Source organism: Paenibacillus thermotolerans, from assembly GCF_028745515.1.
GTDB classification, from domain to species: domain Bacteria; phylum Bacillota; class Bacilli; order Paenibacillales; family YIM-B00363; genus Paenibacillus_AE; species Paenibacillus_AE thermotolerans.
The window spans coordinates 1-57,428 of the sequence record NZ_JAQZSG010000011.1; the positions used below are offsets into that span (position 1 = coordinate 1).

Annotated in this window: 55 protein-coding genes, 1 tRNA gene, 1 pseudogene and 1 other annotated feature (1 of these 58 running past the window's edge); of the genes and pseudogenes, 41 read left to right on the top strand and 16 right to left on the bottom strand. The window is 55.1% G+C overall.

All coding sequences use genetic code 11. The features are described 5' to 3' along the window. Window positions 1-483: 483 nt before the first annotated feature. Together PT964_RS10935 and PT964_RS10940 are read right to left on the bottom strand one after the other, a co-directional pair. Entirely contained in the window at window positions 484-1,602 is a 1,119-nt protein-coding gene (locus tag PT964_RS10935; protein WP_274363386.1) for an MGDG synthase family glycosyltransferase, read from the bottom strand. 62 nt (window positions 1,603-1,664) lie between these two features. Further along, a complete protein-coding gene (locus PT964_RS10940; protein ID WP_274363387.1) occupies window positions 1,665-2,192 on the bottom strand; it encodes a phosphatase PAP2 family protein in 528 nt (175 codons plus the stop codon). Between the two features lie 220 nt (window positions 2,193-2,412). Between PT964_RS10940 and PT964_RS10945 the strand changes: the two genes are divergently transcribed. The 14 genes from PT964_RS10945 (at window position 2,413) to gcvH (ending at window position 16,085) form a co-directional block, all read left to right on the top strand. Continuing rightward, window positions 2,413-3,573 carry a glycosyltransferase family 4 protein gene (locus tag PT964_RS10945; RefSeq protein ID WP_274363388.1) on the top strand — a complete coding sequence of 387 codons (1,161 nt, stop codon included), beginning with the start codon at window positions 2,413-2,415 and terminating at the stop codon, window positions 3,571-3,573. A gap of 134 nt (window positions 3,574-3,707) precedes the next feature. Continuing rightward, window positions 3,708-4,940, top strand: a complete 1,233-nt coding sequence (locus tag PT964_RS10950; RefSeq protein ID WP_274363389.1) for a glycosyltransferase family 2 protein — start codon at window positions 3,708-3,710, stop codon at window positions 4,938-4,940. 256 nt (window positions 4,941-5,196) lie between these two features. Continuing rightward, window positions 5,197-5,706 (top strand): translation initiation factor IF-3, encoded by a 510-nt coding sequence (gene infC / locus PT964_RS10955; RefSeq protein ID WP_274363546.1) that lies wholly within the window; start codon window positions 5,197-5,199, stop codon window positions 5,704-5,706. Between the two features lie 84 nt (window positions 5,707-5,790). Further along, window positions 5,791-5,991 (top strand): 50S ribosomal protein L35, encoded by a 201-nt coding sequence (gene rpmI / locus PT964_RS10960; RefSeq protein WP_274363390.1) that lies wholly within the window; start codon window positions 5,791-5,793, stop codon window positions 5,989-5,991. Between the two features lie 50 nt (window positions 5,992-6,041). After that, a complete protein-coding gene (gene rplT, locus PT964_RS10965; protein ID WP_274363391.1) occupies window positions 6,042-6,401 on the top strand; it encodes a 50S ribosomal protein L20 in 360 nt (119 codons plus the stop codon). 962 nt (window positions 6,402-7,363) lie between these two features. Then, a complete protein-coding gene (ilvB, locus tag PT964_RS10970) occupies window positions 7,364-9,112 on the top strand; it encodes a biosynthetic-type acetolactate synthase large subunit (RefSeq protein WP_425262701.1) in 1,749 nt (582 codons plus the stop codon). Continuing rightward, window positions 9,109-9,594, top strand: coding sequence for an acetolactate synthase small subunit (gene ilvN, locus PT964_RS10975; RefSeq protein ID WP_274363392.1), 486 nt, complete (start codon window positions 9,109-9,111; stop codon window positions 9,592-9,594). The genes ilvB and ilvN overlap by 4 nt, the downstream gene beginning before the upstream one ends. 81 nt (window positions 9,595-9,675) lie before the next feature. After that, complete coding sequence (gene ilvC, locus PT964_RS10980) at window positions 9,676-10,668, top strand: ketol-acid reductoisomerase (RefSeq protein ID WP_274363393.1); 993 nt, start codon at window positions 9,676-9,678, stop codon at window positions 10,666-10,668. A gap of 53 nt (window positions 10,669-10,721) precedes the next feature. Beyond that, window positions 10,722-10,984: a binding site (T-box leader), on the top strand. A gap of 58 nt (window positions 10,985-11,042) precedes the next feature. Then, window positions 11,043-12,704: a 2-isopropylmalate synthase gene (locus PT964_RS10985; protein WP_274363394.1), complete on the top strand. Its 1,662-nt coding sequence runs from the start codon at window positions 11,043-11,045 to the stop codon at window positions 12,702-12,704. A 117-nt stretch (window positions 12,705-12,821) separates the two neighbouring features. Beyond that, window positions 12,822-13,901: a 3-isopropylmalate dehydrogenase gene (leuB, locus tag PT964_RS10990; RefSeq protein ID WP_274363395.1), complete on the top strand. Its 1,080-nt coding sequence runs from the start codon at window positions 12,822-12,824 to the stop codon at window positions 13,899-13,901. A gap of 6 nt (window positions 13,902-13,907) precedes the next feature. After that, on the top strand, window positions 13,908-14,405 hold the full coding sequence (locus PT964_RS10995; protein WP_274363396.1) for a GNAT family N-acetyltransferase: 498 nt from the start codon (window positions 13,908-13,910) through the stop codon (window positions 14,403-14,405). A 119-nt stretch (window positions 14,406-14,524) separates the two neighbouring features. Beyond that, window positions 14,525-15,073 (top strand): peroxiredoxin, encoded by a 549-nt coding sequence (locus tag PT964_RS11000; RefSeq protein ID WP_274363397.1) that lies wholly within the window; start codon window positions 14,525-14,527, stop codon window positions 15,071-15,073. A 129-nt stretch (window positions 15,074-15,202) separates the two neighbouring features. Next, window positions 15,203-15,664, top strand: coding sequence for a redoxin domain-containing protein (locus tag PT964_RS11005; protein WP_274363398.1), 462 nt, complete (start codon window positions 15,203-15,205; stop codon window positions 15,662-15,664). 40 nt (window positions 15,665-15,704) lie between these two features. After that, complete coding sequence (gene gcvH, locus PT964_RS11010; protein ID WP_274363399.1) at window positions 15,705-16,085, top strand: glycine cleavage system protein GcvH; 381 nt, start codon at window positions 15,705-15,707, stop codon at window positions 16,083-16,085. Window positions 16,086-16,457: 372 nt separating this feature from the next. Here gcvH and PT964_RS11015 read toward each other — a convergent pair whose 3' ends face one another. Beyond that, the gene (locus PT964_RS11015) at window positions 16,458-18,437 is read right to left on the bottom strand and encodes a glycoside hydrolase family 15 protein (protein WP_274363400.1); all 1,980 of its coding nucleotides are present in this window, start codon (window positions 18,435-18,437) and stop codon (window positions 16,458-16,460) included. A gap of 34 nt (window positions 18,438-18,471) precedes the next feature. After that, window positions 18,472-18,669 carry a hypothetical protein gene (locus PT964_RS11020; protein ID WP_274363401.1) on the bottom strand — a complete coding sequence of 66 codons (198 nt, stop codon included), beginning with the start codon at window positions 18,667-18,669 and terminating at the stop codon, window positions 18,472-18,474. Between the two features lie 170 nt (window positions 18,670-18,839). Between PT964_RS11020 and PT964_RS11025 the strand changes: the two genes are divergently transcribed. From PT964_RS11025 to PT964_RS11070, 10 genes and pseudogenes are all read left to right on the top strand, one after another. Continuing rightward, window positions 18,840-19,268 carry a hypothetical protein gene (locus PT964_RS11025; RefSeq protein WP_274363402.1) on the top strand — a complete coding sequence of 143 codons (429 nt, stop codon included), beginning with the start codon at window positions 18,840-18,842 and terminating at the stop codon, window positions 19,266-19,268. A 123-nt stretch (window positions 19,269-19,391) separates the two neighbouring features. After that, entirely contained in the window at window positions 19,392-20,219 is an 828-nt protein-coding gene (gene sigI / locus PT964_RS11030) for an RNA polymerase sigma factor SigI (protein WP_274363403.1), read from the top strand. Then, entirely contained in the window at window positions 20,216-21,796 is a 1,581-nt protein-coding gene (locus tag PT964_RS11035; RefSeq protein ID WP_274363404.1) for an anti-sigma factor domain-containing protein, read from the top strand. The genes sigI and PT964_RS11035 overlap by 4 nt, the downstream gene beginning before the upstream one ends. A 182-nt stretch (window positions 21,797-21,978) precedes the next feature. Then, window positions 21,979-22,998, top strand: coding sequence for an aldo/keto reductase (locus PT964_RS11040; RefSeq protein WP_274363405.1), 1,020 nt, complete (start codon window positions 21,979-21,981; stop codon window positions 22,996-22,998). A gap of 104 nt (window positions 22,999-23,102) precedes the next feature. Further along, complete coding sequence (locus tag PT964_RS11045) at window positions 23,103-23,699, top strand: sulfite oxidase-like oxidoreductase (protein ID WP_274363406.1); 597 nt, start codon at window positions 23,103-23,105, stop codon at window positions 23,697-23,699. 173 nt (window positions 23,700-23,872) lie between these two features. Further along, a pseudogene (locus tag PT964_RS11050) lies at window positions 23,873-25,274 on the top strand (sugar porter family MFS transporter). Window positions 25,275-25,395: 121 nt separating this feature from the next. Continuing rightward, window positions 25,396-25,743: a YojF family protein gene (locus PT964_RS11055; RefSeq protein WP_274363407.1), complete on the top strand. Its 348-nt coding sequence runs from the start codon at window positions 25,396-25,398 to the stop codon at window positions 25,741-25,743. A gap of 20 nt (window positions 25,744-25,763) precedes the next feature. Then, on the top strand, window positions 25,764-26,417 hold the full coding sequence (bshB2, locus tag PT964_RS11060) for a bacillithiol biosynthesis deacetylase BshB2 (RefSeq protein WP_274363408.1): 654 nt from the start codon (window positions 25,764-25,766) through the stop codon (window positions 26,415-26,417). A gap of 135 nt (window positions 26,418-26,552) precedes the next feature. Continuing rightward, the gene (locus PT964_RS11065) at window positions 26,553-27,362 is read left to right on the top strand and encodes a DUF4097 family beta strand repeat-containing protein (protein ID WP_274363409.1); all 810 of its coding nucleotides are present in this window, start codon (window positions 26,553-26,555) and stop codon (window positions 27,360-27,362) included. Window positions 27,363-27,494: 132 nt separating this feature from the next. After that, the gene (locus tag PT964_RS11070; RefSeq protein WP_274363410.1) at window positions 27,495-28,613 is read left to right on the top strand and encodes a hypothetical protein; all 1,119 of its coding nucleotides are present in this window, start codon (window positions 27,495-27,497) and stop codon (window positions 28,611-28,613) included. A gap of 57 nt (window positions 28,614-28,670) precedes the next feature. Here the strand turns inward: PT964_RS11070 and PT964_RS11075 are convergent, their stop codons facing one another. The 3 genes from PT964_RS11075 to PT964_RS11085 form a co-directional block, all read right to left on the bottom strand. Continuing rightward, entirely contained in the window at window positions 28,671-31,046 is a 2,376-nt protein-coding gene (locus PT964_RS11075) for a putative Ig domain-containing protein (protein ID WP_274363411.1), read from the bottom strand. Window positions 31,047-31,176: 130 nt separating this feature from the next. Further along, a complete protein-coding gene (locus tag PT964_RS11080) occupies window positions 31,177-31,515 on the bottom strand; it encodes a DUF2512 family protein (RefSeq protein ID WP_274363412.1) in 339 nt (112 codons plus the stop codon). Between the two features lie 106 nt (window positions 31,516-31,621). Then, a complete protein-coding gene (locus PT964_RS11085) occupies window positions 31,622-32,458 on the bottom strand; it encodes a protein-glutamine gamma-glutamyltransferase (protein ID WP_274363413.1) in 837 nt (278 codons plus the stop codon). A gap of 185 nt (window positions 32,459-32,643) precedes the next feature. Between PT964_RS11085 and PT964_RS11090 the strand changes: the two genes are divergently transcribed. The 5 genes from PT964_RS11090 (at window position 32,644) to PT964_RS11110 (ending at window position 36,351) form a co-directional block, all read left to right on the top strand. Further along, on the top strand, window positions 32,644-33,369 hold the full coding sequence (locus PT964_RS11090) for a glycerophosphodiester phosphodiesterase (RefSeq protein WP_274363414.1): 726 nt from the start codon (window positions 32,644-32,646) through the stop codon (window positions 33,367-33,369). Window positions 33,370-33,433: 64 nt separating this feature from the next. Continuing rightward, window positions 33,434-33,658 (top strand): WYL domain-containing protein, encoded by a 225-nt coding sequence (locus tag PT964_RS11095; RefSeq protein WP_274363415.1) that lies wholly within the window; start codon window positions 33,434-33,436, stop codon window positions 33,656-33,658. Between the two features lie 14 nt (window positions 33,659-33,672). Further along, on the top strand, window positions 33,673-34,047 hold the full coding sequence (locus PT964_RS11100) for a gamma-glutamylcyclotransferase family protein (RefSeq protein ID WP_274363416.1): 375 nt from the start codon (window positions 33,673-33,675) through the stop codon (window positions 34,045-34,047). Between the two features lie 142 nt (window positions 34,048-34,189). Further along, window positions 34,190-34,603: a DUF2203 domain-containing protein gene (locus tag PT964_RS11105; RefSeq protein WP_274363417.1), complete on the top strand. Its 414-nt coding sequence runs from the start codon at window positions 34,190-34,192 to the stop codon at window positions 34,601-34,603. Next, window positions 34,600-36,351: a copper resistance CopC/CopD family protein gene (locus tag PT964_RS11110; RefSeq protein ID WP_274363418.1), complete on the top strand. Its 1,752-nt coding sequence runs from the start codon at window positions 34,600-34,602 to the stop codon at window positions 36,349-36,351. The genes PT964_RS11105 and PT964_RS11110 overlap by 4 nt, the downstream gene beginning before the upstream one ends. Before the next feature lie 263 nt (window positions 36,352-36,614). On the opposite strand, the gene PT964_RS11115 is transcribed toward PT964_RS11110, so the two are convergent. Next, window positions 36,615-37,550 (bottom strand): aldo/keto reductase, encoded by a 936-nt coding sequence (locus tag PT964_RS11115; RefSeq protein ID WP_274363419.1) that lies wholly within the window; start codon window positions 37,548-37,550, stop codon window positions 36,615-36,617. Window positions 37,551-37,760: 210 nt separating this feature from the next. Between PT964_RS11115 and PT964_RS11120 the strand changes: the two genes are divergently transcribed. Then, window positions 37,761-37,834 (top strand) — tRNA-Gly (locus PT964_RS11120). Between the two features lie 120 nt (window positions 37,835-37,954). Here PT964_RS11120 and sda read toward each other — a convergent pair. The 3 genes from sda to PT964_RS11135 all read right to left on the bottom strand — a co-directional run bounded on the left by sda (window position 37,955) and on the right by PT964_RS11135 (window position 39,456). After that, the gene (gene sda / locus PT964_RS11125; RefSeq protein WP_274363420.1) at window positions 37,955-38,098 is read right to left on the bottom strand and encodes a sporulation histidine kinase inhibitor Sda; all 144 of its coding nucleotides are present in this window, start codon (window positions 38,096-38,098) and stop codon (window positions 37,955-37,957) included. A 102-nt stretch (window positions 38,099-38,200) separates the two neighbouring features. Beyond that, window positions 38,201-38,686: a death domain-containing protein gene (locus tag PT964_RS11130; RefSeq protein WP_274363421.1), complete on the bottom strand. Its 486-nt coding sequence runs from the start codon at window positions 38,684-38,686 to the stop codon at window positions 38,201-38,203. 5 nt (window positions 38,687-38,691) lie between these two features. Beyond that, window positions 38,692-39,456: a hypothetical protein gene (locus PT964_RS11135; protein WP_274363422.1), complete on the bottom strand. Its 765-nt coding sequence runs from the start codon at window positions 39,454-39,456 to the stop codon at window positions 38,692-38,694. Window positions 39,457-39,772: 316 nt separating this feature from the next. On the opposite strand from PT964_RS11135, the gene PT964_RS11140 reads away from it, so the two are divergent. Beyond that, a complete protein-coding gene (locus tag PT964_RS11140) occupies window positions 39,773-40,069 on the top strand; it encodes a DUF1259 domain-containing protein (RefSeq protein WP_274363423.1) in 297 nt (98 codons plus the stop codon). Window positions 40,070-40,125: 56 nt separating this feature from the next. On the opposite strand, the gene PT964_RS11145 is transcribed toward PT964_RS11140, so the two are convergent. Continuing rightward, entirely contained in the window at window positions 40,126-41,169 is a 1,044-nt protein-coding gene (locus PT964_RS11145) for a SepM family pheromone-processing serine protease (protein WP_274363424.1), read from the bottom strand. 173 nt (window positions 41,170-41,342) lie between these two features. Between PT964_RS11145 and PT964_RS11150 the strand changes: the two genes are divergently transcribed. The 4 genes from PT964_RS11150 to zapA all read left to right on the top strand — a co-directional run bounded on the left by PT964_RS11150 (window position 41,343) and on the right by zapA (window position 46,850). After that, window positions 41,343-42,104, top strand: coding sequence for a sulfite exporter TauE/SafE family protein (locus PT964_RS11150; protein WP_274363425.1), 762 nt, complete (start codon window positions 41,343-41,345; stop codon window positions 42,102-42,104). A 356-nt stretch (window positions 42,105-42,460) separates the two neighbouring features. Further along, a complete protein-coding gene (gene pheS, locus PT964_RS11155) occupies window positions 42,461-43,495 on the top strand; it encodes a phenylalanine--tRNA ligase subunit alpha (protein ID WP_274363426.1) in 1,035 nt (344 codons plus the stop codon). Between the two features lie 13 nt (window positions 43,496-43,508). Further along, window positions 43,509-45,956 carry a phenylalanine--tRNA ligase subunit beta gene (pheT, locus tag PT964_RS11160; RefSeq protein ID WP_274363427.1) on the top strand — a complete coding sequence of 816 codons (2,448 nt, stop codon included), beginning with the start codon at window positions 43,509-43,511 and terminating at the stop codon, window positions 45,954-45,956. 156 nt (window positions 45,957-46,112) lie between these two features. Beyond that, window positions 46,113-46,850, top strand: coding sequence for a cell division protein ZapA (gene zapA, locus PT964_RS11165; protein WP_274363428.1), 738 nt, complete (start codon window positions 46,113-46,115; stop codon window positions 46,848-46,850). Between the two features lie 68 nt (window positions 46,851-46,918). On the opposite strand, the gene PT964_RS11170 is transcribed toward zapA, so the two are convergent. Beyond that, the gene (locus PT964_RS11170; protein ID WP_274363429.1) at window positions 46,919-47,317 is read right to left on the bottom strand and encodes a cupredoxin domain-containing protein; all 399 of its coding nucleotides are present in this window, start codon (window positions 47,315-47,317) and stop codon (window positions 46,919-46,921) included. Window positions 47,318-47,485: 168 nt separating this feature from the next. Continuing rightward, the gene (locus PT964_RS11175) at window positions 47,486-47,848 is read right to left on the bottom strand and encodes a phage holin family protein (protein ID WP_274363430.1); all 363 of its coding nucleotides are present in this window, start codon (window positions 47,846-47,848) and stop codon (window positions 47,486-47,488) included. A 171-nt stretch (window positions 47,849-48,019) separates the two neighbouring features. Between PT964_RS11175 and PT964_RS11180 the strand changes: the two genes are divergently transcribed. Then, on the top strand, window positions 48,020-50,374 hold the full coding sequence (locus PT964_RS11180) for an endonuclease MutS2 (protein ID WP_274363431.1): 2,355 nt from the start codon (window positions 48,020-48,022) through the stop codon (window positions 50,372-50,374). Between the two features lie 1,084 nt (window positions 50,375-51,458). On the opposite strand, the gene PT964_RS11185 is transcribed toward PT964_RS11180, so the two are convergent. Further along, entirely contained in the window at window positions 51,459-52,367 is a 909-nt protein-coding gene (locus PT964_RS11185) for a complex I NDUFA9 subunit family protein (RefSeq protein WP_274363432.1), read from the bottom strand. 273 nt (window positions 52,368-52,640) lie between these two features. Between PT964_RS11185 and PT964_RS11190 the strand changes: the two genes are divergently transcribed. The 3 genes from PT964_RS11190 (at window position 52,641) to PT964_RS11200 (ending at window position 54,838) form a co-directional block, all read left to right on the top strand. After that, window positions 52,641-53,099, top strand: coding sequence for a hypothetical protein (locus PT964_RS11190; RefSeq protein WP_274363433.1), 459 nt, complete (start codon window positions 52,641-52,643; stop codon window positions 53,097-53,099). 106 nt (window positions 53,100-53,205) lie between these two features. Then, window positions 53,206-54,438 (top strand): MFS transporter, encoded by a 1,233-nt coding sequence (locus PT964_RS11195; RefSeq protein WP_274363434.1) that lies wholly within the window; start codon window positions 53,206-53,208, stop codon window positions 54,436-54,438. 109 nt (window positions 54,439-54,547) lie between these two features. Beyond that, on the top strand, window positions 54,548-54,838 hold the full coding sequence (locus PT964_RS11200) for a hypothetical protein (protein WP_274363435.1): 291 nt from the start codon (window positions 54,548-54,550) through the stop codon (window positions 54,836-54,838). A gap of 28 nt (window positions 54,839-54,866) precedes the next feature. Here PT964_RS11200 and PT964_RS11205 read toward each other — a convergent pair whose 3' ends face one another. Then, window positions 54,867-55,724 (bottom strand): helix-turn-helix transcriptional regulator, encoded by an 858-nt coding sequence (locus PT964_RS11205; RefSeq protein ID WP_274363436.1) that lies wholly within the window; start codon window positions 55,722-55,724, stop codon window positions 54,867-54,869. Window positions 55,725-55,847: 123 nt separating this feature from the next. On the opposite strand from PT964_RS11205, the gene fabF reads away from it, so the two are divergent. Both fabF and PT964_RS11215 read left to right on the top strand, forming a co-directional pair. Next, window positions 55,848-57,098, top strand: coding sequence for a beta-ketoacyl-ACP synthase II (gene fabF, locus PT964_RS11210; protein WP_274363437.1), 1,251 nt, complete (start codon window positions 55,848-55,850; stop codon window positions 57,096-57,098). A 129-nt stretch (window positions 57,099-57,227) separates the two neighbouring features. Next, window positions 57,228-57,428: the 5' end (the start) of an Lrp/AsnC family transcriptional regulator gene (locus tag PT964_RS11215; RefSeq protein ID WP_274363438.1), read on the top strand. Its footprint extends 291 nt past the window's final position; only the first 201 of its 492 coding nucleotides appear in the window; its start codon is at window positions 57,228-57,230; its stop codon lies off the right edge, out of view.

Below are 57,428 nucleotides of genomic sequence, written 5' to 3' on the forward strand. Positions count from 1 at the left end.
CCATAATGTCAGATACCGGGGTGATTTCGGTGAATTTATGGAAAAAGGGCGACACTTTATAAACACACGTTTTCCATATGTATGCTCGGAGGGAGATCCTGCTGCGGTTTTTACGAAAGTTGGTGCGAGGGAAACACAAATTGAGCATTAAGTTACTCCGAAAAGGGTGCGCGGGGGAGATCATGTTGTGGTTTTACGAAAGTAGGTGCGAGGGAGATACAAATTGAGCATTAAGTTACTCCGAAAAGGTGGCGGCGAGAGACCATGCTGTGGTATTACGGAGGGGGGGGCACAAAACGAGCAATATGTTACTCCAAAAAGATGCGCGGAGGGATATAGTGTCGAGGTTTCGCCGAAAGTGCGCGGTGGACAAAATGATGCGCGTAGAAAAAGTGCTGCAGTTTCGCCTAAGAGGAGGCGGGAGCGCCGCATAACACAAAAATAAGCGCCCCCCGCAGAGGAGCGCCTACCATAAAAAAACGTTCAATTTACCATCTGCAGGATCGCTCTCGAGCAATCCTCCGGATTGTACCGCTGCAGCATATGCGTCAAAATTTCGCGCCGCTCGACGACGTCGCTGTATTGCGTCACCAGACGGTTAAACCAATAATCGATCGTATCGTGCGATTTCAGCTGTTCGCCGAACCCGTTGCTGGTGAAATACTGCGCGTTCTCTTCCTCCTGGCCGGGAATCGGCTTATGGAACAACATCGGCAGCCCCTTCGCCAGCGCTTCGGTGCAAGTCATTCCTCCCGGCTTCGTAATCAGCAGGTCCGATACCTCCATCAGCTTATCCACCTCGCGGGTAAAGCCGATCAAGCGGACGTTCTCGTGCTGAAACGCCGAATCCTCCATCAAGCGCGAAAGTGTCTTCTCATTGTTGCCCAGCACGAATATGAATTGGATCTTATCGCGCCACTGCAGCATATACCGCATCAACTCTTCTTGGTTCATCAATCCCCAACCGCCGCCCATCACGAGCACGGTCGGCATTTCCTTCAAGCTGAGCGATGCGCGAATTTCCTGCTTGTCTTGCTGCTTCCAAAAATTCGGATGAACGGGAATGCCCGTCACGCGAATTTTGGCGCTGGGGATGCCGCGCTCCATCAGCTTCGTCTTGACCTCGGGCGTCGATACCAGGTACCGGTTCGTCTCGGACGAAATCCACGTTCCATGGGCGTCGTAGTCGGTGATGACCGTGCAGAGCGGCACCTCAAGCCCGGCACGCTTCAGCCGGGAAACGACCGTGTTCGGGAACGGATGGGTGCACACGACGGCATCGGGCTTCAACTGCCGGATAATTTGCGCGGTATGCGCGTAAAAAATCCGATGCAGCGCCAGCTGCGAAAGCTTGCCGAATTTCTTCTTATACTGAGAACGGTAAACCATGCCGTACAGCTTCGGCTGCGAGGTGACCGTTTTCTTATAAGCGTTGAAAATCAGCGGAAAAATGGTAGGATGCAAAAAAGTACCGAGCTCCAATACACGGGTTTGCACGGTAGGCGACATCTTTCGCAAGCTGACGGCCAGCGCGTGGGCGGCTTGCGTATGCCCGGCGCCGAAGCCTTCGGAAAGAATCAGTATTCGTTTCTTTCGACGCAATGGAAGGTCACCTCATCTCTACCTTATCTTAGTACAAGTATATTATCTCCATAAGTCCATTATTATCCTAATACAGCTACCGTTCCGAATGCGGTCAAACAGCCGACCACGCAGCCTGCGGCGACGTCGGAAGGGTAATGCAGCCCTAAATACATGCGGGAAATGCCGACGATCATAGCGAGCGGTACCAATACGAAGCCAAGCACCGGGGCGGCTACGACGAAGGGTGAAACCACGGAGAAAATCGCGGTCGTATGCCCGGAAGGAAATGAGTGGTCCTTCAACGGCTTGTCGCATGTAATCGTTTCGGGAAGGACAAGATAGGGACGCAGTCTCGGATACAATTTTTTCATGACGGCTACGGGAATATGGCTGAGCGCAAGCGCGACGACGGCCTGCAGGCCGATCTTGGACCACGGCAGCGGCGCAAACCACCAGATGCACAGCGATGCGGCGATCGTTGCGGTCGCCCCGCCGAGATGCGTTAGCCTGGCCAAGAAAAACCCGAGCACCGCATGATTGATTTTATGGTTAAACAAAAGGAACACGCGTTGGTCCTTTGCCTTTAACCAAGTGAATACGCGGCTCATACTTATTCGAGTTCCTCCTCATCCTGTCTGTCCTAATTGTATACGATGTTGAGCTAAAATAGAAAGCATATCTACAAAATCCATTGTAAAATACATTTGTTAACTAAAGATAAAGCGGGTCTTAAGATTTTTTTATGATTTATTTACTTGCATTTGCTACTGTGCAAACAATTGAATTTTACGATTAGGGCGACGATCGATTCTGAAGGAGGGACCTTTCGTGCGCGTAGCTTTGTTTACAGATACGTACTTGCCGGACGTAAACGGCGTCGCCAAGACGCTGGGCCGATGGGCCGGCTTTTTGCGAAAGAAAGGAATCGAATGCAAGGTGTTCGCTCCGACGGGTGAAGAACGGGCGGCAGTCCGGGAACCGAACTCGGTCGAACGGTTTTTCAGCCTGCCGTTCTTTCTGTACCCGGAATGTAAATTCGCAGTCCCCAACCCGATCCATATCAACAAAACGCTGCACGATTTCAAGCCGGACATCATTCATGTGGCGACACCCTTCAACTTAGGGCTTTACGGCAGCCATTACGCCCGCAAGCACGGTATTCCGCTCGTGGCGTCATACCACACGCACTTCGATCAATATGCGGAATTTTACAAGCTGCAGTGGATGGTGCCGTTATTCTGGAAATATATGCTATGGTTTCACGCCGATTGCCGCAAGGTATATGTGCCTTCGCCTTCCGCATTGGAGCATTTGAAAGAACGCGGGCTCAAAAATCTGGAGGTTTGGAGCCGCGGCATTCAAACCGAGCTGTTCCGCGATGATATTTGCCGCGAAGCCGCATTGCGGGAGTTCGGCATCGACCCTCGGAAATTCGTCGTGCTTTACGTCGGGCGGCTCGCACCCGAAAAGAGCATCGACGTGCTGCTTCAAGCGTTCGAAGCGGTGCCCGAGCCGGTCCGCAGCCGGATGGAGCTTGTCATGGCAGGCGACGGGCCGCTTCGGCAGGAGCTGGCGGAGGCGCAGTCCCGCCGCGGATTGCCGCTGCGTCTGCTCGGTTACTTGCACGGCGAGCGTTTAAGCAGGCTGTACGCCGGCAGCGACGTGTTTCTATTCCCGTCGGTGACGGAGACGTTCGGCAACGTCGTGCTTGAAGCGATGGCGTGCGGAACGCCGGTCATCGGCGCCGCTGCGGGCGGCGTGAAGGACAACGTGCGTCACGGCGCTACCGGGCTGCTGTGCCCGCCCGGCGATGCGGCGGCGTTCGCGCAAGCCCTCCTTACGCTGTATGACAGCCCTGGGCTGCTCAAAAGACTTGGCGCGGGCGGCAGGCATTATGCGCTTACTCAATCGTGGGACAGCGTATTCGAACGTCTGTTAAGCTCGTATCGCGGATTATTGGAGAAGGAGCAAACGGCGGGAGTCGTTTAGTCATGCTTCCGTAACATTTTGTAATCGTTTTGTCATAAAAAACCGAGGAATCGGCACAATAACATCATCAACAGCCTTGAAGGAGCGAGTCGGGCTTTACAGCGCGGCTCCTTTTTTTCAGGCAAGGGGGCAGCATGATGAATGGAATTGTGTTGATGGTGCAAATCGGTCTGTTTCTTGTCGGATTATATCAAATGACGATCTCCTTCTTCGGCTGGAGAATGGAACGGAAGAAGACGAAGCGCGAGCCCGCAAAGACGTTCGCGGTGCTCGTAGCGGCGCACAATGAGGAGAAGGTGATCGGCGCCCTCCTCGAAAACTTGAAGGCGATGGATTACCCGAAAGATATGTACGATATTTTCGTTATATGCGATAATTGCACCGATGCGACGGCGGATATCGCAAGAAGCCACGGGGTATACGCGATGGAGAGGTTCGACCGGACGCTTCGCGGCAAAGGGTTCGCCATCGAATGGATGCTCCGCGAGCTGTGGAATATGCCGAAAAAGTATGACGCGGTTGCGATGTTCGATGCGGACAATTTGGTGGAGCCGCAATTTTTGCGGGAAATGAATGACGATCTGTTGAACGGCTCGCGTGTCATCCAGGCGTATCTCGACACGAAAAATCCGTCCGATTCCTGGATCACCGCTTCTTACGGCGTTACTTATTGGTTTTGCAACCGGCTGTGGCAAATTCCGAGACGCCGTCTGAATATGGCGAATTTCCTCGGCGGCACGGGCATGTGCTTTGAATCGAAGCTGCTGAAGGAGATGGGCTGGGGCGCCACATCGCTCGTAGAGGATCTGGAGTTCACGATGCGCTGCGTCAAGCAAGGCGTCTATCCTACGTTCAATTACGACGCGAAGGTGTATGACGAGAAGCCGATAACGTTTCACGCCTCCGTACGCCAAAGGCTTCGCTGGATGCAGGGACACTTTGACGTCGCCCGCCGCTATTTCTTTCCGCTCCTTTGGGCCGGCCTTAAGGAAAGAAGCTTGACGAAAATCGATACGGCGCTATATTCTATAACGGTTTACAATGTATTATTCTCGTTTGTGTTCTCGCTCATCCTGCTTGCGGATCAGCTTCGGCCGGGCGAGCCGGCATTTCTGTCGATCTACGATTTCGTGCCGGCGACAGTCGGAATATTGTGCATGCTCGCGATTTATATGCAGTTTCCGCTGGCCCTTGCGCTGGAAAAAGTTACATCGTGGAAAATGTACGCCGCGCTCATCGCCTTTCCGCTGTTTTTGCTGTCATGGTATCCGATAACGATGCATGCTTTTTTCACGCAGAACAATAAACGATGGAGCCATACGCAGCATACGCGGGTGCTCCGATTGGACGATGTGCAGAAGCTGTAATCGGATGTTGACGTTCGCCAGGTTATGTGATATATTTTTGACTTGAGTTGGATTTACCGACTTGTTTGGCACAAAGCAGAAGCGCCCGCTTCTCACCTGCCCGATTGTGAATCGGCCGGTAACCGCCGTTGATTAGAATGCGACCCGATTATGTGTAAAGTACGCTAATTCGGAAGAACGCGGGCACTCATTGCGGTGCTCGCTTTTTTTATGATCTAATAGTAGGGTACGTTACTTTATTTGGGGGTGGCAAGCAATTAGCAGGGAACAGCATCAAATTAACGAAGAAATTCGTGCGCGGGAAGTCCGCGTTGTCGGTCCGGACGGAGAGCAGCTTGGAATTATGCAATTCCGGGATGCGCTGCAAAGCGCAATGGACTTGAATCTGGATCTTGTGAACATCGCTCCGACGGCGAAGCCGCCGGTCTGCCGCATCATGGACTACGGAAAATTCCGTTATGAGCAGCAGAAGAAGGAGAAGGAAAACCGCAAAAACCAGAAGGTTGTCGACATTAAGGAAGTTCGATTCAGCGCTACGATCGACGAACACGATTTCCAGACGAAATTGAAGAACGTCATCAAGTTTCTGAAGGACGAGGACAAGGTGAAATGCACGATCCGTTTCCGCGGCCGTGAAATTACCCATGCGAACGTCGGACAGAAGGTGCTGGAGCGCGTGGCGCAGGAAGTGGAGGAATTCTCCATTCAAGAGCGCAGACCGAAGCTCGAAGGCCGAAGCATGATCATGATTTTGGCGCCGAAGTGATTTTACCGGGGCAACATTTTCGTGTGAGCATATACATTGTGTGCTTCAAGAGATTTTACGAAACAATTAGGAGGAGCAACAGACATGCCAAAAATGAAAACGCACAGTTCCCTGAAGGACCGTTTCAAGGTTACGGGCACAGGCAAAGTAAAGCGTTACAAAGCATACAAAAACCATTTGCTTTCGGGTAAATCCGCCCGCCAAAAGCGCGGTTTGTCCACGCAGCCGCTTCTGCACTCCGGCGACGTAGCCCGCATGAAGCAGCAATTGGCTAACCTTAAATAACATTTATAGCTTACATTTCGACTGACCAGAATATTTAGGAGGGTTTACCTATGGCAAGAGTTAAGGGCGGGTTCGTCACTCGCCGTCGTCATAAAAAGTTTTTGAAGCTCGCGAAAGGTTACTTCGGCGCGAAGCATCGCCTGTTTAAGAAAGCACACGAGCAAGTGATGAAATCCTTGCTTTACGCATACCGCGACCGCCGTCAAACAAAGCGCAACTTCCGTAAGCTTTGGATCGTGCGGATCAACGCTGCGGCACGCATGAACGGCTTGTCCTACAGCCGCATGATGCACGGCTTGAAGCTTGCCGGCGTGAACGTAAACCGCAAGATGCTTGCGGACCTTGCGGTGAACGACATCAACGCATTCAACACGCTCGCCAGCAAAGCGAAAGAGAAAATCAACGCGTAACTTTGGTTTGCGCGACAAAGGACTGCCCTGCGGGGCGGTCCTTTTTTTGATCGGCCCCGGGCGGGCAATGCGCTGCTTCGGCGGCAAGCATAGCAGCAACCGCCGGCCGCCGCTGGAACCGGCCACGTCGGCTGTTCGCCGCTGGGACCCCCCAACCTCTTCGCTCGGCTGTTCCCATAGCTAACGGAAGCGAATGTCCGCTAAAATGGGCTAGTTTACATAATTCGGCAATGTAACGGAAGACGTTGTCCGCTAACACGGCCTTTCTTATGATTTTTTGGACTTTTCGGCAAATTAGCGGTCAGCTTGTTCCGTTATGTCGCGAGATTCCGCCATTTGCGGCGAATTAGCGGACACTGTGTTCCGTTAATCCGCTCGGCGCACAGCAAACATGCACGGGATCGGCAGGAAACCGGTAAGCGCTGCCATAAATTATCTGAAAAATTGACCTTGACTCATCCTTTGCTCGAACATATAATAATCTCTAAGCAAAATGAACACACTGTTAGTCAGTTACATCGGAATCTGCAATGAAGAGGACGAAGCGATAAGGGCTCTTATGAACAGAGAGCGTTAGGAACGGCTGAAACCGGCGCCATAACCCCGTATACGCGAGCTCACCTCGGAGCTGTTCTCCTGAAACGCAATGCAGCGCTTTAAGGCTGTAAAGCTGAACTTCGGTGACGTCAGATGATGTCATACGCAGAGTCAGCCCGCCGCCACATGCTTTGCCTATTAGGGAGAATCGGATTGGCACACGTTACCGTGCTGCAGTTACGCTCGCAAGCGCACGCTCGATGAAGAGCCGCGCGGCGCAACTGACGGAGGCTGCCATCGTAAGATGGCCGCGAACTTTGGGTGGTACCGCGAAAGATAACCCCTTTCGTCCCATTTCTCACCGTAATGATCGGTGGGGAGGGATGAGAGGGGTTTTTTAATTATATCGAATGGAGGGGTCACTTGTGAGCGTACAACAACTTAGTAGCGCGAAATTGGACAGTGAAGAGCTGCGCAGTCGTTTGTTGAAACCCGATCTGATTTCCGGGTCGGAAATTTTGCTTCGTTCCTTGCTGCTGGAGGGTGTGGAGTGCGTCTTCGGTTACCCTGGAGGTGCTGTCCTTTATATTTATGACGCAATGCACGGAAATCCCGATTTCAAGCATTTGCTGACGCGTCATGAACAAGGGGCAATCCATGCGGCGGACGGATACGCGCGTTCTACCGGAAAGGTAGGCGTTTGTATCGCAACGTCAGGTCCGGGCGCGACGAACCTGGTAACGGGGATCGCCACGGCGTATATGGATTCCGTGCCGCTAGTGGTCATCACAGGCAACGTCGCTACGAACTTAATCGGAACCGACGCATTCCAAGAAGCGGACATTACCGGCATTACGATGCCGATTACGAAGCATAGCTATCTCGTGCGCGACGTGAAAGATCTCGCCCGCACGATTCGCGAAGCGTTCCACATTGCGTCCACTGGGCGCAAAGGTCCGGTATTGATCGACATTCCGAAGGACGTATCCGCGCATTTGACGGAGTTCCATTTTCCGGAGGAAGTGAGCATCCGCGGCTACAATCCGACGGTCATGCCGAATAAAGGCCAAGTCAACAAGCTGCTGCAAGCGATCGAAGAGGCGGAGCGGCCGGTCATCCTGGCGGGCGGCGGCGTCGTTTACGCGGGAGCGCAAGAAGAGCTGATCGAATTCGTCAATAAGACGCAAATTCCGGTTACGACCACCTTGCTCGGTTTAGGCGGATTCCCGAGCGGTCACGAGCTGTGGATGGGAATGCCGGGCATGCACGGCACATGGACGGCGAATACGGCGCTGCAAAGCTGCGACTTGCTGATCAGCATCGGCGCGCGGTTTGACGACCGCGTGACGATGAAGCTGTCCGAATTCGCGCCGCACGCGAAGGTCGCGCACATCGACGTCGATCCGGCGGAAATCGGGAAGAACGTCCCGACAGCCATTCCGTGCGTCGGCGATGTGAAGATGGTGCTGGAGGTTGCCAACGAGAAGGCGCGTCCGGCCAAGTCGAAGGATTGGATTACGCAAATCCAGCAATGGAAGAAGGAGCAGCCGCTGCGGTATAAAGATTCGGATACGGAGCTGAAGCCGCAATGGGTCATTGAGATGCTTCACGAGACGACCAATGGCGACGCGTTCGTTACGACCGACGTCGGGCAGCATCAGATGTGGGCCGCTCAATACTATAAATTCAACAAGCCGCGCAGATTTATTTCCTCCGGCGGCCTTGGCACGATGGGCTTCGGCTTCCCGGCGGCGATCGGCGCGCAGGTGGCAAATCCCGGCGAGGTCGTCATAGCGATTAACGGCGACGGCGGCATGCAAATGTGCTCCCAAGAGCTTGCGATCTGCGCAATCAACAACATTCCGGTCAAAATCGTCGTCATCAACAACACGGTGCTCGGCATGGTCCGCCAGTGGCAGGAGCTTATTCACGGAGAGCGGTTCAGCCACATCGATCTTGCGGGAAGCCCCGATTTCGTGAAGCTGGCCGAGGCGTACGGCGTGAAAGGGCTTCGGGCGACCAACAAAGAAGAGTCCCGGGCCGCTTGGGCCGAGGCGTTGGCGCATCCCGGACCGGTGCTTGTCGAATTCACGGTTCGCCGCGATGAGAACGTGTATCCGATGGTGCAGGCGGGAACGCCTCTTCACGAAATGATATTGGAGGATGAGGAATGAATACGACACGGCATACGATTTCCGTTCTTGTCAACAATCAGCCCGGCGTCCTTCAGCGGGTATCCGGATTGTTCGGCCGCCGCGGCTTCAATATCGAGAGCATTACGGTAGGAACTTCGGAGGAGCCCGGACTGTCCCGCATGATTATCGTTACGACGGGCGACCATGCGACCGTCGAGCAAATCCAGAAGCAGCTGTATAAGCTGATCGACGTGATCAAAGTCATCGAGCTGAGCGCGGGACCGATGGTTTCCCGCGAGCTCGCGCTCATTAAGGTCAATGCGGAGCCGAGCGCACGTCCGGAAATTCTCGGCGTCGTCGATACGTTCCGCGCGAGCGTCGTCGATATTTCGCCGAACACCTTGATCGTGCAAGCGATCGGCGATACGGCGAAGATTGACGCGATCGTCGAATTGATGAAGCCGTACGGCATACTGCAGCTAAGCCGCACCGGGGTAACCGCGATGGCCCGCAGCATGTAATGCAAGACGCAACCACCTACGTGATTTCGCTCCAACCGGGGCATTTCAAATAGCTATATAATTTTAGGAGGAATCATACAAATGGCAGTAACAATGTATTACGACAATGACGCAGAACTTAGTGTATTCAAAGGCAAAACGATCGCGGTAATCGGATACGGCAGCCAAGGCCATGCGCAAGCGCAAAACCTCCGCGAAAGCGGCGTGAACGTAATTATCGGTCTTCGCCAAGGCAAATCGTGGCAAAAGGCCGAAAACGACGGCTTCAAAGTATTCGAGGTTGCGGAAGCGACTCGTCAAGCCGACGTCGTTATGATCCTGATGCCGGACGAAACGCAAGCGAAAGTATATAACGATGAAATCGCGGCGAACATTAAGAGCGGCGCAGCCCTCATGTTCTCCCACGGCTTCAATATCCATTACGGCCAAATCGTGCCGAAGAGCGATATCGACGTGCTGCTCGTAGCTCCGAAATCGCCGGGTCACCTGGTGCGCCGCGTATACGTTGAAGGCTTCGGCGTACCGGGACTCATTGCGATCCATCAGAACGCTACCGGCAAAGCGCAAGAAATCGGCCTCGCTTATGCGAAAGGCATCGGTTGTACCCGTGCAGGGGTTATCGAGACGTCCTTCAAAGAAGAAACCGAAACGGACTTGTTCGGCGAGCAGGCGGTACTTTGCGGCGGCGTATCCCACTTGGTGAAAGCAGGCTTCGAAACGTTGGTTGAAGCAGGCTACGCTCCTGAAATGGCATACTTCGAGTGCTTGCACGAGCTGAAGCTCATCGTCGACTTGATCTATGAAGGCGGCCTTGCTACGATGCGCGACTCCATCTCCAACACGGCGGAGTACGGCGACTATGTCACAGGACCTCGCATCGTAACGGACGAAACGAAGAAAGAAATGAAGAAAGTGCTTGCCGATATCCAAACCGGCCGATTCGCACGCGACTTCATTCTTGAGAACCAGTCCAACAAAGCGTTCATGACGGCAACCCGCCGCAACGAAGCGGAGCACCAAATCGAGCAAGTCGGCCGTCAGCTTCGCGAAATGATGGCTTGGATCAAGAAGTAACAACAAGCTCGAACGCTTGAATCGCTTCATCCCATAAAGTAAAATGAAAATAATGAAAAACGTCGAAGAGGACCAGTAAGATATTTCTTGCGCTCAGAGAGCTGCTGGACGGTGCGAAGCAGCCGCGGGAGATGTCCGAACTCGCCTCGGAGTTGCCCGCTGAACTTATGCTTTAGAGTAGGCGGAGCCGGAACCTGACCGTTATGTACAGGAGGATACAGGATCACATTCGTCCTGGATTCGCTGAGCGCATATCCCTATGCGGATATGAAGTCGGAGTGGTACCGCGTAAGATGATAAGTCTTTCGTCTCCTTGTTATAGGAGGCGGAAGACTTTTTTTATGACGATCCGAAACGAAAGGAAGGGAAATCGTATGAAAAACGTTGAGAAATATTCCAGAGGATACTTTATGCCTCCCAAACAGAGCTTGAAGTGGGCGCAAAAAGAGTACATTACCGAAGCCCCGATTTGGTGCAGCGTCGACCTGCGGGACGGCAATCAGGCCCTCATCGTGCCGATGAACCTGGAAGAGAAGCTGGAATACTTCCAAATGCTCGTCGACATCGGGTTTAAGGAAATCGAGGTCGGGTTCCCGGCCGCTTCCGAAACGGAATTTACGTTCCTGCGGACGCTGATCGAACAAAATTTGATTCCGGACGACGTCACCATTCAAGTGTTGACCCAATCGAGGGAGCATATTATTCGGAAAACGTTCGAATCGCTCAAAGGCGCCAAGCGGGCGGTCGTTCACCTTTATAATTCCACCTCCTTGGCCCAGCGCGAACAAGTATTCCGCAAATCGAAGCTGGAGATTATCGATATCGCCGTGGAAGGCGCCAAGCTGTTCCTGGATTGCGCGGCAGAAACCGAAGGGAATTTCCAATTCCAGTATTCGCCGGAAAGCTTTACGGGAACCGAAGTCGATTTCGCGCTTGAAATTTGCAACCATGTGCTGGACGTGTGGCGTCCGACGCCGGACAACAAGGTAATTATCAACCTTCCGTCCACGGTTCAGATGTCCATGCCGCACGTCTATGCCAGCCAGATCGAATATATGAGCGAGAACTTGCGCTACCGGGACAACGTCATTTTGTCGCTTCATCCGCATAACGACCGAGGTACGGGCGTTTCGGACGCGGAGCTCGGCATGCTTGCAGGCGGACAACGGGTGGAGGGCACGTTGTTCGGCAACGGCGAGCGCACCGGGAATGTGGATATCGTCACACTTGCCCTCAATATGTACTCGCACGGCGTCGATCCGAAGCTGAACTTCCACAATTTGCCCGAAATTTTGAAAGTATACGAGCGATTGACAAGAATGCGCGTCGGCGAGCGTCATCCTTACGGGGGTGAACTCGTATTTACGGCGTTCTCCGGCTCCCATCAGGATGCGATCGCGAAGGGCATGAAGTGGCGCGAGGAGCAAAATCCTCCTTACTGGAGCGTTCCTTACCTGCCGATCGATCCGCTGGATATCGGACGGGAGTACGAAGGAGACATCATTCGCATCAACAGCCAATCCGGTAAAGGAGGCGTCGCGTTCGTCCTTCAGCAGAAATACGGGCTCGACCTGCCGGTCCGCATGCGCGAATCGTTCGGATATCGGGTGAAGGATGTGTCCGACAAGCAGCAGAAGGAGCTGCTGCCGGAAGACATTTTCGGAATATTCAAGGAATCGTTCATCAACGTGAATGAACCGGTTTCTTTCCTTCGATACCATTTCGAAAAGAGCGACGACTACAGCACGATCGTGACGGTACGAATCGACGGCGAGGTTAAAGAGCTTGCGGGCAACGGCAACGGAAGGCTTGATGCCATCAGCAACGCACTGCAGACGAATCTGGGCATTTCGTTCACGAATTTGATCTATAAGGAGCATGCTTTGGAAATCGGCTCCGGTTCGCAAGCGATCTCCTATATCGGGATTACCGACGCGAGCGGCAAAGAGCACTGGGGCTCCGGAGTGGATGCGGACATTATGACCTCCTCCGTCAAAGCGCTCTTCAGCGCCGTCAACAACATGATACGTCAGTAATTTTCTTATAGCCTCAACCTATAAACATCATAGATTCTATATCTTATCTTTCGGTTCGCTTTTATGGTACAACGAGAGTAACGAAAAACTTTGATTATTTGCAGGAGGGAATCCATCGTGGCAATTACGAAAAAAATCGCGGTTATCGCCGGCGACGGCATCGGGCCGGAGGTCGTAGGGGAAGCCATTAAAGTCATTCGGAAAACGGAGGAGCTGTTCGGCTTCAAGTTTGAGCTCGAGCACGGCTTGTTCGGCGGGATCGCCATCGACGAGCGCGGCACGCCGCTGCCGGACGATACGCTTGCAATGTGCAAGAATGCGGATGCGGTATTGCTCGGAGCCGTCGGCGGCCCGAAATGGGACAGCAATCCGAAGGAGCTTCGTCCGGAAACCGGGCTGCTCGGCATCCGCAAAGCGCTCGGCCTGTTTTCCAACATCCGTCCCGCAGTCGTATTCGACTGCCTGATCGATGCGTCGACGATTAAGCGCGAGGTGCTGCAGGGCACGGACCTGATCGTCGTTCGCGAGCTTACGGGCGGCATCTACTTCGGGGAAAAGTTCCGCCGCGAAGGTCCGAACGGTCAAGAAGCCGTGGATACTTGCGTATACAGCGAAATGGAAGTGGAGCGAATCGTTCGCCAAGCATTCGAGATCGCCATGAAGCGCGGCAAGCGTCTGGCTTCCGTCGATAAAGCGAACGTGCTGGAGTCGTCCCGTCTGTGGCGCGAAGTCGTAATTCGAGTCGCAGCCGACTATCCGGAGGTCGAGCTGGAGCACGTATTGGTCGATAACTGCGCGATGCAGCTGCTTCGCCGTCCGACCAGCTTCGACGTTATCGTTACGGAAAACATGTTCGGCGACATTCTTTCCGACGAAGCGGCGATGCTGACCGGTTCGATCGGCATGCTTTCCTCCGCTTCGCTCGGCGAAGGCAGCTTCGGCCTGTATGAACCGGTTCACGGATCCGCGCCGGACATCGCGGGGAAGGGCATCGCCAACCCGATCGCAACGATTTTATCCGTCGCGCTTATGTTCCGCCTTACGTTCGGGTGGGAAGAGGCGGCTGCCGCAATCGAGCGCGCCGTTAAGGAAGTATTGGACGCCGGTCACCGTACAGGCGATATTGCAACGGACAAAGAAACCGCGATCGGTACGACCGCAATGGGCGATTTGATCGTTGCGGCTTTGAGAAAATAAAAACGCATGGATTATATAACATCAGACAGCTTACGGCTGCGGCGAACGGGAGACGACGATCTCCCGTTCGTCGTGGAAGCCGAAAATCATGAGGACAACCGTCATTTCGTATCGCAGTGGCCGACGGTGCGGCATCGAGCCGTGCAGTACAGCAAGGAGCATGCCCATCTCATCGTCGAGACCCTTGACGGAGCGAGAGCGGGTTATGTCATACTGGGCGGACTCGGCGATCCGAACGGCTCCATTGAACTTACGCGTTTGGTCATCACAGAGAAAAACCGCGGATACGGCCGCGAAGTATTGCGCATGCTGAAGCAGTGGGCTTTTCGAGTGCAAGGAGCGCACCGCCTTTGGCTCGACGTTCGCGAACATAACGCGCGGGCGCAGCATGTTTATCGTACGGAAGGCTTTACGGTGGAGGGCGTTTTGCGCGAATGCGTAAAAACGCCGAACGGCTATGAATCGCTCATTGTGATGTCGATGTTGGAGTCGGAATATTATTAATTAGAATAATTATTAAATTATACTGACTACATATTGACTTCATTTTCCGCCGATGATAAGATGAAAACCGTGGGCAGTACAGTACCAAGCAATAGAAATTTATGTAGGAGGTAGTTGTAATGGCAGAACGTTTAGTAGGCAAAAAAGCTCCGGAATTTACCATGGAGACTGCTTTAGGCAACGGCAAAGATTTCGGTAAAGTTTCTTTGTCCGATTACAAAGGCAAGTGGCTTGTGTTTTTCTTCTACCCGCTTGACTTCACTTTCGTTTGCCCGACCGAAATTATCGCGCTTAGCGACGCATACGAGCAATTCAAAGATCTTGATACGGAAATTCTCGCTTGCAGCACCGACAGCGTGCATTCGCACCGCGCATGGCTTAACACGCCGCGCGACCAGAACGGTCTCGGCCAGCTGAACTACCCGATCGCTTCCGACTACACGAAATCCGTCGCTCGCGACTACGGCGTGTTGGACGAAGAAGCAGGCGTGGCGTTCCGCGGCTTGTTCATCATCGATCCGGAAGGCGAATTGAAGTATCAAGTCGTTACGCATAACGACATCGGCCGCAGCGTTGAAGAGACGCTCCGCGTGCTTCAAGCTCTCCAATCCGGCGGTCTTTGCGCAGCTAACTGGAAGCCGGGCCAAAAAAATCTGGTTGCGAAGTAATTCGGCGACCGCAGCATAAAAATCCCTTCCGATCGGCGTCAATCGCCGCATTCGGGAGGGTTTTTTTCGTTCATTTAAGGTATAATATGGTTTGTTGGATTTCCTGAATAAGGGAGTGTTGCTATGCCGATGCGGCTAAGAACAGAGCTGCCCGAATTTCAAGGCGTAACCGAGTGGGTGAACGGCGAGGTCGCGAAGTCGGAGCTTGAAGGCAAACCGGTGCTCGTGCATTTTTGGGCGGTCAGCTGCTACATGTGCAAGGAGAGCTTGCCGCTGATGAACGAATGGCGCAAAAAATACGAACAGCAATACGGACTCAGGATGATCGGCGTCCATATGCCGCGCTCCGAAGCGGATACGGACATTGCCGCCGTGAAAGAGACGATCGAGCAGTACCATTTGGAGCACCCGGTAATCGTCGATAATGAGCATGCGGTGACCGACGCGTTCCAGAACGAATTTGTTCCGGCGTATTATTTATTTGACGGGAACTTGCAGCTGCGGCATTTTCAGGCGGGAGAGAAAGGGCTTTCGATGGTGGAGCAGCGCATTCATAAAATTTTGGGCACGAATGAAGGAACAAAGGCGTAGCCTTAGGCTTTTTATACATAGGAGGAGGCAGGCAGAAATTATGAACGTACCGGCAGAGCTGCGTTATAGCGAAGAGCACGAATGGGTAAAGGTTGAAGGAAATCAAGCGACGGTCGGCATCACGGAATTTGCGCAAAACGAGCTTGGCGACATCGTCTTTGTCGAGCTTCCGAAGGTGGGAGATGCGATTTCGCTCGGGGATCCGTTCGGAAGCGTAGAATCGGTCAAAACCGTATCCGAGCTGTATGCGCCGGTTTCCGGCAAGGTGGTTAAGGTGAATGAGGACTTGACCGGGGCTCCGGAGAAGATTAACGCATCGCCGTACGGCGACGGCTGGATGATCGTGGTGGAGATGGACGATGCGGAGGAGCTGAACAAGCTTTGGTCCGCCGATAAATATAAGGAAACATACGGCGAGTAAGCTTCGGCCGGACGAGGGATGGACCCTCGTCCGGTATTTTTGTTTTTTGTGCGGGTATGGTTTCCGAACTCCTTATAACCGCTATCCCCGTCGCTCAGCCTTATGACCGTTATCCCCGTCGCTCAGCCGTTTCGTACCGGCTTAGAGTTCATTATTGAAGGGTATGCCCATTTTTGAGCCGTTTTGCCGCGGAAAAGAAATGTGCTTCTGAGTGAAGGGGATAGTGGTTAAAAGGAGCCGGCGAGAGTAATGAGCATAGATTTCCGAAAATAAGGCGGTTTCACCTCACTATTTCACACAGCCGTGCCGGTTTTTGCGAAATAGTGAGGTTATACCTCGCTATTGCCTCGTTCCTCCACGGTTCCACCTGACTCAACCGTTCCCTTGCACCCCGCCCCCAAGCTTCCTATATTTGTCGACGTACTTTCGGACCGCCAGCACGAACGTCGCGTGCGACCACGTAAGCGGAGCGACCGACACCGGGCTCCCGTCGTAAGGGTCGAGCTGCTCCGACAGTACGCCGCTCTCCATCGCCTTGCCGACGACCCATTCCAGCGTGCGCCGCGGCGATGCCAAATCTTCCGGCGATGCGGCGGCTTCAATCTCGTATTCCGCCACCCAAAGCGTGCAAATGATCCACGGGTTTCCGGGCACGACCTCCAAGTCCGACGAACGTTGAAAATAGTAATCCTGGTAGTACCGCGCAATGCCGCCGACCGGCGTTTTGACCGACAATCCCTCTTTGACCGCCTGCATCGTTCTCCGGACCCGATCGTCCGACGCAGGCAGCACGCCGAATTCAAATATGCCGTACACGCTGCTCTCCAGCGTCATGTCCTTATGCCACTTTCCGTCCTTCATGTACAAACCGCGGGCGAACCGTCCGCTGTCCTCATCCCATAGATGCTCCATAATGCCGCCCTTCAGCCGCCGAGCCGCCTGCTCGTATCGCTCGCACCGCTCGTCGTCGCCGAACAAGCGGGCGAAGCCGGCGGCCGCCGTCAATCCGCCGTATACGGCCGAAGCGGTGAACGTGTAAATCCCATACCGCTCCTCCCACAGATCGTAGCTCGGCTTCGGAAGGTGAAGCTCCGGGTCCATATACGTGTTTAAAAACCGAGCGGCCCTGCGGATCAAGCCAGGGTAAAGCGACTGGGGCAGCTCGATGTCGCCGTGCCGGACGTAATCGTGCCATAACGCAAACAAGACGAGCGCGGTTTCGTCCTCCTGGATCGGCAGCTGCTGGCGGCCATGATTCAAGTACGGGTGCCAGGAGGAGCCGACCGTGCCGTCCGGGTTATATTTGTGCTGCAGGTAGCCGTCCTCCGTTATCGCTCTGGCGCAAAAATAAAAAAACGGCGCGATCATCCCCTGATAACCCGCCATCGACATCGCGTACGCGACAAGGGCGCCGTCCCTCGGCCACATATAGCTGTAGTGGTCCCGGTTGAATTGAAGAATGTCCGTATCGTTGGCGGCGATGACGGCGCCTCTCTCGTCGATTTGCGTCCGGACGATGAGCAGGCTTTTCCGGTACATGCCTACAATGTCGGTCCCCAAATCCGCAAAATCTTGTTCGGCCTTCGTCACCCAGCGCTGCCAATAAATTTTGGCCCGCTCCAGCAATTTGCCCGGGCCGCTCTCCTTCACGTACCGGTCGAGCCGCTTGACTTCCTCCAAATTTTCGCCGGCCGTCATCCAATAATACATCGTTTGCGCTTCTCCCGGAGGTACGTACAATCGGAACGAAACGGTGCTGTCCACCGAGCCTTGGGCGATCGGATTGCCCATCAAATGGCCGTCTTCCGCATCTTTCCATGTCCCTTCGGCTTGATGAAACCTTTTGACCCCTGTAGTATATTGATAAATACCTTCTTGACCGGAGGAGCCGTTAAACATAAAATAATGGTCCCGCTTGTAATGGAATACCGTGTGATTCGCCGGGTAGTAGGCGGCCGTGTCGCCGACCTCCGTTTCGTCGATCACCAGGTCTTGATGGAAGAACAAGCGGATCTCCCGCTCATATTCGTACTCGTTCCGGACGGTAAAGCGCCGGATAAATATATTTTCCCGCTGGTGAACGCCGTCGTTCATATGAAGCGTTATACCGAGCCGCGGGTTGTAAGCTTTCACGCGGGTTACGAGAGAATCGTCTTCGTAGGCGAGCGAACGCTCCCATTCGCCGTCGCCGAGCCACGCGAAGCTTCCCTCCGCCCAGATGCCGACACGGCAGCAGTAGCCGCTCACATGATTGAGCTGTCCGACATATGGATAATACAAGTCTCGAATATACGAGTTCCGGTCCAGGTTGATCAGCATTTTTCCGTTGCCCGTCACCAGGTGCCTTGGCACTCCACCACGTCCTTGCTGTCTCTATTTTTATGACTTATACGCCTTTGCGCATCATGATGCTGCAGAGGACATCCACCTTGTTGTCGGCCGACGCGAGCGACTCGAATTCTTCGAACAGCACGGGGGAGACGGATTTATATTCTCCTTTGTGGTAATGAATGATTAATACATCGTCGCTCGGATCGAAGGTTACGTAAGCAATCTGTTTGTGGTCGAGCGAGACGGATTGCATGGATCATCACTCCCTAATCAAAGTAATGGTTCAGAAATATGCGGAAACAACTCGGCCTATTCTATCGTTTTCACGAACTTCATGTTAAAACTGCTAGCCGAAGGAAAAAGGAATTGTACGAGGGTAAAGCGAATAAGAGAAAAGTAACTCGTTTGAAGGAGGATACAAACATGAGCTTTTGCTGCGGTGCAAGCATGGTAGGTACGAAAGGGACTCTGCGCCATCTTCGTACACAAATTCATAACGTGCCCATCTTATTTTGCCCGGTATGCCACCGCATCGAGGTGCATCATCTCGTAGAAGACGAGTACGAGATTTTGGCCGAATATGCTCATGGCGACGGTGCAAACGAGGTAGACTTTGACGACTACAGCGATACGCTTGCGCGTCACGATTTATTTGAAAACTGCGTCAGCACGGAAGACGAGGATCCGCTTCAGCTTGTCACGAACCAGATCGATATGGCTTTGGATTTACTTCGGGTGGCAAAGCAGCTTGACGATATAGAATGGGAAAACCAATTGAAAAACCGGCTTCGGGTTATGAGCGGCCGAAGAGATAAGCTGCGCCGCAAGAAAATGTTGGGCGGCCAAAGGTAACAATTTCGACTTCACTAACGTCTCTTCAGGAAGAGGCGTTTTTTTTCTATATAATGGTTTTTGCGGCTTACCCCCTGAAACGGAACCGACGGCTCGAATTCTGATAGTACTGAGGTGAAACGGGTGATCCTGTTACTTATCAAAAGGTGGTTTTCAGGCCAGCGAACGCCGCCTCAGGTTACGGAGCATCAACATTTGGAATCCGCGATTGCGCGCATTCAGAATGGCGATGCCGCATTACGCAACGATCTTATTGCGCAGTATCAGCCTTTCATTGCAAAGACAGCGGGCAAGTTCTGCAAGCGGTATATACAGCCGGAGACGGATGACGAGTTCAGCATCGCGTTATCCGCATTCAATGAGGCGATCGACGGCTTCGATTCCAAGGCGGGGAGCTCGTTTCTCGGCTTCGCCGAAGGAGTCATCCGCCGCAGGCTGATCGATTACGTGCGTAAGGAGCAGCGGTTTGCGGGGCAAATCCCGCAAAGCGCATTCGAGGTTGAAGGCGACGAGGACGAACGGTTTGATCCCGTCGATGCGAAAGAGGCGGTTGAACGCTTCGAACGCGACCGAATCGCCGAGGATCGAAGGCTTGAGATCGAGACGCTCAGCGCGCAGCTTGCCGACTTCGGCATAACGTTCTCGGATTTGGTCGAGTGTTCGCCGAAGCATGAGGATTCGCGGCGAATGCTGATCGGTATCGGTGAACAGCTTAGCAAAAATGCGGAGCTCTCCGGACTGCTGCTGGCTAAAAAAACGTTGCCGCTGAAGGAAATGACGGAGCTTGTGGAGGTGTCCCGAAAGACGTTGGAACGGGGCCGTAAATATATTATTGCCGTAACGCTGATCCATCTTGGAAGCTTTCCGCACCTGAAATCGTATGTGCTGGGCGGGACAAATACGGAAAACGACAATGATAAAAAGCAAACGAAAGGAGGGCGGGGAGCATGACCAAAGGCATCGTGATGGAAATCAGGAAAAAGGATTGCGTCGTATTAACGGAAACGGGCGCTTTCGTTCGGGTCCGCAGCCGCGGCGGAACGATTGCGGTCGGCGACGAAATTACCGTGCCGGAAATAAACAGGTCGCTGCCCCGCCGCTCCTGGATGATGGGTTCGGTTGCCGCCGCTGCGGCGTTTATGCTGGTAGTCGTATTTTCCGTATTGCCCGGCGCCTTTCCGCAGGATCCCGCGCAAACCGTCATATCGAATAACGAAGCCGTCGCTTACATATCGATCGACATTAATCCGAGCATTGAACTGGGCATCGACGGAAAAGAGCGCGTTGTTGACGTCAGGGAGCTGAACGAAGACGGGGCGAAGCTGATCGGCGGGCTGTCCTTGTTGGGTGAAGAGGTAGACTCCGCCGTACGGACCATTATGGAAGAAGCGGAGAACAAGGTGCTTAAAGACCGCGACTCTGCAGACATCGTCATTACGAGCGTGGTTGTAGCCGAGGATGCCGATCTGCAGGAGGATGCGCTTACTGCAGGGCTTCAGGAGGAGGTCCGGCAGGTGCTGGCGCAGCATCATGAGGAGCGGCTTGAAGCGTTTCGCGTCACGGTTTGGTCGGCTCCGGCCGAGGTGCGCGAAGAGGCGGAAGCTCAGGGGCTGTCTACCGGCAAAATGGCGTTTTATTTGAAAGCGAAGTCGGACGGCGCGGATGTTTCGGTAGAGGAGCTGAAGACCAACTCCATTCATGACGTTGCGGAGAAGTTTAAGAAGAAGGATTTGCTCTCTTCGGGCGTTTCGTATACGAAGGAAGAGATGAAGCAGCTTCTTAAGGAGCAGAATGAAGAGCTGAAGAAGGCGAAGAAGAACGACAACCGTCCTGCAAGTAATAAGAATGACGACGACGGCAAAAATAACGGTTCGGATGATCGGAATCAAGGCGGGGACAAGAACGGCAAGAATAACGGCAACAACGGTAAAAATAACGGTAAAAGTAACGGTAACGGGAAAGGCAAGGGCGGGAGAGACGACGATGAGAACGGCGGACCGCCGAACGAACAGGGTGTGGACCGAAACAAAGACCAGGACCGGGATAACGGCAACGGCAATAAAGGGAATAACGGAAAGGGGAACGGGAAACAAAACGGAAAACAAAACGGCAACGGACAATCCGGGAAGGCCGGGGGCGATAGAGGCTCCGGCAGCGGAAACGGAAACGGGAACAAGAACGACGGTGAGCAAGAGGACCGGCATGACGACGGGAATGAAGACAAATCGAATAACGATAACCAAGGCCGCACCGGAACCACCGATGGCGGCCTAAAGCCGGACAAAGGGAAAAATGCGGAGAAAACGCCGCCGGGCCAAGCCGGAAAAGAGAACCGCAACGAAAGTGCGGACAGTTCCGGAAGCGGTAACACAGGGAACGGGAACGGCAGCAGCGATAAGGGAAACGACGGTAACAATGGAAATGGCGGCAACAATGGCAGCGGCAAGGAAAAAACCGGCGGAAAAGGCAACGGAAACGGCAACGGCCGGGGCAATTCCGACAAGGATAAAGGTTCGGACAAAAAGTAAAGCGAGGAAGACGCGGCGGGATCGGGAGGCCGTGTCTTTTTTTTGCGATTATCCCCCTTTTATCGAGTTCTTCGTGTGTTACAATGGGTCATATAAAGCGTTAATGCGTCACTACGTTAATGTGAATGACAGTCTGCAAAGCGTAAGGTAGTCGTCAATCGAATGGGGGAGCTGAAGGGCACATGCGATACAATATATTCGGCAAAACGGGCGACCGCGTATCGGCGCTCGGCTTCGGAGCGATGAACCTGCCGGGCGTACCGCTCGAGCAAGCGCGCGATGCGTTAAACTACGCGTTGGATCACGGCATAACGTACATCGATACTGCCGCTGCTTACCGCAACAGCGAGGAGATTATCGGGGAAACGATCTCTCACCGGAGGAACGAATATTTTCTGGCTACCAAAACGGGACAGCGCAAGTACGATGCGGCCAAAGCGGAAATCGAACGAAGCTTGCAGCGCATGAAAACCGATTATATCGATTTGCTTCAAATTCATTATGTGAATTACGTGAGCGAATTCAACGCAGCCATGGAAGAGGACGGCGCGTACCGGGCTGCGGTTGAAGCGAGGGAAGCGGGCAAGGTGCGCTTCATCGGCATTACGGGACATCGGCCGGAGCTGCTGGCGAAGTGGGTCGAGAGCGGCAAATTCGATCAGGTGCTGTTTCACCTCAGCCTTGTACAGCCGTTTGCCAAGCGCGACCTGCTGCCCACGCTGAAGAGGCTGAACTTGGGCAGAACGGCGATGAAGCCGCTGTCGGGCGGTTTCGTGCAGCCGGTCGAGAAGGCGCTCCGGTTCCCGTACAGCCAAGACGTACATACGATTATATCCGGCATGGTCAGCGTCGAGGAGGTCAAGCAAAACTTAGCCGCTTTCGAACGCGAGGTGGAAGAGGAGGAGCGGCTCGAGCTGGAGGCGCTGGCTGCCGAGCTCGGCGAGCATAACTGCCGCCGCTGCAATTATTGCTCTTGTCCGCTCGAAATCGCGATTCCGGACGTCATGATTTCCAGCACGATTCGTACGAAGCTCGGATTGCTTCCGAAAGGCGCGGCGTTCTACGAACGGCAGAAGGAAAAGCTGATCTCGTGCGCCGACTATGAACCATGTAAAGAGAAGCCTCTGTGCGAGCAAAAATGCCCGTACCACTTGCCGATGCAGCGAACGATCCAGGAAACGGCCGCTCACCTTCAAGGGTAAGCAAGCCACACTCCAACATGGATTGATCCGCGCGGCATTTATTTCATCGAGGTTTTTTGGCTATAATTCCAATAAGATCTGCACGAAAAAACGGAGGAGTCGCCATGTTTATGAAGAAGGCCCCCGCATCGCAGAATGACCGTGTGCCTCCGGGCCAAACCTTGACGGCCGGCTTTCCGGTGCTGCATTACGGGGATGTAGCGCGGTATACGGATGTTCGCACGCAATGGGATTTGCGCGTGTTCGGATTGGTGGAGGAGGAGCTTCGGCTTTCCTATGACGAGTTTATGGCGCTGCCGCGCCGCGAGTTTGCCAACGACATTCACTGCGTAACGACGTGGTCGAAGCTGGACAATGCATGGGAAGGCGTGGCCGTCTCGTCGATTATGGAGCGCGTGAAGCCGAAGCCGGAAGCGAAGTTCGTCATGCTGCATGCCGAGCACGGCTGGACGACGAATTTGCCGATCGAGGACTTCCTGCGCGAGACGTCGTTCTTCGGCATTAAGCACAACGGAGCGGAGCTGACGCCGGAGCACGGGTATCCGGTTCGGATGGTCGTGCCGCATCTATACTTCTGGAAGAGCGCGAAGTGGCTGCGCGGCATCGAGTTTATGGCCAAAGACAAGCCGGGCTTCTGGGAGCGCAACGGGTATCACATGTATGGGGACCCGTGGAAAGAGCAAAGGTACGATTTCGATTAGGTTTTGTAGCAGTTAGAGCGACCTGGGCACCTGAACGGTGATCGGATCGCTCTTTTTATTAAACTAGCCGATTTTAGCGGTCATTGAGTTCCGTTAACTTGAGGCGCTGAATAACTAACTTGGGCGGTTTGCAGATTTATTACAAAGGAAATGATAATAACTATCAATCCGCCATGAAAAAAAGGAGTTGCCCAAGTTTGACGAACGCAGGTCCGAAGCGCAAATCATTTTCCGTGTTTTCCACGTTTTATTCCGTTATCGCCGCTATAGGCGGCTTCTTGTTCGGTTACGATACGGCCGTCATATCCGGCGCGGTCGGCTTCATTCGAGAAAGGTTTGATCTGAATGCCGGCATGGAAGGGTGGGTCGTATCGAGTATTATCGTAGGCGCCGCTATAGGAGCAGCCTTTTCCGGGGTACTAAGCGATACATTCGGCCGCAAAAAAATGCTGATGGCGGCTGCGGTGTTATTTGTCATCGGCTCGGTCGGTTCCGCGTTCCCAAGCACCGTCACCGGATTGGTCTGGGCCAGGATTATCGGGGGAATAGGCGTCGGCATGGCTTCCACGTTATCTCCGTTATACATTGCGGAAATCGCGCCAGCCCGGATTAGGGGCCGATTGGTATCGATCTACCAGTTTGCGGTGGTGACCGGAATATTCGCGACCTTCTTTATAAACAAAACGATCGCCGGATACGGTGACGACGCATGGGATGTCTCCGCCGCATGGCGTTGGATGCTTGGGTTCGGCGTTGCTCCCGGCATCCTGTACCTGCTTCTCCTCTTGTTCATTCCCGAAACTCCCCGTTGGCTGATGAAGAAAAACCAAGAGGTTCGGGCTTTGAACGTGCTGGAACGAATGAACGGCAAGGAAGCCGCGAAAGCCGAGCTCCATGAAATGCTAAATCTGAAGGAAAACGATCAAGGCTCGATCAAGGAGCTGTTTCGGCCCGGGCTGCGGCTTCCGCTGATCGTGGGGGTCGGGCTGGCCATCCTCCAGCAAATTACCGGAATCAACGCGATTATGTACTACGCTCCGGAAATTTTGAAGCAGACGGGGGCCGGGACCGATGCCGCGTTAACCCAGACGGTACTCGTCGGGCTCGTTAACTTTGCGTTTACTCTGATTGCTTTATGGCTTATTGATAAAGCGGGGAGAAAGGCGCTCCTGCTCGTCGGCTCCAGCGTTATGATGATTTGTTTGTTTGCCGTCGGATACGGCTTTCATGATCCCAACGTGCCGGGATACTTCGTATTGTTTTTTATCCTTTTGTACGTGGCGGCTTTTGCCGTCGCTCGGGCCGGTCGTGTGGGTCATGATTTCGGAAATATTTCCGGGCCGAATCAGAGGCCGAGCGACCGCCGTCGCGGCGTTAGCTTTATGGGCGGCCGATTATGTTGTATCGCAAACGTTCCCTATGCTTTTGCAATGGATCGGGACATCGTCGACCTTCTGGCTGTTCGCCTGTATTGCGCTCGTGACCGTCGTATTCTGCGCGAAGGTAGTCCCGGAGACGAAAGGAAGATCGCTTGAAGAAATCGAACGGCTTTGGTCGACGAAGCCTCTGAAATAAATTGAACATATTCAGGAATTGATGTATTCTAAAAAGTGCTATTAATATAGTTAGCGCTAATGACATGTCCCCCGTTTGCCGGATGAACCGCGGACGGGGGCTTTTAATAGGGGGAAATCCGATGCAGTTGATTCATCCGGGCAAGGTTCAGCAAACCATCGATCGATTAAAGGGACGGGAGCTCTTTATTCATCTCGAATTGACGACCGGCGCGTACGCGGCCCATTGGGACAGCTCGAAGCATCCGTCCGGCCTGTTCATCAAGAACGCGGTGATTCGGTATTCGCACGGCTCCATCTCGGGGAAAGACGGGCCGTACCGAGTCGGGTTAAAAACGGATAACGGCTGGATTTATGCCGAAGGCTTGACGCATTGGGAGGAAGAAGACGCGGACCGGCTCATCCTGGAAGGACATGACAGCCAAGGAAAGCTTGTTGTGGCGCTGATGCTCGGTTCCGAGCCATTTTGACGAAGATGAGGTGAGCATTGATGGAAGCACGCATTCTGGTTATACTGCCGCATCCTGACGACGAATCGTTCGGATTGTCGGGCACACTGGCAAAGCATATATCTGAGGGAGCCCAAGTTACCTATGCATGCCTTACGCTGGGAGAAATGGGCCGAAATATGGGCGTTCCGCCGTTCGCGAACCGGATTACGCTGCCGTCCTTCCGCAAGCTGGAGCTCGAGGCGTCCTGCCGCTGCATCGGCATCAAAGACTTGCGCCTGCTCGGGTTCCACGACAAGACGCTGGAGTTCGAAGATCCGGAGCTGCTGGACGGTAAAATCGACGAGCTGCTGCGTGAAGTGGAGCCGACGCTTGTTTATACGTTTTATCCGGGCTACGCCGTTCACCCCGACCATGACGCATGCGGTGCGGCCGTCATTCGTACGATCGGAAGGCTGCCGGAGGCGAAGCGGCCGGTCGTGCACTGCATTGCGTTCTCCAAAGATTGCGTCGAGGTATTGGGAGAGCCGGATGTGCTCGTGGATGTGAAGGCATTTTTGAAGCAAAAAACAGGCTCCATTCTCGCGCACCGCTCTCAGTTTCAAGTGCCGGAGCTGGCGGGGAACAAAAAGCACGACGATCCGAAGGTCGTTGAGCGATTCGGCAAGGAACGGTTCTGGACATACCGGTTTTAAGCGACGATAATGGCTGGAGTCATATGAGATTATTCATGCGGCATGACGGAAACTCATGACGTTTACGCACTAATGATCTATGACGGTCCCCTTGTACAATGGAGTCAACAAATCCACATACAGGGGGCAATACATATGAACAGGATTCAAAAATCGATGGTAGCGGCAGTCGCGGCCGTAATGGCGGTCGGATTGTCGGGGTGCGGCAGCTTCGTCGAGCGGGTGAACGACTCCGTCATGGGAGAAAGTGCGGGGTCGGGCGAATTGGTTTCGCTTGGGCTGAAGAAGTTCGATGAAACCGAGTTCGACTCCGTCCGAGTGAATACGATGGCTATGACGGTGCAAGTGGAGCGGTCCGAAGGGAGCGAGGCGTCGGCCGAGCTGTTCGTGGACAAGGCAATCAAGAACGAGTTTACATATTCGGCGGTCTTGAACGGGCGGACGCTGGAGCTGAAGGTGGACGAGGAAACGACGGCGGCTTCAAAGCGGTCATTCGAAAAGCAACAAGGGCAGCGCAGGCTGGTTGTGAAGCTTCCGGCGAAAAGCTTGGAGAACGTATCCGTCCGTAACGAATTCGGCGAGGTGGAAGCTGTCGGGCTTGCAGCGGAGCGTCTGGACATCGGTGTGGAGGCCGGTGAAATCCGTGTGCGCGAAGTGAATGCGGAAATGGATCTTCAGGCAGGCGCCGGCGATATTGAGGCTGACGGAATCGTGCTCCGGCATGATTTGAAGGCGGTGACGGAAGCCGGGCAGGTTCGTGTCAAGCTGTCTGAACAGCCGGAGGCGGCGAAGCTGATGCTGGGCAGTGAAATGGGCGAGGTGAAGGCGGACCTTGACGGAGTCGATTATACGATCCGGTCGCGGAACGCCGTGGTCGGAACGATTGGAAGCGGCGGTCCGAAGCTTCACCTGTCGACGGAGTTGGGCTCCGTAACACTTGAATAGAAGGAAGGCGGCAGCCATGGGCTGCCGTTTTTTTGCATTGCGAAAAAAACTGGGAATAACTTACCAAAATAATTGCCGTTTCCCGGTGAAAAATGTTCTTATATGGAATTTGCGGATCGAAAGGAGATACCCATGAGGAGACTGGCGTGTATCGTGATCGTCGTTAGCGCCGTGTTCGGTCTGCTTCCGGACTTCGCCGCTCGGACGGAAGCCTCGGCTCCCAGAAAAGCCGTTATCGTGGTGAAGGCAACCCCGGAGTCGGACTTAGCCTCTAGCATCGAATTTAAAAATGTCGGCGCGTTGGAGCGTGCGATCCGCGGGGAAGTTAGTGTCCCGATGGCGGAAGCTCCGGCATCCGACGCATATTTGATGATGGAGAAGGACGGTACCCGGACCGAATACGTCGTTTACCCGGGAGGGCAGCTGTACGATATTCGGGCGAGGGCGAAAATCAACTTGAACCGAAAAATCCGAACGGTGCTGCTGTCGTACGTGGATCGGCTGAGAGAGAAGCATTACGGAAACCCGGTACACTGGGAGGAAGCGGACCGGATCATCCCAAGGAAGTCGGTCATCAAAGTGACGGACATAGAAACGGGGCTCTCTTTCGAGGGGCAGCGCCGGGCCGGCCGGCGGCACGCCGACGTTCAACCGCTTACCGCGGCAGATACGGCCGTGATGAAAAAAATTTATGAAGGCAAGTGGAGCTGGAACCGGAAAGCGATCATCGTCGAAACGGACGGGCGAAGGTTTGCCGCCTCCATGAACGGCATGCCGCACGGGGGCGACGGGATCCCGGGGAACCAATTTTCCGGCCATTTTTGCATTCATTTCCGAGGCAGCTCGACGCACGGATCGGGCAACGTCGATCCGATGCATCAGCTGATGGTGTATAAAGCGGCGGGCCGATTGGAGCCGTATTTTGCGTCCATGTCCCCGAATCAGACGATCGATACGTTCTTTGCCGCACTGAACATGGGCGAGCTCCACGTGCTGCGAATGCTGTTTACGCGTACCGATAACGAAAGTCTTGCGTATTTTCTGGAGAAGCAGCCGAGGCTGGCGAGCATCAGCGGAGAACCCGAAGGGGCGGAGGCGGATTTGTCGGGAGAGCTCAGCGCGGAGCTGCCGTACGACGTACGGATCGCATGGGAAAGAGGGGGGAAGGAGAGAGCTGCGTATGTGTTCCATATGAAGCGGCTCGCTTATACCCAAGCTTGGAAAATCGAGCGGGTGGAGCTGAAGGAATAAGAGAAGGCCAGCCGTGGGGGCTGGCCTTCGTTGTTCTTACGAGCCGGGCTCGGGAGTTTATTCGCCGGCATACATTACCGTTGTGAACCATGTAAACTCGATTTCCGCGCTTTGTCCCGCCGAATTCGTCGCGGTGATGGTGACTGCGCATTCAACCGTTTCGCCGGCATGGGCATCCGCAAAAGAGATGGTCCCCGTTATTTTCCCGGTTTCCGATTGGATCGTCAGCCCGGGCGGAAGTCCGACGGCGGTATAAGTGATCGGTCGGTTGGAAGCGGCGGCAATCGTCAGTGAAATCGGATCGCCCGGAATAGGGACGTCATTCTCATCGAGATACATTGTCGTATGTTGGTCAAAATCGCCTTCGCCAAATACGGGCGGTGTCGGCTCATCCATAATAACCTCAACCATCTTTACCTTCCACACGAACTCCAAAACCGCGCTCTGCCCCGCGGTATTCGTCGCGGTAACCGTAACGCCAAAATCGACCCACACGTTGAATCCGGCGTCGATGGCCGCCGTGTCGATCGTACCCGCGATCATTCCCGTCGAAGGATTCATCGTCAGGCCCGGCGGCAGCCCGCTCGCGGAATACGTAATGCTGCGATTGGAGACGGCCGTAATCTGCAACGAAACCGGCTGCACCGCAGGGGACGGCAATCCGTACGTATTGACCGTAACCGTAGTTTCCGGACCGGAAACGCTTAAGAACACCGGAGCCGTTGCCGACGTAACCGGCGGTCTCGGAGGCGTATCGACCAGAAACGCGACACTGTCCCATTTCGAACTGCCTGCAATGGCGGCGGAGACCGTATTCGAGCCGCTAAGATAGGTGAGGAAGGATGCCTTGACGATTCCTCCCGACACGGTCGTGTTGCTGACGGTCGCTCCTGAAGATGCGGACCAATTGATCCCTCCGTTATAATCGGAGACCAATATGCCGTTCGAGTCGACGACGCGAGCGGTGAGCGTATACGTTTGCCCGGTTACCCAGCCGGAGCCCGGCTGGTCGATGACGACGCGGTCGGCGGCACCGGAAACCCCGATCTCCAAGGTGGCGGCCGCGTCCCCCGCTTTGCCGGTTACAGTGTATTTGCCGCTCTTTTGAGAGACGAACACTCCGCTCGCCGGGTCGACGGACGCATCCGAACTGTTGATTGAGAAGGTAACGTTAGGAACGATGTTGCCGTAAACGTCAAACCCGGTAATGACGGTGCTTTCCCCCGCCTTAACGGACGGCTTCTGCGCGCCTAGCTTGTGCAAAGCGGCAGGGGTAACCGTTACGTCGACCGTTCGGGTAAGCTTGCCGCTGGTTAGCGTAAGCTTGCCTTTGCCGGCTTTCGTTCCGGCTTTGAACGTGCCGTCCGCGTACGTGCCGACGTCAGATGAGCCTTGAATCGCTTCCCCTTCGATCGCGTTGCCTTCGGCGTCGGTAACGGCTGCCGCTACCTTCACGATTGCGCCTGCCGCCGCGGTAACGCCTTCGGCTTCGATCGCCGCAGGAGCGCCCGGCTTCCTCTTTATCGTTAGGGTGGACGCTGCCTTATTGCCGGCTTTGTCTAAAGCGGCGACAGTGATCGTATTGTCGCCGATCGTTAGGCCGACGGCGGCCTTGAACGGACCGTCGCTTACGGTAATCGAGATGCCGTTGACTACTACCGAAGAAGCACCGTTAACAACGCCCGAGATGACGACGGATTTTTCAGTGGTTTCAGTCATGGCAAGGGGGTCTACTTTCAAGGAAGGAGGCTCGGTGTCAACGTATTTCGTATAAATGGTTTTGCCCGCACCCAGATCGTAAGTGTAGAACGCTCGGTCAAAGAGGTAGAACGTTAATCCTCTGGTAGCCGCGGAGTTAGCGGAGGGGTCGATCATATTTTTATCCTCCGCAGTAATAATGCCAAGCTCAACCGCTTTTTCTAAGTAACTGGAGGGCCAAGCTTGGGTAGTATCGGGCTTTACTCCGAGAAACTTCATTAAGAAAGCGACGGCTTGAGCGGGAGTGAGCTTTCCATCCGGGTTAAACGTACCGTCCGGCATTCCGATCGGCTCGCCGCCGGCCTTCTCGACTAACGCTTTCGCCATGGCAATACTGCCTGATGCCCAGTGGCTTTGCGTATCGGGAAAGGACGGAGCCCCGGTCAGCAGCTTGGCGCTGCTCTCTTGGCCGAATGCCCGAACGATGACCGTAACCAGTTCCGCACGCGTCAAATTGCCATTCAGCGCCAGATCGCCGTCTCCCCTCCCTTGAATCAATTTCAGAGATGACATTCTTTGCGCGGCAGTTTCGGCGGTTGTCGGTTCATATGCCGCATGCGCCGCCGGACCGGATTCCGGACTGACGCACACGACAGCCAGCAGCATCGCCGCCGGTATGCACAGCAAGAGCAGCTTGCGGAAGACAACATGCAAACGTTGACTGAAAATAAACATGCACCTCCTATAAAAACGATCAAAATAAATGCTATTACGTTTCCACTTTATGACAGAGTAAGTAGGCGCGCAATAGTGCAAAGCAAAAAAAATCGCCGGCGTCTTCGCCGGCGATTTGCCTTGATCGTAGTTATCTCTCTTTCAAAACAACATGTTCGAAATACCGATGGTACCACAGTTCTACAACCCCAACGGCCAACGATATCCAGAACAGATCCGCGTAGCTTAAGTCCCAGTCCATCATCAGCTCTGCGCCCAGCAAAAATATGTATGCCAGGCCGAAATCGGCGGCTGCGGCCACTACGTTATTGGCGATCCGCAGCACCATCATATCCCCGATAACATAAGCCGTTATCGAAAGCGCCAGCGAAGCGACGATCGCTTCCCACAGATTGGCGCCGGAAAGCCATAGCAGCAAAGGGACGGTTACGATGCCGTTCACAAGAAATTTAACAACCAACGTTTTCATAGGTCAGCGCCTCCTCATTTGTAACCATTTTTCCCTTGGTGCGGCAAACGCATACAAGCTATGAGCAGCCTTGCGGAGGCGTGCGAGGCTGCTCTAAGCCGGCCGTTTAAAGCGCGAGGTAGGAGGCGGTCCCAATTGCCGCCCGAATGGGGACATCGCCAGTAAGCGGGGGTAACCCCGTTTCATCGGGGCGTATCGGGTTACTCTCGGCGAATTGGGACAAATACACATAATCGGGCCGGGTCGCTTGATCGAGCAGGTATGCCGAGGTGACGGCGCCGGGACGCCTGTTGGAATTCAGCACCTCTATAATCCGCTCCGCGGTCGAAATACCGATTCCGTGACCGTAATACCGTTCGCCGCCCATATAGATGACATTCTCGCCTTGCCACTGCGGCGTGCTCGGGCTTACCTCAGGATTGTCGAAGTACAGGCAGTCGCCCGGAATAAACCGGGTCGTCGGTACGGTCCGCAGGCCTAAATCGCGGTCGGTGTCCCAAGTATACAAATGCGTGCCGGCAAATAGACGGTTGTATTGCGTTTCGCCGATCGAATCCAGGACGGCTTTATAAAAGACGATGACGATGGCGGTGGCGCATTCAAAGGCGTACAAGGGGCCGTTAACGTAAATGTCGCGGATCGCATCGGCGGGAGCCCGATCGGGACGAAGGCGGAAGCCGCCGTTCGGCTCGCGGTCCCAGTACGCCGGATTGCACGCGGACTTCGCAAAGCTCGCAAATCGCGCGCCGCTTGAATTCAAAGCTCTTGCCGCGTTCATAGTCATCTCGCGCATCCGAAGCTCGAAATTCAACTCCCGGACGCTCGGATATACGAACGGCTCGGGCCTGGCCAGAAGCATTCCGAACAACGCTTGCCTTACCGGCGAGGCGGCTTGCTGCGCGGAGCTTGGGAGCGTCAAGGACCCGTCGGTCAATCGAATCATGGTTGGCACATCTCCTTTCGTTCTTTACATGATATTCACCCGGACGGAGGAACGCCCGTTGTCCCGTTCGATATGTACCGTTGTTTTTACACAATTTTAATAATGGCAACGGGAGGAGCGTGAGGGTGAAGAAACGAACATATTCTTATCATGACAAAAGTTTGCGAAGGAGCTGAAGTTTGCCGATGAATCCGATTGTCGCGCATAGAGGCTGGTCCGGCAAAGCGCCCGAAAATACAATGGCTGCATTTCGGTTGGCTTTGAGCGACTCAAAAATTGCAGGGATCGAATTGGACGTTCAATTGACGAAGGACGGCGTCCCGGTCGTCATCCACGATTATACGGTCGACCGCTGCACTAATGGGAAGGGGATGGTGAAGGACTACACGCTGCAAGAGCTGAGAAAGCTGGACGCCGGATCCTGGTTTGGGAAACAATATGCCGGCGAACAGGTGCCGACGCTCCATGAAGCGCTTGCGGCGATGAAAGGGAAAGTGTTCGTCAATATCGAACTGAAGTCGCCGGGCGGCATGTACCCCGGACTGGAAGAGGAAGCGATCCGCATCGTTCGCGGACTCGGCATGGATCAGGACGTCTACTTTACGTCTTTCGACCATGAGGTAATTCGGGAAGCGAGCCGGCTGGCGCCGGACATCCGTACGGGGCTGCTGTTCAGCGGCCGCCCCATATTGCTGAAGGAGCAGTTCCGGGCCGCGGGCGCCGCCGTGCTGTCCATCGCATACCCGTTCCTGACTCCTGGTTTGGTGGAGGAGGCAAGAGAGAACGGCATCGGCATTATGGCATGGACCGTTGACGTCCCGGAACATATCAAGCTGGTGGCGCAGCTCGGTTCCGATATTCAAATATGCACGAATGTCCCTGACAGAGCTTTCCAAGCGCTTGGCCGTTGAATATTTTTCCGCAATCCGCATATAATAAGAACATACGTTCCTTATTCGATGCGGGGGTGGAGGCGTGGTGTCGATAGCGGCGCTTATGCGTTACGCGGAAGCGGGAAGAACGATCGAAATGATTTATATGGATGCGCACCGAAGATTTTCAAGGCGGACGGTGAAGCCCATCGCGCTCGAGGGCGGCAAGCTGAAGGCATACTGTTATACGAGGCGGTGCGTTCGGATATTTTCCGTGAGCGGCATTTTATCGGCGAGTCCGGCGGTTCGCCGTGCATCCGGGATATAGCGGAGGAATGCTTGATGATCCGTGTATTCGTATACGGCACATTATTAACCGGAGGTTCGGCGTACGGGAAGATCGCGTCGTTCGTCCGGTCGGCAAGTCCGGGAGCCGTGCGCGCGTCGCTTGTTTCGGCGGGCGAATACCCCGCCATGATTCTCGGCTCCGGCGTCGTTCGCGGCGAATGGCTCGAGTGCGAAGAGGCGGCGCTTGCAGTCATGGATGAATGGGAGGACTACTACGGCCCCGGAGACCCGAGAAACGGATATGAGCGAGTTATGGTTACGGATCTGGACGGAACGAGGTCCGGCTTGGCTTACGTATGGTGCGACGACCGCGGCTGCCCGCCGATTCCCGGCGGCTCATGGCGCGATCATCTCGCAGGCAAGCAGTAGACAACGGCTCCCGATCTTGCGGATCGGGGGCCGTTTCCTTTGCGATTCGCGCATCGAATTCGCCCCTTTGCCGCAGGTTGTTTCGTTTCATTGTACCTTGCCTTCGGATTTCGGTACAATATGGCATAGGAGGGGACGAGACATGAGTAAACGATATTTTACCCCCGAAGAGGCGAACGAACTGCTGCCCTTCGTGATAGAGGATATTCATAGACTGCAAGAAACGAAAGACGGCTTCGTCAATAAAGCGATGCGTCTCAGAGAGGTGCGGCTGCTCGCGCAAGCGAACCCGACCGATGCGGCGGAGGACGAAATTTTTCGTTTGGAAACGGAAATGGAGTTTTTGCAGCTGGAGGCGAAGACGCTCATCGAAAGCATTCGCATGAAGGGTGCGGAGCTGAAGGATATCGATACGGGACTTGTCGACTTCCCGGGGCGGATCGATGGGGAGGAAGTGCTGCTCTGTTGGAAGATGGGCGAGGACCGGATCGCATTTTACCATGGATTGAACGATGGCTTTCGCGGAAGGAAGCCGATTCCGGGAGGAACGGAATGACTTTCTTGACAGCAAGAACGATACGCAAGCGGGTTATTGCCGCGGCAGTATGTTTGATTGCCGCGTGTTTTGCCGCCTCTCCGGGGGTATCGGCACATACGAAGCTAAAGCAATCGGTGCCCGCGGAAGGGGAAGTCATGGAGTCGGCTCCTCCGGAAATTCGGCTTACGTTCAGCGGGAAGCTGGAGGATGCGCTGCATACGGTCACTCTTACGCCGGAGGGCGGCGAAGCGGTCCCGCTGAATGAGCCGGCGCTGGACGAATCCGGGACGGCGCTGTCGGTGCCGCTGCCCGGCGGGCTGGCGAACGGGGCTTATACGATATATTACCGGGCGGTGTCCGCGGACGGACATCCGGTCGAGGGGAATATCGGATTTGAGCTTCGCGCTCCCGAGCCGGCACCGGCGGGCGAGCCTGCGCCTTCGGTGGAGGAACCGGCCGAGACGGCTGAGCCCGAGAAGCCGGGTGACGGCGGAGCGCCGGCGGCTCCCGCAGACCCGGGTGCAACGGATGAAGACCATTCCGGTCATGCGGGACACGAGGAACAGCCGGCGATGCCGGAGAAACCGGCCTCAAAGACCGGCGATGCATTTCTGGGCGCCATGTATACATCCAGCGCGATTTATTATGTCACTCTGCTGGCGCTGGCCGGATGGGCGCTCTGGAGCCTGCTGTACCGATGGGGCGAAAGCGATGCCGAGTGGAGAGCTCCGCTCGGTATTTGGCTGCAGGCGCTGCATCTGGCGGCGTTTCTGCTGCTTGCGGCGCTCCAATGGGCCGATGTGCAGGCCGGGGGCGGCTTAGACGCGCTCCTGAACTTTGTGCGGACCACGGATATCGGCCGCTCGTGGCTGTTCACGCTGCTGCTGTCCGCCGCGGGCTTTGCGCTGCTGTTCCGCTACCGTTACGTGGATGCGTCTTGGGCCGCGCTGCTCATCGCCGCCAAGACGCTGCGCGGCCACTCCGGCATGACCGACTCGGTCGCGCTGTCCCGCCTCTTCGACGGAATCCACCTGGCGGCGGCTTCCTTGTGGGTCGGCGGGTTGCTAACGCTGCTCGTGCTGCTCCGCCGCAACCGGGAGAGGCTCGCGGCGTTCGTGCCGGCGTTCTCGACGGCGGCGCTGCTCGCCTTCGCCGTGCTTGCCGCCACCGGAATCGTGCAAGCGATGTGGATTTCGAAGCATATCTCGGTCATCCTGGCGACGGGCTGGGGCACGCTGCTGATTGCAAAGCTTATGATCGTGCTGCTCGTGCTGCCGGTCGCCTTCATCCTGCGGCGCTCGTTCGCCGCCGGCAAGGCGGGCCGGTTTCAAGGCTGGCTCCGGGCCGACATTGTGTTATTGGCAGCCGTTATTGCCGTTACCGGCGCGCTGACGCACACCAGCCCGGTGCCGCCGCGGGACCCGTTGCATTGGCACGTCATGGGCGAGACGATTCATATGACCGCGAACGTATCGCCTAACCTGCCGGGCAGGAACGATACGGAAGTGCTTGTATGGGTGCCCGAAGGCGAAGGGGTTCCGGCTGCGGTCACGGCCGTCATTCGCGACGAGGCGAATAACGAGCTCGCCGTCGAGATGGCGAGAGTGGAAAACAGCGAGGACGTGGCGATGTTTCCCGGCTTCGACCGGTACGGTTACAAGGGCAAGCTGCGCATGAAGCACCCCGATCGGGAAACGCTCGTCATCATTGTCGTCCGAGCGACCGGCGAACGGGTCGTATATGAGAAAAAGCTATCGGAGCCGTAAGCTCCGATAGCTTTTTTTTAGCAGGGACAACGTACTAACGGCATCTTCAAAATAACGGACGCCACAGACGCTATATGGCCAATTTGCCCACCGCCGCGCCGCTAACGGACACCACAGACGCTAAACCCCGATTTTTGGCGCTGATTCCAGCTTTTTCGAGGCAATAACTGCAGTGGTGTCCGTTACAACTGAAAACTCGATTCAAAACGCCGAATAACTGCATCTGTGTCCGTTAGAGCGAGCCGTCAGGCTTGTTTCCTACTTTACAGCGCTGCCGCTTCTTCCTTCCACGCCTGCGGGTGCTGGTCGCTGACATAACGCACGGCGGCGGCGTTGGCGTCGACCTGCTCGGGCGTCTTGCAGCCCGGAATGACGCAGGTGACCGCATCGTGCTTGAGGCACCAGGCGAGCGACCACATCGCCATGTCCATGCCGGCCGGAACCTCGTTCTTGCGGATGTTCTCCACCTCGGTCAGCTTGGCGATGCGCTGCTCGGCGTCATGCCGGTGGCGCACGTCGTTGTCGCCGAAAACCGCGCCCGGCTTGTATTTGCCGGTTAAATAGCCGCTGGCCAGCGGCACCCGTGCGAGCACGCCCAAATCGTGCTCGATGCAGGCCGGGAACACGCGGTTTTCCGGCGCCCGATCCAACCGGTTGTATACGACTTGAATGGAGGATGCGCCGACTTTGACCGCCGCCTCCGTTTGATGCAAATTGTCGTTGCTGCCGATGGAGATGCCGAGATGGCGGATTTTGCCTTCCCGCACTTGTTTGTCGAGCATCGTCCAGAGCTCATCGTTGTCGAACGCGTCGTCCGAACCGGAATGAAACTGATACAGATCTATGTAATCGGTTTGCAGCGCACGGAGCGATTCCTCCAGCTGCTCCTTCACGTCCGCCGCGCTCCAGCGCTGTTCCCGCTCGAACAGCCGGTTGAAGCGGTGCCCGAACTTTGTCGCAACGACCCAATCCTCGCGCCGGTCCTGTTTCAGAAATTGACCGATCAGCCGTTCCGACAGATGGTCCCCGTAGCATTCCGCCGTATCGATCAGATTGATGCCCGCTTCCTTCGCCCGGCGCAGCACCGCGTCCGCTTCCTCCTGGGAGTAGGTGAGGCCCCATTCGCCGCCGAACTGCCACGTGCCGATGCCGATCACGGACACCTTCATGCCCGACCGTCCCAATCGCCGATATTTCATTACAAAATGCCTCCTTTTCGCCAAAACGCCCTTATTCACAATATTACCAGTCTTTACCGCGAAACTCTATTCATACTCTAAGGATATTCCGAAGGTTCCCAATTTACTATATGTTGCAGGGAGAACATTTTTCAGGAGGGAGTTATGGTAATGGTTTAGGGATTGCAAACGGAGGGGAGAAGTGATATTATTTTCTTCGCAATCTCATTTGCGGGTGTAGTTCAATGGCAGAACTCCAGCTTCCCAAGCTGGTGGCGTGGGTTCGATTCCCATCACCCGCTCCATACATATAATTCTGAGAAGCCTTGATGCACAAGGCTTCTTTTCTTTTTCACTGCATCGGCTGTATGAAACGGGGGGCAAGGGGTGGAAGGCGCCCGCCGTTAGTTGTTACCGCTTTCGGGTTAAGCCTGCTGCTTGCTTACCTTGTCCATAAGATCTCTTCGTTTCATTTCATCTTGCAGTAATTTGATGAATTCTTCTTCCAGTTGAAGTTTTAAAGCAATTTGATATGCCGTAATTAATGCTTCATCCGTAAGGTTTTGCATGATTACCCCTTCCGTAAGGCGAACGGCGCTCCTCCCCTCACCCAGGGATTAATTATGAGTATTTTTACAGACGTTTTATACAAAAAAAGGGCAATTTATCCATTAGGAGGAAGGTGCGTGTTTTGTATTGATCAGCCTGCCGATCCCCAGCGCAAAATGACTCCAAAAAATTTCTTCGACCATTTGCCCTTGCTGGCCGTCCTTGCACCTGACGGTGACGATCACTTCCGTGCTTTTTTCATATTTCGCTTTCGTTCGTTTCTCTTCATTCTTGGTAAGCAAAAGATCTACCAAGAAGCCGCTCAACAGCCCGAACACCAGGCCGATAAAGCCCCAAATAATCGGCCCCCACGCCAGAACGAAGCCGTAAATCGAACCGAGCAGCATGAAAATAACGCCGGAAATGCACGCCGCATCGACAAGGCTTTTGCCGTCGGAGCGATGAATCGTGTCGAATATTTGCGAGCGTTCCACTCGCCGGTCGATCGGAATCGCAACGATGTTCTCGGGTCCGATTCCTCTGCTTTTTAACTTTTCCAAACACATTTCCAGTTCCGTCGAATATTCGAAGGTCGCTACGATGTGCACAGGGCTCACCTCATCGATTCATAGATTTCATCAAAGTTTCCCTGTTGGAAGTGGTTCCTCAAATAATTTCCTTGCTCGATCTCAAATACTTTATTGTTCACTACGGCTTTGGCGTATGTATCGTACATGGAAAAAAGATATATGGACGGAAAATAAAGAATCCATTGCGGATCTATCACCGAGGTCGCTTTGGCGAAATCGCCTATAGACGAAAAATAAACGCCCTCAAGCAAATGGGAAAAATGCAGCACGAAGCCCCACCAAAAAAAGCTGAATAACGCCGCCGCCAGGCGCTGCAAATAAATATAGCCGAGAGCGGGCATCAATAACGACCAAACGAGCGAAAGCAGCGGCTTTTTCTTTTCCAATATGTTTAATTCCAGCGCCGTGAAATGGAACGGTTTCATCTCACCGGTTTGGTTGTAGGCCAGTTGGTACGATTTGTTGCTTTCCACCGCTCTCCGGTAAGCATCCCACATGGCGAACACATAAACGGTAATGTAAACGAAAAAGTACCTGAGGTTAATGATCTCTTTCGCCTTGTCGAATTCGCCGATCATCGAATAGAAGATGGAAGTGTTGATGTTCGAAAACGTATTGACGACATATTCGAAGCTCATTAAAAAAAAGCCCCAAGCGTAGCTGTTGACTCTAAAATGCCCGAATCCGGGAAATGCCGCCGACCACCACATGACAATCCACGGATTGTTAAAGCTTAACGAGTTATTGGAATAAGCCGTTGTACTAACGATACTTCGTCTTTGCTGCATGCGTTGTACCTTCTTAACTTATTTATGACGGAATCGCTGTCTTTCAACGTATTATTTCCTTTTTGATGTATTTTATTACAAAAATTGGTTAATCAACGAAAATCAAACCACTGTCTATTAATGATCGGTACAGCTATACGGCTCGTGCTAGATATTTTCTTCATACGATAGATTAGCCGAACGGAAGATCCGGCATCCGATCGTTCCGTATCGGCAAAAAACGCGAGTTGAGGTGGGAACGAATGCCTGTCACAAAAGCGCTTTGCGATCGGCTGGCCCGAATAATCGGCGGTAAAGGGCAGCATCAGAAGGACGAATGCACGTACGAAAACTCAACGCTACGATTCTAGGGAAAAAATATGATACGGAGCATGAGATCGTCGTCCAGTCGCTTAAGAACGGGAAGTCGCTGAATACGGGGGAAATTACCCTGCTGCAGCGGGAAGTTCAACGCTTCGTACGCAAGGCAACCAGGCTTGGACTTAGAGTAAGCGCCGTTCACAATCACTGGTTGTTCGATAAGCCGCGGCTGATGTATGTTCATGTCGAATCCGTAGAAAATCCGATCAGATTTGCAAGAAAGATGGCTGTATTGCTGAGAGGTCTGAAATAAGCACAAAAGAAAGGAAGGTCCGAAAAGTCGGGCCTTCCTTTCTGTATGGCATCGAATCAGCCTTCGCCGCGCGGCGGAAGACTCCTCAAGAAGTCGTAAGCTTCCTGCACCGTTTTTACCGGTACGATCTTTATATCGTAACCTCTGCGTTCGGCTTCGGCCTGTACGTCGCGGGTATTCGAGTCGCCCGGCGCAACGTCTGCGGGTGCGAAAAAGATATCGACCTCCGCGCGGTGAGCGGCTACGATTTTTTCCTGAATGCCGCCGATTTGTCCGACGTTTCCTTCCAGGTCGACGGATCCGGTTCCGGCTATTTTGTAGCCTTTGCTGATCGGCTCCGGCATCAGCTGATTGAGAATTTCCAGCGAAAGCATAAGACCGGCGGACGGCCCGCCTATATCGGCCACTTCAATGCCGACCTTTCGCTGCGTCTCAACCGTCACCGCATCCTCCGGCAATATTCCCAAACCGGCGCCCGTTCCGTCGCCTAAAGAAATCGTCTCTACACCTTCCGTTCGCATAGCGCCGCTTCGCATAAAAGCGATCTCCACGCTGTCCCCGGGCTTTACGCCGCTCATGAGCCGCTTGAAATCAGCCGTCTGCGCAACCTTAATTCCGTTAACCGCTTGAATCACGTCGCCCACCTTGAGCGTTCCGGCCGCGCGCGAGCCGCCCGTAATCCCGGTTACGAAAACACCCTCGCGGTGAACCTCATACGGTTCCCCCGCAACGCCGAACGCGGCTGCGACCGCATTTTGCTGCGAGCTTTTCATCATATGGTTTAATAAAAGGTCGTATTCCTCCGCGGTCAAATTGCCGCTCACTTCCTCTGCCTTGCGAACTCTCGTATCCGGCGCCGCCAATCCGTAGAGCACCTCATAGAGATGCTCCGCCTTTAAGCTTAATACGGTAGACAAATTAAGACTTCCTTCGCCCGATTTATGCCCGTTCTCTACGGCAACCATCGGCTGAAGCGGCTCTATGGTGCCGGGCTCATAAAGATAGTACGATACCGGAAAAAGAAGCGTTCCCAACAATAATGCGGCGGAAGCCAGACCGGTTATCCATTTTCTTTTCACATCTTTCCTATATGCAAGCACTCGCTCTAATCCTCTCCCAATGCAGCTTCTGACATCCATTGTAAACGATAACGACCTTAAACCCAAAATAGGAAAAAGGGCCGCAGTCGGCACGCGTGAATGCGAAGCGAATACACTATCATATCTTCTTATTCGAATTATCAATATTTCTTATGATTGAAGGTGTGACATCAGTGGAAGCCGAAATAGTGGTCATGGGTTTCCTAGTGGGGGCTCTAGTGGGCATGACCGGCGTAGGAGGCGCTGCGCTCCTGACTCCGATACTCATGTGGATCGGCATCAACCCCAGCGTGGCGGTAGCCACGGATTTATTTTACAACTCCGTGACGAAACTGTTCGGAAGCATCCAGCATATCCGGCAGAAAACGATCGACCTTGCGCTAGTCAAATATTTGGCGGCGGGCAGCATACCGAGCGCCGTGACGGCGGTGCTCATTCTGCAAATGTATCCGCCGCTCGCGGGGCATCAGGACTCGATCATTAAACACGCGCTTGGCGTCGTGCTTGTCATCGTCGCGCTCACTACGATCGCAAAGCAGTTTTTCGAGAAGCTCGGGTCCAACCGCTGGCAGGAAAAGCCGCTGCACGAGAAGAAGTGGCTCACGATCATGATCGGGGTCGTGCTCGGCTTTATCGTCGGGCTGACGTCGATCGGCTCGGGATCGCTGTTCGCGCTCGCAATGATATTTTTATATCGTATGCCTGCGGCTACGCTCGTCGGGACGGATATTTTGCATGCTTTTTTGCTCGTTTCGGCGGCCGGCGCCATGCATGCGTTGTACGGCAATATCGACTACATGCTTGCTTTTAACCTGCTGCTTGGGTCGGTGCCGGGCGTCATTCTCGGAAGCCGATTGTCGGCAAGGCTGCCGGCGAAGCCGCTGAGAACGTTCATGGCGGCTCTGATTCTCATCAGCGGGTTGAAGTTGATTTGACGGAAGAAGCAAGCTATAATGGAACGCAAAAGCTTTAATTGACTTACTGAATAGCCAAAGGCTGTGAAAGAGAACAGTAAGCGCATGGACGCTTCACAGGGAGGAGCCGGCCGGAGATTGAGAGCCGCTTCGTATGAGTCCCGCGCCGAATTCGCTCTTGAGCCGTTGCCTGAACCCCGTCGCGGGCAAGTAGGGCCAACCGTCTAAGCGCACGTTACGCGCTTGAATCGAGTGCGCAGCAAAACGTCCGAACCGTCAGTTTCGGCGCTGCGAATGAGGGTGGTACCGCGACCTTATCGTCCCTTTATTGGGGGAGATAAGGTCTTTTTGCATTTAAGAGCAGGAGGATGAAGAGAATGAAAGAGCGGTTAGAGGCGCTGCGGCAGGAAGCGCTGCAGGAGCTCGGCGCGGTGAGCGACCCGGGCGTGTTGAACGATTTGCGCGTCAAATATCTCGGCAAGAAGGGCCAGCTGACGGAAATTCTCCGCGGCATGGGCGCTTTGTCGGCCGAGGAGCGGCCGATCATCGGTCAGGTCGGCAACGAGGTTCGCGCTGCGATTGAAGCGGTGATCGACCGAAAAACAGAAGAGTTCGCGCGTGCGGAAACCGAGCGCAGGCTTGCGACGGAGACGATCGACGTATCGCTGCCGGGCAGACCCGCGCCCAACGGCGCGGTTCATCCGTTGTCCAAAATCGTGCAGGAAATCGAAGATATTTTTGTCGGGATGGGCTTTACGGTTGCGGAAGGGCCGGAAGTGGAAACGGACTATTACAACTTTGAAGCGATGAACCTGCCGAAGGGTCATCCTGCGCGGGACATGCAGGATTCGTTCTATTTCACGGAAGAAATTTTACTGCGGACGCACACCTCTCCGGTGCAAGCGCGCACGATGGAAGCCCGCAAAGGCAAGGTGCCGCTGAAGGTCATTTGTCCGGGCAAAGTATACCGGCGCGACGACGACGACCCTACGCATTCGCATCAATTCATGCAGATCGAAGGGCTTGTCGTGGACAAGGGCATCCGCATGAGCGATTTGAAGGGGACGCTGCTGCAATTCGCCCGCGAAATGTTCGGCCCGAACGTGCAAATCCGCATGCGTCCCAGCTTTTTCCCGTTCACGGAGCCGAGTGCCGAGGTCGATGTGTCCTGCGTCATTTGCGGCGGCCACGGCTGCAGGGTGTGCAAGCAGTCGGGCTGGCTCGAAATTCTCGGCTCCGGCATGGTGCATCCGAAGGTTTTGTCCATGAGCGGCTACGATCCGGAGCAGGTGAGCGGTTTTGCGTTCGGCATGGGCGTGGAGCGCATCGCGATGCTTCGGTACGGTATTGAAGATATTAGGCATTTCTATACGAACGATGTCCGCTTCCTGCGGCAATTCGCGCGGAGCTAGGGGGGTAGGCCAGATGAAAGTATCTTATAAATGGTTATCGGAATATGTGGACGTCGGCAATGTATCCGGGAAGGAGCTCGCCGAGCTGCTGACCCGCGGCGGCGTCGAGGTGGACGGCGTCGAATCGAGAAACAAAGGCGTGGACAAGGTGGTCGTCGGCTACGTCGTCTCCCGCGAAAAGCATCCGGACGCGGATAAGCTGAACGTTTGCCAGGTGGACGTCGGCACGGGCGAGCTGCTGCAAATCGTATGCGGCGCGAAAAACGTCGACGCGGGACAGAAGGTTCCGGTCGCTCTTGTAGGAGCGAGCCTGCCGGGCGACGTTCATATTAAGCGCGCCAAGCTGCGCGGCGTGGAGTCGCAAGGGATGATTTGCTCCGCGAGGGAGCTCGGTCTTAACGATAAGCTGCTGCCGAAGGAAATCCAAGAAGGGATTTTGGTGCTGCCGGAGAACGCGGAGCTCGGCGCCGATATTTTGCAGGTGCTCGGAATCGACGATGAGGTGCTCGAGCTCGATTTGACGCCGAACCGCTCGGACTGCTTGAGCATGATCGGCGTCGCTTACGAGGTTGGGGCGCTGATCGGCTGTTCCGTGACGCTGCCTGATGCGGCGAAGGGGCTGACAGTGACCGATAAGACGGCGTCGGACTTGACCCGTATCGAGATTGAAGCGAAAGAAGATTGCAGCTACTTCGGAGCGAGGATGATCGAACATGTGCAGATCGGACCGTCTCCTCTTTGGATTCAGAATCGGTTGATGGCAGCGGGCATTCGCCCGATCAACAACGTTGTCGACATTACGAACTTCGTCATGCTGGAATACGGCCAGCCGCTGCATGCATACGATGCGGATACGCTCGCCGGCGGCGGGAAGCAAATCGTCGTGCGTCTCGCCCGGGAGGGGGAGAAGCTCGAGACGTTGGACGGCAACGTGCGCGACCTGCAGCCGCATATGCTGCTGATCACGGACGGGGAGCAGCCGGTGGGCCTCGCGGGCGTTATGGGCGGCGCGAAAACCGAAGTGTCGTCGTCGACGACGCGGATTTTGCTCGAGTCTGCTCGCTTCAGCGGCCTGACGGTCCGCCGCACGTCGCGCGAGCTCGGCCTTCGCTCCGAAGCGAGCCTGCGCTTTGAGAAGGAAGTAAATCCGGAGGCGGTCGTGCCCGCATTGGACCGGGCGACGGCGCTTATTTGCCGGTACGCCGGCGGGCTTGCGGCCGAAGGCAGAGCGGAAGCGTCCGTAGGCAAGCAGGAGCCGCGGAAAATTACGATTACGTTGTCCCGAATCAACGAGTATCTCGGCACGGAGCTTTCGTCTTTGGAAGTGAAGGCGATCTTGGCGAGACTTGCGTTCGGGCTGGAAGGAAGCGGCGAAACGATCACCGTTACGGTGCCGACCCGCCGCGGCGACATTGCGAGAGATGTGGATCTGATCGAAGAGATTGCCCGTCTTTACGGATACGATAACATTCCGACAACGCTGATCGTAGGCAACACCACCCCGGGCTCTTTGACGCGACGCCAAAAATTGGCGAGAGAGGTCCGGAAGGTGCTCAGCCAGTCGGGACTGCATGAAGCCGTTACTTATTCGCTGACGACGCCGGAGCGATTGAAGGAGCTGCCGGGCCTGTTCGGAAACCGGGCGGCGGTGCGTCTGGCGATGCCGATGAGCGAGGAGCGCAGTGTGCTTCGGGCGTGCTTGCTGCCGAATTTGGCGGAGTCCGCCGTTCATAACCGAAACCGCAACGTCGAGGATGTAGCGTTGTTCGAGATCGGCAGCGTGTTTATTTCCGACGAGGAGAAGCTTACGACGCTGCCGGAAGAGCGCGTCACGGTAGCGGCGCTCATGACGGGGGCGGTATCCGATCCTCACTGGAGCGGCAAGAGCCGCACGGTGGATTTCTACGATCTCAAAGGGATTCTGGAGAAGCTGCTTTTGCGGCTCGGCATTGGGCAGCCGGTGTTCGAGCAGGCGGCGCCGGCAGGCTTCCATCCCGGAAGAACGGCCGAAGTGTTCGCAGCTTCGGAGCACGCGAGAGTGAAGCTCGGCCGCATCGGCCAGCTGCATCCCGAGCTTCAGAAGCTGTGGGAGCTGGACGACACGTACGTGTTCGAGCTTGATTTCGCTGCGCTTGTCGAGGCGGCGAACGAGGCAGGCACTTACGATCCGCTGCCGAGATTCCCGGCGTCCGCAAGAGATATTGCCGTCGTTGTAGACAGCGGCGTCCCCGCAGGCGCGTTGATGGACACGATTCGCTCGAGCGCCGGGGATTATTTGGAATCGGTTCGCGTGTTCGACGTATATACGGGCGAGCGGCTCGGGGCGGGCAAGAAGAGCGTCGCCATCTCGCTCGTTTACAGGCATGCCGACCGGACGCTGACCGACGACGAGGTAGCCGAGGCTCACGGCCGCGTTACCGAGGCGCTTGCCGAGCGTCACGGGGCGGAGCTGCGGAAATAAACAAAAAAACGAATAATAAGCAGGAAATAAAACCGACCGTATCGAATATTACGAAGTATGACGATAGGTCGGTTTTTTTGTCGAAACGAAAGTTAGCGGGTATATGCATCTGCCTTAGGCGGATTGAGATACATTTTTGCAGGAAGGAGAGAAGCTATGAACGGGGAAGACAAGGTGCGCTTAACGATCGATATTTTCGGAAATTCTTACAAGATGGTCGGCACCTACAGTCCGAAATACGTGAAGCAGCTGTCCGCGTATGTGAATGAACATATGAATGCCGTCTCGAAAGGCAATCCGCGTCTCGATACGCAGAAGGTCGCGATTTTGGCGCTAGTTCGCATGGCGGACGAATTTTTCCAGCTGCACCAGCACCTTGAGAAGGTTGAGAACGAGCGGGCCCAAAGCCAGCAGCATATGGAGCAGCTGCGCAAAGCGTTCGAGCTCTCGGAAGAGAAGGAGCAAACGAAAAGCGGAGAGTGCCGTCGCTTGGAGGAACAGCTTCAGGCATTGGAAGCGGAGCGCGAGCGGTTAGCCATGGAGATGGAGATGGCGAGCGCGGCATGGGCCGAGCGGGTTGCCGAGTGGGAACGCAAATACGAAGAGCTGTTCCGGGAGCACGGGGAGCTCGCCAAGGCAGTGGAGACGGCCCGCCAGGAAGCCGCCGCTGCGATTGCCGCCGCAGAGAGCCAAGCCGCCGCGGCAGCGGCGGCTGAGGCGGAAGCGAAACAAGCCGTCCAGCAGACCGCGGGATCGGACTTGCTTGACGCGGCGCCGGATTCCTTGGAGGAAGAGACGCTTGAAGCGAAATACAAGCGCCTGCAAGAGGAGTACGTTAAGCTGCAGAATGAATTCAACGAATGGATCGAGTTGACGATGTCCGAACCGCAATAAGGCAGCATACGGCAAAAAAGCTCGCTTCCCTCGGCAGGGAAACGAGCTTTATTTTTCATTGCCGGGCTTTATTCAACGATCAGCTTGGCGACCATATCGCCGTGGCCCACTCCGCACATGACGCTGCAGACGATTTCGTATTCGCCTTCTTCCGCAACGAACGTCGTTCCTTGGCCGTCCTGCAGGTCGACATCGATTCCTTTGATTTGAAGGCCATGCATGCCTTCGCTGGATGTAAATGTAAGGTTTACGGTTTCTCCGGCTTTTACGCGGTATTCTTCTTGGTCGAATTGAAAGTTTTTGGCGTCGATCGGAAGGTTAACGGTCGCTCCGGTTGCCTGCGCGTCGATATCGACGTCGCTTACGTCTTGAGCCGCGTCTCCGGAAGCGTCCTTGCTGCCGCCGCCGCACGCGGTCAATGCGCCGACCAAAGCTGCAGCAAGCAGAAACATCCATAATTTTTTCATAAAAGATCCCCTCCAGATTTATAAAGAAGTATCATTGCGTCTTCATCATCATAACGAATTTATGGAAAAAAGTCATTGCCCAAGCGTCCGCCAAGTGTGACAACATTCCGAACGCAAAAAAACCAGCCGGCTTTGTACGGCCGGTCTGGTTTTTTGCACGATATACGTTTACTTTTCTCTCCGTCTTTCGCCGCGATCGAACGGTGTGGCCACCGGGAGAAACAGGTCGATTAAGCCGACAACCAACGCCGCGAGGATGGCGCCCAGGAGAGTAATGTGAACGTTGCCGACGATAAATTGCGCGAAATAAATAACGAGAGCGCTGACCAAGAAGCCGACGATCCCGCGTCCGAACGGACTGATTCGGGCGCCGAATATTCCTTCGATGACCCACCCGAACAAGGCGATCACCAGCGCCAAAAACAGTGCGCTCCAGAAGCCGCCGACGGAAAATCCGGGAACGAGAGCGCCGACCAGTAACAAGACGAGTGCTGAGACGATAAACCGGACTACGTGGCCAAGAAAGCTCATCAGCTGACACTCCTTCTTATTCTTTGGTGTTTGGCTTATGCCCCAAACGTATAGGTGCATGTCTTATTGTCGCCCGCTTCGTCAATCGTTATGAATGTGAATGATTTACAAAGCATTTGTTGGCCTTATTCCGATTGGATATAATATTTTTTTGAGAGGAGGCGTAATGCCTTGGACGAAAAGCTGCTTGAAAAGCTGGAGTTTTCGAAAATTTTATATACATTGTCACAGCATGCGGCCACATCGGTCGGAAAATCGGTGGCGGAAGCGCTTCGCCCCAGCTCTGATTTGGAGGAAGTGCGTCATCGGCTGCAAGGAACGGACGAAGCGGTGGCGGTGGACCGGATGAAGGGCCAAGCCCCGCTCGGCGGTATTTCGGATATTCGCCCTTCGTTAAAGCGTTCTTCGATCGGAGGCACGCTGAATGCCGCCGAGCTGCTCGATATCGCGAATACGGTGCTCGGCGGCCGAAGGGTGAAGCGCTTTATCGAAGCGTACCAGGAGAAACACGATGCCCCGATTTTAGGCTCGATCACCGATTCGATTCAGGAGCTGCGGAACGTTGAGGATGCGATTCGCCGCTGCATCGACGATAACGGGGTCGTTGTCGACACCGCGAGCGACGAGCTGCTGCGCATCCGCCGGGAGCTCCGCACAGGCGAGGCGCGCGTGCGCGAGAAGCTGGAATCGCTCGTGCGCAGCTCTTCGACGCAGAAGATGCTTCAGGATGCGATTATTACGATGCGGAACGACCGTTTCGTCATACCGGTCAAGCAGGAGTACAGGGGAGCGTTCGGCGGGATCGTTCACGATCAATCGTCTTCGGGCGCGACGCTGTTTATCGAGCCGGAAGCGGTCGTAACGTTGAACAACAAAATCCGTGAGCTGAAAATTCAAGAGGAGCGCGAAATCGAGCGCATTCTTCAGAAGCTGACCGCCGTCGTGGCAGAGGAGGCCGAGGCGCTGGGCGTGAATGTCGAACTGCTTGGGCAGATCGACTTTCTGTTCGCGAAGGCGCGGCTTGCGCGCGCCATTAAGGGGAGTCTTCCTGCGGTGAACGACCGCGGCTATTTGCGCATCCGCAAAGGGCGGCATCCGCTTATTGCGCCGGAGGACGTCGTGCCGCTGGACATCGAGCTTGGGGGCAGCTACCGGGCGATCATCATAACCGGACCGAACACGGGCGGCAAGACCGTTTCCTTGAAAACGGTCGGCATCGTTACGCTGATGGCTTTAAGCGGTTTGTTCATTCCGGCGGAGGACGGCAGCGAATGCTGCGTGTTCGACGCGGTATTCGCCGATATCGGGGACGAGCAGAGCATTGAGCAGAACCTGAGCACGTTCTCGAGCCATATGACGAATATTATTTCGATATTGAAGCGGATGACGCCGAAAAGCTTGATTTTGCTCGACGAAGTCGGCGCGGGCACCGACCCGGCGGAAGGCTCGGCGCTGGCGATCGCCATCTTGGATCATATCCGGGCTATGGGCTGCAGGTTGCTGGCGACGACGCACTACAGCGAACTGAAAGCTTACGCGTACGATCAAGCCGGGGTGATCAATGCGAGCATGGAGTTCGACGTCGAGACGCTGCGTCCGACGTACCGGCTGCTCGTCGGCGTTCCCGGCCGAAGCAACGCGTTCGCGATCGCCGAACGGCTCGGGCTGCCCAAGCGGGTGATCGATGAGGCGCGCAGCCAAGTGACGGAAGAGGATCAGCGCGTCGAGTCGATGATTACGAAGCTTGAGGAACACCGCTTGGCGGCGGAGCGGGAGCGCGCGGAGGCGGAGCGCATCCGCAAGGAAGCCGAGGATATCCGCAAGGAGCTCTCGGAGGAGCGCAAGAAGCTTGATGAGCGCCGAGCCAAGCTGTACGAGGACGCCGAGAAGCAGGCGGCGGAAGCCGTATCGAAGGCGAAGCGCGAAGCGGAGTCGATCATCGCCGAGCTGCGGAAGCAAGCGATGGAGGAAGGCGCTTCGATCAAGGAGCATAAGCTGATCGAAGCGAAGCGGAAGCTTGAGGAGGCGGCGCCGAAGCTGAAGAAGAAAGCCGCGGCCGCCTCTAGGAGCGCGCCTGCGGAAGTTTCACCGGGCGATGAGGTGCGGGTCGTATCCCTCGGACAGAAGGGGCACGTGATCGAGAAGCAGGCTGACGGGGCGATCGTCCAGCTCGGCATCATTAAGATGAAGGTTGCCTTGGACGATTTGGAGCCGGTCGCGCCGGAGAAGAAGAAGACCGTTGCCGCGGCCGGGCCGTCCGTTAAGCGGACGAGGGACGAGAATGTCCGGTCGGAGCTCGATTTGCGCGGTTCGAATTTGGAGGAGGCGCTCATAGAGGTGGACCGCTTCTTGGATGAAGCGTTGATGAGCAACCTCGGCCAGGTGTATATCATCCACGGCAAAGGCACCGGCGTGCTGCGCAGCGGCATACAGGAATTCCTTCGCCGCCATAAGCGCGTGAAGTCGCAGCGGCTCGGCAATTACGGCGAGGGCGGCACCGGCGTCACCGTCGCGGAGCTGAGCTGATCGGGGCAGGGTTAGCACCAGTTTTTGGTGCTAACCTTTGTTTTTGCGGCGGTTTGTGCTGCAGTGTGTTAAGTAAGGCAGTGTTAGTACCGAATTTTGGTGCAAAGTCGGTTGTGCGGCGGGAAAGTGGCAGGGTTAGTAACAAATTTTGGTGCAAGTCGCTTGTGCAGCGGCGTGAAGTGGCAGCGTTAGTACCACATTTTGGTGCTAAGTCCGGTAGGCGGCGGTGAAGTGGAAGGGTTAGTAACAATTTCTGGTGCAAAGTCGAATTGGCGACAAAAGTGGAAGGGTTAGTAACAAATTTTTGGTCCTAAGCCCCTATGGCGGTGGCATTGAGTCAGGTCAGCATCAACTAACTGGAGAAAGTCCACTTGATCGTGCTGGAACAAGTGTGAGGAGGCGGAATAAGTGGAGAAACTCCACTTACTCGTGGTGGAACAAGTGTGAGGAGGCGGAATAAGGGGAGGAGCTCCACTTACTCGGGGTGGAACACGTGTGAGGAGGCGGAATAAGTGGAGCAACTCCACTTACTCGTGGTGGACCCAGTGTGAGGAGGCGGAATCAGTGGAGAAACTCCACTTACTCGTGGTGGACCCAGTGTGAGGAGGCGGAATCAGTGGAGAAACTCCACTTACTCGTGGTGGACCCAGTGTGAGGAGGCGGAATCAGTGGAGAAACTCCACTTACTCGTGGTGGAACAAGTGTGAGGAGGCGGAATAAGTGGAGGAGCTCCACTTACTCGTGGTGGAACAAGTGTGAGGAGGCGGAATAAGAGGAGGAGCTCCACTTACTCGAGGTGGAACAAGTGTGAGCACGCGGCATAAGTGGAGGAACTCCACTTCCTCGGGGTGGAACAAGTGTGAGCACGCGGCATAAGTGGAGGAACTCCACTTCCTCGGGGTGGAACAAGTGTGAGCACGCGGCATAAGTGGAGGAACTCCACTTACTCGTGGTGGAACAAGTGTGAGGAGGCGGAATAAGTGGAAAAACTCCACTTGGTCGCGCTGGCACAAGTGTGCGGGGGCGAGTAATTGGAGAAACTCCACTTGCGGTAGGGCCTAAGCGTAGCGTAGAAAAGTCCATGCTAAGGCCGAATATACTCCCGGATGCCATCCGCGAAACGGATGGCATCCGTCTTGTATACATCGTAGAACGGAGTACCTTCGCGGCAAATGTTTTCATCCAGCAGCATCGACAGCTGCGTCCGGGTGATCGGGAACAACGGAAAGCGCTCAAACAACGCAACGGCCGGCTTCATCAGCGGAAGCGGCACGTGCATGAGCCGGACCGAACGGCCCATCGCCGCGGCGATCTCCCGCAGCATATTGTCGTACGTCAGCTGATCCGGGCCGCCGACGTCGAAGGCGGCGCCCGTCGGCCCTTCGGTCAACGCCTTCACGAACACATCGCTTACGGTCGACAGCGATACCGGCTGCATCCGATATTGCCCGTCCCCGATGACCGGAGTCAAAGGCAGCTTCACCAAGCCAGCCAGCATATTGACGAACTCGTCCCGCGGACCGAATATTACGGACGGCCGAAAAATCACGTAAGGAATCCCGCTCGCCCGCAGCCGCTCCTCCGCTTCCCACTTGGTGCGAAAATAGGCGGAATCGGTACTCTGCCGTGCTCCCAGAGCGCTCATATGTATAAACCGCCGGTTCCCGCCGGCCTCCGCGAAGCCGGAACGGGCGCAAGCATCAATGAGCTTGCCGGTGCCGTCCTTGTGAATCCGCTCGAAGGTTACGCCCTTCCGGGGATTTTCACGAATGATGCCGACCAAATGAATGACCGCGTCACACTGCCCGAGCGCATGCTCATACGTTTCCGGCTTCAACAAATCGCCTTCAATCTCCGTTACCGTGTCGCCGCCCGCAGCAGCACCCGCTTTCCTCCTGCGGACAAGGCAGCAAACGTCAAATCCTTGCGCTACGAGCTTAGACAAAATCGCACTACCGACATACCCCGACGCCCCGGTCAAAAATACCCGCATTCCATTCCCCTCCTCAGCTAGCGCATACCGCAATACGGCATCTCAGCCGCCCGACACACAAAAGAGCAAACTTGATTTACATTCATTGTAATTGATGTGCAAAAGCAGGTACAATATTGGAACAGGGTTACTTAATAAAGGTGAGGGGCGCGCATGAAATATTTATGGGGATCGCTCATGGCCGTCGCGCTTATATTTTTGGCCGCGGGAATTTATTATTTCGTGAATTATGCCATGTAGCAACAACACGTTAAAAAGGACGGCGAATATACAATGAACGACCAAAACCAAGTATGTCCGTGGTGCCAAACGGAAATCGTTTGGGACGAGGAAATCGGCCCCGAGCCCACTTGTCCGCATTGCTTCAATGAGCTGGGCGATTATAGAAGCGTGGCGGTCCCGCTGAAAAGAAACAGCCGGGGCGACATCTTCGAGGAAGAAGCCAACGACGAATGGGGCTTGTACACGGAAGAAGTCAGAGAATTGCTGGACCAGCAGGAGGAAGCGCCGGAATGCCCGTTATGCCAGGAATACATGGTGCATGCCGGCAAACAGACGATAACGGAGCGCGAATTCGCGCCGCACATTCCGTCGCCGGGGGCGGTGCCGTTCCTGCAGCCGCCGTACCGCACCGACGTATTTGTTTGCTCGCACTGCTTCAACGTGCAATATCGAATAAGCGAAGAGGACCGCATGCGAATCGTCCGAACGCTCGCCGAGAGGCGCAGCTAAGGGGAGGAGCTGCGGTTCCTCTTTTTTCCTAGCCGTTTTCGGGGGGGCTTTTTTGGGAACGTTAATCAACGTTAAGCGAAAACAAGCATCGAAGGAGATACGTGCCATGCCGCATGCAAAGGACCGGATAAAGGGTCGCCTTGACGGGCAAACAAGGCTGCTGCTCCTGGTACAGGCTCTTTTTGGGCTCGCTAATGCGCTTTCGGGAGCTTTCGTCAACGTCTACATATGGAAAGCGAAGCAGGACTACGCGTTGATCGGCGGGTTCGCCTTATCCAATCAGGTCGCTATGGCCGTTACGTTCTGGCTTGCCGGCAAGTGGGTGAAGGAGCACAACAAGATGAACTCGCTCCGGCTCGGCGTTGCCTTGTCGGGTGTTTTTTACTTGCTGGTGCTATGGCTCGGCGCCAAGGCCGCCGATTGGATTATTGCGCTCGGCGCGATCCAAGGGATGTCCGGCGCATTTTTTTGGCTCGCATTCAATATTGTTTATTTTGAAGTGACCAACCCGGATAACCGGGACGAATTCAACGGTTGGGGAGGCCTGCTCGGCTCGGGAATCGGCATGATCGCCCCATGGGTGTCGGGCTTTCTCATTACACGAATGCCCGATACGGCAGGATACCGCGTCATCTTCAGCATTTCGCTCGGAATATTTGTGATCGGGGCGATCGTCAGCTTTTTCCTGAAGAAAAGGCCGGTGCAAAAGCGCTACGAATGGCTGTACGGTATCAATCATTTAAGGGAAAAAGGCAGCGGCTGGCGTTCGGCGTTCCCGGCTTTAATCTCGCAAGGCGTGCGGGAAGGCGTATTCGGCTTTCTAATCGGGCTGCTCGTATACATCGCCACCAAAAACGAGCTTCTGCTCGGCAATTACGCGTTGATTACTTCGGCGGTATCGCTCGGAGCGTACTACGTAGCGGGCAAGCTGATCAAACCGAAACGCAGAAGCAAACTGATGCTGCTGGGGGCGTCCGCGATGTCGGCGGTGATCGTGCCGTTTTTCTGGGATGTGAACTATACGACGCTGCTCATTTTCGGCATTGCGGCGGCTTTATTTTATCCGCTGTTTTCGATTCCGATTACGTCGTCCGTATTCGATCTGATCGGAAGCAACGAAGAGAGCGCCAACCATCGCGTCGAGTATGTCATCCTTCGGGAAACCGGGCTCAACATCGGCCGAATCGGCGGAACAATATTGTTCATTGTGCTGGTTTCGTTCACTACGAAGCCGATTGCGATCGTCAGCTATATGATGTTTATCGGCACGGCGTCCATTGTTTCCTGGCTGTTCCTTCGCCGCCTGCTAGGCCGGAGCATGCCCCGAACGGAATCCTAAGCGGAAGGGGGGGCTTACCGAGCCATCAATGCCCCTTGCATAAAAATACATTTAGATGTATTATTATTTATGTGAACAGCGTACATGGAAAGGTGGCCCGCGAACGGACGTGAAGATTGCTTTTGAGAAAAAGTTGCCGGATCCGGAGTCGTTTTTTGAGCTTGTCAATGCTGCGGCAGTCCAAGATCACGAAAAGCTTCAAGCATCGGAGCAATACGCCCGATTGCAGCAATATGCAAACCGGGTAGTCGCCGCATACGACGGAACGACGCTCGTCGCCGTCGGAGGAATGCCGGAGGCGAATGCGCAGGACGGAGAGTTCGGCGGAGAATGGGTTGTCGCCGTACGTTCCGACTATACGAAGCGCGACCTCGTAACGAATATGATGAAACTGATCTAAATATCCCGCATCGAATGACGCAGCCCCTTCACCTCATCGGAGAAGCGGGCTGTTTTTGCATGCTTCGCTTTAATTTCTCTTCCGTCCGCGAACCCTCCACGGGAGTGTAAATGCTGCACCTGGCATCCGTCTCCCCCTGCACCTGCAGCGACGTGAGATGGAACAGCATTTTTCCCGCCTTGGCGTGCCGGAATTCGATCAGCACCTCGGGCGCGCTGCTGACGCGGCTTTCGTTCCACAGCGGCTCAAATTCCGGGTTCAGGCCCCGCATTTCCTCGATAAACTTCCCGTACCATTCGTCCCCGACATACTGTCCGTAATAGGACCTGAAAATCGACAAGAAGCCTCTGACAAAATGTTCCCAATTGACAGCCAATGCGCGCAGCTCTTTCCTCGTGAACAACAGCCGGATCATGTTGCGGTGCTCGGAAGGAACTTGGTTGAAATCCAGAAAAACGAAGGAGGCGGCATCGTTCCAACCGACAATGTTGCATCTCCGGTCCGAAATGATCGTCGGGCAGAATGCGAGCTCTTTCAGTATTTTTTTAAGCGAGGGGCTCAGCTCCGCCGCACCGGATTCCATCGGCGCAGGCTCGGCCGCATGCTCCGTGGCGAGGGCGAACAAATATTTTCGCTCGTCGCTGTTAAGCTGAAGCGCTCTGGAGATCGCGTCCAGCACCGATGCGGACACCTTGATGTCCCGGCCTTGCTCCAGCCACGTATACCAGGTAGAGCTGACGCCTGCCAGCTGCGCGACCTCTTCCCTTCGCAAACCAGGGGTTCTTCTGCGGCCTCCCGGAATTAACCCGACCGCCTCCGGCTGCAGCTTGGCGCGCTGCGACCGCAAAAATGCCGATAACGCCTCTAATCTCGTTTGCTCGTTCATTTCGTTCGAACCCCTTCAAAATATATTGGTATAACTCATTATACTAGGATAAACGACAACTTGTAATAGGATATTCCGAGGATACAATGGTGTATAAACAAGAGTTACAAGGAGTGGCGAAATATGGATGAAAAGAGAGTCGTAATAACGGGGATGGGCATTATTTCACCGCTTGGCAGCAAGGTGGCGGACTTCTGGTCCGGGTTAATCGAGGGGCGCTCCGGAATTTCTAAGCTGGAGGGGCCTCTGGCGGAGCGGGGGCTTAAAACCGGCATCGCAGGCATTGTAAAACATTTCGACGCGGACGCGGAGCTCGGGAGAAAGCCGGCTCGGCGCATGGACCGTTTCGCGCAATTTGCGGTGGTCGCCGCCGACCGAGCGCTTGCCGACTCCGGATTGGATTTGGAGCGGGTCGATCGGGAGCGGCTCGGAGTGTACGTAGGCTCCGGCATCGGCGGCATCCAAACGATGATCGACAATGCCGATTTACTGCGCGATCGAGGACCAGAGCGGGTGAGCCCTACGCTGGTGCCGATGATGATCGCGAATATGGCGGCGGCCCAGATCAGCATAAGGTTCGGCGCCATGGGGCCGTCGCTCGCTCCGGTGACGGCGTGCGCCATCGGCAACACCGCGATCGGCGAAGCGTTCCGCCTTCTTCGCGCCGGCGGCGCGGACGCCGTTATTGCCGGCGGATCGGAGGCGGCGGTGACGGAGCTGTCGATCGCGAGCTTTAACAGCGCAACGGCGCTGTCTACGCGAAACGGCGATCCGGAGGGAGCAAGCCGGCCGTTCGACGCGGAGCGCGACGGCTTCGTCCTGTCGGAGGGCGCGGCGATCGTCGTGCTGGAGACGCTGGACGGCGCGCTGCAGCGCGGAGCGAACATTTACGCCGAGGTGATCGGCTACGGCGCGAGCTCCGACGCGTACCACGTCGTCGCCACGCATCCGGAAGGCGCCGGGGCTTACCTCGCGATGAAGCACGCGCTTAACGACGCCGGCATCGCGCCGGCGGAGGTCGACGTCATCAGCGCGCATGCGACCGGCACGGAGGTCGGCGATCGTTCGGAGACGGCTGCGATCAAGCGGCTGTTCGGAGCGGAGGCGTACCGCATTCCGGTGACGGCCAACAAATCGATGCTCGGCCATATGCTCGGAGCGGCGGGAGGCGCGGCGGCGATCGCGCTGGCGATGTCGCTGCGGGAAGGGATCGTTCCGCCGACGATCAATCTGGAGCATCCGGATCCGGAATGCGACTTGGATTACGTGCCGAACAAGGCGCGGCATAAACGGATGAACATCGGCGTATCCAACTCGTTCGGGTTCGGAGGCCATAACGCCGTGCTCGTACTCAAGCGATTTGACCCGTCATAGGCGAATTTGAAGGAATAGTGCCGAATATGGCACTATTTTTGTTTTGCAGTGTCAGTGCGGATTCTGTAATATGGATGATAATATATTTTGAAAACTAAAGGCACTTTAGGCTAAGGGGAGAGCATCCGCATGACAGAACTTCAGCTGAAAATTTTGGAGCTGCTTAAGGAAGATTCGCGCCGGGATGCGGCGTTGATTGCGACTTTGCTGGACGAAGACGTGGAGACGGTTAAAGCGAACATCGCCGAAATGGAAGAGAAGCATATTATCGTCAAGTACGCGACGGTCGTGAACTGGAGTAAGGTGGACGACGAGAAGGTGACCGCGCTC

What these genes read in the sequence shown, in the direction of transcription:
- PT964_RS10940 (WP_274363387.1), bottom strand. Translation starts at nt 2,192, where the DNA reads ATGAGCCGCGTATTCACTTGGTTAAAGGCAAAGGACCAACGCGTGTTC.
- PT964_RS10950 (WP_274363389.1), top strand. Translation starts at nt 3,708, where the DNA reads ATGATGAATGGAATTGTGTTGATGGTGCAAATCGGTCTGTTTCTTGTC.
- rpmI (WP_274363390.1), top strand. Translation starts at nt 5,791, where the DNA reads ATGCCAAAAATGAAAACGCACAGTTCCCTGAAGGACCGTTTCAAGGTT.
- rplT (WP_274363391.1), top strand. Translation starts at nt 6,042, where the DNA reads ATGGCAAGAGTTAAGGGCGGGTTCGTCACTCGCCGTCGTCATAAAAAG.
- ilvN (WP_274363392.1), top strand. Translation starts at nt 9,109, where the DNA reads ATGAATACGACACGGCATACGATTTCCGTTCTTGTCAACAATCAGCCC.
- ilvC (WP_274363393.1), top strand. Translation starts at nt 9,676, where the DNA reads ATGGCAGTAACAATGTATTACGACAATGACGCAGAACTTAGTGTATTC.
- PT964_RS10985 (WP_274363394.1), top strand. Translation starts at nt 11,043, where the DNA reads ATGAAAAACGTTGAGAAATATTCCAGAGGATACTTTATGCCTCCCAAA.
- PT964_RS10995 (WP_274363396.1), top strand. Translation starts at nt 13,908, where the DNA reads ATGGATTATATAACATCAGACAGCTTACGGCTGCGGCGAACGGGAGAC.
- PT964_RS11000 (WP_274363397.1), top strand. Translation starts at nt 14,525, where the DNA reads ATGGCAGAACGTTTAGTAGGCAAAAAAGCTCCGGAATTTACCATGGAG.
- PT964_RS11005 (WP_274363398.1), top strand. Translation starts at nt 15,203, where the DNA reads ATGCGGCTAAGAACAGAGCTGCCCGAATTTCAAGGCGTAACCGAGTGG.
- gcvH (WP_274363399.1), top strand. Translation starts at nt 15,705, where the DNA reads ATGAACGTACCGGCAGAGCTGCGTTATAGCGAAGAGCACGAATGGGTA.
- PT964_RS11020 (WP_274363401.1), bottom strand. Translation starts at nt 18,669, where the DNA reads ATGCAATCCGTCTCGCTCGACCACAAACAGATTGCTTACGTAACCTTC.
- PT964_RS11025 (WP_274363402.1), top strand. Translation starts at nt 18,840, where the DNA reads ATGAGCTTTTGCTGCGGTGCAAGCATGGTAGGTACGAAAGGGACTCTG.
- PT964_RS11035 (WP_274363404.1), top strand. Translation starts at nt 20,216, where the DNA reads ATGACCAAAGGCATCGTGATGGAAATCAGGAAAAAGGATTGCGTCGTA.
- PT964_RS11040 (WP_274363405.1), top strand. Translation starts at nt 21,979, where the DNA reads ATGCGATACAATATATTCGGCAAAACGGGCGACCGCGTATCGGCGCTC.
- PT964_RS11045 (WP_274363406.1), top strand. Translation starts at nt 23,103, where the DNA reads ATGTTTATGAAGAAGGCCCCCGCATCGCAGAATGACCGTGTGCCTCCG.
- PT964_RS11055 (WP_274363407.1), top strand. Translation starts at nt 25,396, where the DNA reads ATGCAGTTGATTCATCCGGGCAAGGTTCAGCAAACCATCGATCGATTA.
- bshB2 (WP_274363408.1), top strand. Translation starts at nt 25,764, where the DNA reads ATGGAAGCACGCATTCTGGTTATACTGCCGCATCCTGACGACGAATCG.
- PT964_RS11065 (WP_274363409.1), top strand. Translation starts at nt 26,553, where the DNA reads ATGAACAGGATTCAAAAATCGATGGTAGCGGCAGTCGCGGCCGTAATG.
- PT964_RS11070 (WP_274363410.1), top strand. Translation starts at nt 27,495, where the DNA reads ATGAGGAGACTGGCGTGTATCGTGATCGTCGTTAGCGCCGTGTTCGGT.
- PT964_RS11075 (WP_274363411.1), bottom strand. Translation starts at nt 31,046, where the DNA reads ATGTTTATTTTCAGTCAACGTTTGCATGTTGTCTTCCGCAAGCTGCTC.
- PT964_RS11080 (WP_274363412.1), bottom strand. Translation starts at nt 31,515, where the DNA reads ATGAAAACGTTGGTTGTTAAATTTCTTGTGAACGGCATCGTAACCGTC.
- PT964_RS11085 (WP_274363413.1), bottom strand. Translation starts at nt 32,458, where the DNA reads ATGATTCGATTGACCGACGGGTCCTTGACGCTCCCAAGCTCCGCGCAG.
- PT964_RS11090 (WP_274363414.1), top strand. Translation starts at nt 32,644, where the DNA reads ATGAATCCGATTGTCGCGCATAGAGGCTGGTCCGGCAAAGCGCCCGAA.
- PT964_RS11100 (WP_274363416.1), top strand. Translation starts at nt 33,673, where the DNA reads ATGATCCGTGTATTCGTATACGGCACATTATTAACCGGAGGTTCGGCG.
- PT964_RS11105 (WP_274363417.1), top strand. Translation starts at nt 34,190, where the DNA reads ATGAGTAAACGATATTTTACCCCCGAAGAGGCGAACGAACTGCTGCCC.
- PT964_RS11110 (WP_274363418.1), top strand. Translation starts at nt 34,600, where the DNA reads ATGACTTTCTTGACAGCAAGAACGATACGCAAGCGGGTTATTGCCGCG.
- PT964_RS11115 (WP_274363419.1), bottom strand. Translation starts at nt 37,550, where the DNA reads ATGAAATATCGGCGATTGGGACGGTCGGGCATGAAGGTGTCCGTGATC.
- sda (WP_274363420.1), bottom strand. Translation starts at nt 38,098, where the DNA reads ATGCAAAACCTTACGGATGAAGCATTAATTACGGCATATCAAATTGCT.
- PT964_RS11135 (WP_274363422.1), bottom strand. Translation starts at nt 39,456, where the DNA reads ATGCAGCAAAGACGAAGTATCGTTAGTACAACGGCTTATTCCAATAAC.
- PT964_RS11140 (WP_274363423.1), top strand. Translation starts at nt 39,773, where the DNA reads ATGCACGTACGAAAACTCAACGCTACGATTCTAGGGAAAAAATATGAT.
- pheS (WP_274363426.1), top strand. Translation starts at nt 42,461, where the DNA reads ATGAAAGAGCGGTTAGAGGCGCTGCGGCAGGAAGCGCTGCAGGAGCTC.
- pheT (WP_274363427.1), top strand. Translation starts at nt 43,509, where the DNA reads ATGAAAGTATCTTATAAATGGTTATCGGAATATGTGGACGTCGGCAAT.
- zapA (WP_274363428.1), top strand. Translation starts at nt 46,113, where the DNA reads ATGAACGGGGAAGACAAGGTGCGCTTAACGATCGATATTTTCGGAAAT.
- PT964_RS11170 (WP_274363429.1), bottom strand. Translation starts at nt 47,317, where the DNA reads ATGAAAAAATTATGGATGTTTCTGCTTGCTGCAGCTTTGGTCGGCGCA.
- PT964_RS11175 (WP_274363430.1), bottom strand. Translation starts at nt 47,848, where the DNA reads ATGAGCTTTCTTGGCCACGTAGTCCGGTTTATCGTCTCAGCACTCGTC.
- PT964_RS11185 (WP_274363432.1), bottom strand. Translation starts at nt 52,367, where the DNA reads ATGCGGGTATTTTTGACCGGGGCGTCGGGGTATGTCGGTAGTGCGATT.
- PT964_RS11190 (WP_274363433.1), top strand. Translation starts at nt 52,641, where the DNA reads ATGAACGACCAAAACCAAGTATGTCCGTGGTGCCAAACGGAAATCGTT.
- PT964_RS11195 (WP_274363434.1), top strand. Translation starts at nt 53,206, where the DNA reads ATGCCGCATGCAAAGGACCGGATAAAGGGTCGCCTTGACGGGCAAACA.
- PT964_RS11205 (WP_274363436.1), bottom strand. Translation starts at nt 55,724, where the DNA reads ATGAACGAGCAAACGAGATTAGAGGCGTTATCGGCATTTTTGCGGTCG.
- fabF (WP_274363437.1), top strand. Translation starts at nt 55,848, where the DNA reads ATGGATGAAAAGAGAGTCGTAATAACGGGGATGGGCATTATTTCACCG.